General features: G+C 71.1%; 50 protein-coding genes (2 of these 50 running past the window's edge). 27 read left to right on the forward strand and 23 right to left on the reverse strand.

Translation table 11 applies throughout. The features are described 5' to 3' along the window. From ACGFI7_RS23925 to ACGFI7_RS23940, 4 genes are all read left to right on the forward strand, one after another. Positions 1-404 carry the end of a M28 family metallopeptidase gene (locus ACGFI7_RS23925; protein ID WP_393408169.1) on the forward strand. 976 nt of this gene lie to the left of the window's left edge, so the window shows 404 of its 1,380 coding nt (coding positions 977-1,380); its start codon lies beyond the left edge, outside the window; its stop codon occupies positions 402-404. 40 nt (positions 405-444) lie between these two features. After that, positions 445-2,163 carry an HAD-IIB family hydrolase gene (locus ACGFI7_RS23930; protein ID WP_393408172.1) on the forward strand — a complete coding sequence of 573 codons (1,719 nt, stop codon included), beginning with the start codon at positions 445-447 and terminating at the stop codon, positions 2,161-2,163. Positions 2,164-2,255: 92 nt separating this feature from the next. Beyond that, complete coding sequence (locus ACGFI7_RS23935) at positions 2,256-2,675, forward strand: STAS domain-containing protein (RefSeq protein WP_393408175.1); 420 nt, start codon at positions 2,256-2,258, stop codon at positions 2,673-2,675. 21 nt (positions 2,676-2,696) lie between these two features. Continuing rightward, positions 2,697-3,605, forward strand: coding sequence for a sporulation protein (locus ACGFI7_RS23940; RefSeq protein WP_393408177.1), 909 nt, complete (start codon positions 2,697-2,699; stop codon positions 3,603-3,605). Between the two features lie 2 nt (positions 3,606-3,607). Here ACGFI7_RS23940 and ACGFI7_RS23945 read toward each other — a convergent pair whose 3' ends face one another. Continuing rightward, positions 3,608-4,771, reverse strand: coding sequence for a glycosyltransferase family 4 protein (locus ACGFI7_RS23945; RefSeq protein ID WP_393408180.1), 1,164 nt, complete (start codon positions 4,769-4,771; stop codon positions 3,608-3,610). After that, positions 4,768-5,652, reverse strand: a complete 885-nt coding sequence (locus ACGFI7_RS23950) for a sulfotransferase family protein (RefSeq protein WP_393408182.1) — start codon at positions 5,650-5,652, stop codon at positions 4,768-4,770. The genes ACGFI7_RS23945 and ACGFI7_RS23950 overlap by 4 nt, the downstream gene beginning before the upstream one ends. Positions 5,653-5,832: 180 nt before the next feature. Here ACGFI7_RS23950 and ACGFI7_RS23955 point away from each other — a divergent pair, with 180 nt between their 5' ends. From ACGFI7_RS23955 to ACGFI7_RS23975, 5 genes are all read left to right on the forward strand, one after another. Next, positions 5,833-7,191: a TrkH family potassium uptake protein gene (locus ACGFI7_RS23955; protein ID WP_393408185.1), complete on the forward strand. Its 1,359-nt coding sequence runs from the start codon at positions 5,833-5,835 to the stop codon at positions 7,189-7,191. Beyond that, complete coding sequence (locus tag ACGFI7_RS23960; RefSeq protein WP_393408187.1) at positions 7,184-7,843, forward strand: potassium channel family protein; 660 nt, start codon at positions 7,184-7,186, stop codon at positions 7,841-7,843. The genes ACGFI7_RS23955 and ACGFI7_RS23960 overlap by 8 nt, the downstream gene beginning before the upstream one ends. Before the next feature lie 118 nt (positions 7,844-7,961). Further along, entirely contained in the window at positions 7,962-10,112 is a 2,151-nt protein-coding gene (locus tag ACGFI7_RS23965) for a transglycosylase domain-containing protein (RefSeq protein WP_393408190.1), read from the forward strand. A gap of 223 nt (positions 10,113-10,335) precedes the next feature. Then, positions 10,336-11,307 (forward strand): LacI family DNA-binding transcriptional regulator, encoded by a 972-nt coding sequence (locus ACGFI7_RS23970; RefSeq protein ID WP_393408192.1) that lies wholly within the window; start codon positions 10,336-10,338, stop codon positions 11,305-11,307. After that, entirely contained in the window at positions 11,294-12,538 is a 1,245-nt protein-coding gene (locus tag ACGFI7_RS23975; protein ID WP_393408195.1) for a serine/threonine-protein kinase, read from the forward strand. The genes ACGFI7_RS23970 and ACGFI7_RS23975 overlap by 14 nt, the downstream gene beginning before the upstream one ends. A gap of 138 nt (positions 12,539-12,676) precedes the next feature. On the opposite strand, the gene ACGFI7_RS23980 is transcribed toward ACGFI7_RS23975, so the two are convergent. Further along, complete coding sequence (locus tag ACGFI7_RS23980) at positions 12,677-13,759, reverse strand: cellulose binding domain-containing protein (protein ID WP_393408198.1); 1,083 nt, start codon at positions 13,757-13,759, stop codon at positions 12,677-12,679. A gap of 228 nt (positions 13,760-13,987) precedes the next feature. Here ACGFI7_RS23980 and ACGFI7_RS23985 point away from each other — a divergent pair, with 228 nt between their 5' ends. Further along, entirely contained in the window at positions 13,988-15,058 is a 1,071-nt protein-coding gene (locus ACGFI7_RS23985) for a lytic polysaccharide monooxygenase (RefSeq protein WP_393408200.1), read from the forward strand. Positions 15,059-15,080: 22 nt separating this feature from the next. Then, entirely contained in the window at positions 15,081-15,617 is a 537-nt protein-coding gene (locus ACGFI7_RS23990; RefSeq protein ID WP_393408203.1) for a hypothetical protein, read from the forward strand. Between the two features lie 149 nt (positions 15,618-15,766). Here ACGFI7_RS23990 and ACGFI7_RS23995 read toward each other — a convergent pair whose 3' ends face one another. Genes ACGFI7_RS23995 through ACGFI7_RS24005 form a run of 3 tightly spaced genes read right to left on the reverse strand, consistent with a single transcriptional unit; the run spans position 15,767 to position 22,817 of the window. Further along, on the reverse strand, positions 15,767-17,353 hold the full coding sequence (locus ACGFI7_RS23995) for a cellulase family glycosylhydrolase (RefSeq protein ID WP_393408206.1): 1,587 nt from the start codon (positions 17,351-17,353) through the stop codon (positions 15,767-15,769). Beyond that, entirely contained in the window at positions 17,353-19,872 is a 2,520-nt protein-coding gene (locus ACGFI7_RS24000; RefSeq protein ID WP_393408208.1) for a glycoside hydrolase family 9 protein, read from the reverse strand. The genes ACGFI7_RS23995 and ACGFI7_RS24000 overlap by 1 nt, the downstream gene beginning before the upstream one ends. Continuing rightward, positions 19,869-22,817, reverse strand: coding sequence for a glycoside hydrolase family 48 protein (locus ACGFI7_RS24005; RefSeq protein ID WP_393408211.1), 2,949 nt, complete (start codon positions 22,815-22,817; stop codon positions 19,869-19,871). The genes ACGFI7_RS24000 and ACGFI7_RS24005 overlap by 4 nt, the downstream gene beginning before the upstream one ends. 277 nt (positions 22,818-23,094) lie before the next feature. On the opposite strand from ACGFI7_RS24005, the gene ACGFI7_RS24010 reads away from it, so the two are divergent. Continuing rightward, positions 23,095-25,437 (forward strand): glycoside hydrolase family 6 protein, encoded by a 2,343-nt coding sequence (locus ACGFI7_RS24010; RefSeq protein WP_393408214.1) that lies wholly within the window; start codon positions 23,095-23,097, stop codon positions 25,435-25,437. 70 nt (positions 25,438-25,507) lie between these two features. Here the strand turns inward: ACGFI7_RS24010 and ACGFI7_RS24015 are convergent, their stop codons facing one another. The 4 genes from ACGFI7_RS24015 to ACGFI7_RS24030 all read right to left on the reverse strand — a co-directional run bounded on the left by ACGFI7_RS24015 (position 25,508) and on the right by ACGFI7_RS24030 (position 28,896). Beyond that, entirely contained in the window at positions 25,508-25,912 is a 405-nt protein-coding gene (locus ACGFI7_RS24015) for a DUF1992 domain-containing protein (protein ID WP_393408217.1), read from the reverse strand. Between the two features lie 112 nt (positions 25,913-26,024). After that, positions 26,025-26,489 carry an ATP-binding protein gene (locus ACGFI7_RS24020; RefSeq protein WP_393408220.1) on the reverse strand — a complete coding sequence of 155 codons (465 nt, stop codon included), beginning with the start codon at positions 26,487-26,489 and terminating at the stop codon, positions 26,025-26,027. A gap of 123 nt (positions 26,490-26,612) precedes the next feature. Next, positions 26,613-27,671, reverse strand: a complete 1,059-nt coding sequence (locus ACGFI7_RS24025; RefSeq protein WP_393408223.1) for an NAD-dependent epimerase/dehydratase family protein — start codon at positions 27,669-27,671, stop codon at positions 26,613-26,615. 43 nt (positions 27,672-27,714) lie between these two features. Further along, the gene (locus ACGFI7_RS24030) at positions 27,715-28,896 is read right to left on the reverse strand and encodes a zinc-dependent alcohol dehydrogenase (RefSeq protein ID WP_393408226.1); all 1,182 of its coding nucleotides are present in this window, start codon (positions 28,894-28,896) and stop codon (positions 27,715-27,717) included. 187 nt (positions 28,897-29,083) lie between these two features. Here ACGFI7_RS24030 and ACGFI7_RS24035 point away from each other — a divergent pair, with 187 nt between their 5' ends. The 4 genes from ACGFI7_RS24035 to ACGFI7_RS24050 all read left to right on the forward strand — a co-directional run bounded on the left by ACGFI7_RS24035 (position 29,084) and on the right by ACGFI7_RS24050 (position 34,735). After that, the gene (locus ACGFI7_RS24035) at positions 29,084-30,133 is read left to right on the forward strand and encodes a polyprenyl synthetase family protein (protein ID WP_393408229.1); all 1,050 of its coding nucleotides are present in this window, start codon (positions 29,084-29,086) and stop codon (positions 30,131-30,133) included. Between the two features lie 109 nt (positions 30,134-30,242). After that, positions 30,243-31,643, forward strand: coding sequence for a family 2B encapsulin nanocompartment shell protein (locus tag ACGFI7_RS24040; protein WP_393408232.1), 1,401 nt, complete (start codon positions 30,243-30,245; stop codon positions 31,641-31,643). A gap of 9 nt (positions 31,644-31,652) precedes the next feature. After that, positions 31,653-32,597 (forward strand): family 2B encapsulin nanocompartment shell protein, encoded by a 945-nt coding sequence (locus ACGFI7_RS24045; RefSeq protein WP_393408234.1) that lies wholly within the window; start codon positions 31,653-31,655, stop codon positions 32,595-32,597. Next, on the forward strand, positions 32,594-34,735 hold the full coding sequence (locus tag ACGFI7_RS24050; protein WP_393408237.1) for a germacradienol/geosmin synthase: 2,142 nt from the start codon (positions 32,594-32,596) through the stop codon (positions 34,733-34,735). The genes ACGFI7_RS24045 and ACGFI7_RS24050 overlap by 4 nt, the downstream gene beginning before the upstream one ends. Positions 34,736-34,847: 112 nt before the next feature. Here ACGFI7_RS24050 and ACGFI7_RS24055 read toward each other — a convergent pair whose 3' ends face one another. Further along, positions 34,848-35,186: an STAS domain-containing protein gene (locus ACGFI7_RS24055; protein WP_393408240.1), complete on the reverse strand. Its 339-nt coding sequence runs from the start codon at positions 35,184-35,186 to the stop codon at positions 34,848-34,850. A gap of 496 nt (positions 35,187-35,682) precedes the next feature. Here ACGFI7_RS24055 and ACGFI7_RS24060 point away from each other — a divergent pair, with 496 nt between their 5' ends. Both ACGFI7_RS24060 and ACGFI7_RS24065 read left to right on the forward strand, forming a co-directional pair. Beyond that, a complete protein-coding gene (locus tag ACGFI7_RS24060; RefSeq protein WP_393408242.1) occupies positions 35,683-36,168 on the forward strand; it encodes a C40 family peptidase in 486 nt (161 codons plus the stop codon). A gap of 219 nt (positions 36,169-36,387) precedes the next feature. After that, the gene (locus ACGFI7_RS24065; protein WP_393408245.1) at positions 36,388-36,894 is read left to right on the forward strand and encodes a hypothetical protein; all 507 of its coding nucleotides are present in this window, start codon (positions 36,388-36,390) and stop codon (positions 36,892-36,894) included. Here ACGFI7_RS24065 and ACGFI7_RS24070 read toward each other — a convergent pair. Next, positions 36,869-37,441: a MarR family winged helix-turn-helix transcriptional regulator gene (locus ACGFI7_RS24070; RefSeq protein WP_393408248.1), complete on the reverse strand. Its 573-nt coding sequence runs from the start codon at positions 37,439-37,441 to the stop codon at positions 36,869-36,871. The two genes, ACGFI7_RS24065 and ACGFI7_RS24070, sit on opposite strands and share 26 nt — an antisense overlap. Then, the gene (locus tag ACGFI7_RS24075; RefSeq protein WP_393408251.1) at positions 37,438-38,064 is read right to left on the reverse strand and encodes a type 1 glutamine amidotransferase family protein; all 627 of its coding nucleotides are present in this window, start codon (positions 38,062-38,064) and stop codon (positions 37,438-37,440) included. The genes ACGFI7_RS24070 and ACGFI7_RS24075 overlap by 4 nt, the downstream gene beginning before the upstream one ends. 60 nt (positions 38,065-38,124) lie before the next feature. Here ACGFI7_RS24075 and ACGFI7_RS24080 point away from each other — a divergent pair, with 60 nt between their 5' ends. After that, complete coding sequence (locus ACGFI7_RS24080) at positions 38,125-39,468, forward strand: NERD domain-containing protein (protein ID WP_393408253.1); 1,344 nt, start codon at positions 38,125-38,127, stop codon at positions 39,466-39,468. 230 nt (positions 39,469-39,698) lie between these two features. On the opposite strand, the gene ACGFI7_RS24085 is transcribed toward ACGFI7_RS24080, so the two are convergent. Then, positions 39,699-42,386 (reverse strand): BTAD domain-containing putative transcriptional regulator, encoded by a 2,688-nt coding sequence (locus ACGFI7_RS24085; protein ID WP_393408256.1) that lies wholly within the window; start codon positions 42,384-42,386, stop codon positions 39,699-39,701. A gap of 114 nt (positions 42,387-42,500) precedes the next feature. On the opposite strand from ACGFI7_RS24085, the gene ACGFI7_RS24090 reads away from it, so the two are divergent. Together ACGFI7_RS24090 and ACGFI7_RS24095 are read left to right on the forward strand one after the other, a co-directional pair. Next, positions 42,501-43,436 carry a M23 family metallopeptidase gene (locus ACGFI7_RS24090; protein WP_393408258.1) on the forward strand — a complete coding sequence of 312 codons (936 nt, stop codon included), beginning with the start codon at positions 42,501-42,503 and terminating at the stop codon, positions 43,434-43,436. 83 nt (positions 43,437-43,519) lie between these two features. Continuing rightward, entirely contained in the window at positions 43,520-44,911 is a 1,392-nt protein-coding gene (locus ACGFI7_RS24095; protein WP_393408260.1) for an N-acetylmuramoyl-L-alanine amidase, read from the forward strand. Here the strand turns inward: ACGFI7_RS24095 and ACGFI7_RS24100 are convergent. Beyond that, positions 44,908-45,708, reverse strand: a complete 801-nt coding sequence (locus ACGFI7_RS24100; RefSeq protein WP_393408263.1) for an FKBP-type peptidyl-prolyl cis-trans isomerase — start codon at positions 45,706-45,708, stop codon at positions 44,908-44,910. The genes ACGFI7_RS24095 and ACGFI7_RS24100 overlap by 4 nt on opposite strands. Before the next feature lie 92 nt (positions 45,709-45,800). On the opposite strand from ACGFI7_RS24100, the gene ACGFI7_RS24105 reads away from it, so the two are divergent. After that, a complete protein-coding gene (locus tag ACGFI7_RS24105; protein ID WP_393408266.1) occupies positions 45,801-46,847 on the forward strand; it encodes a DUF2293 domain-containing protein in 1,047 nt (348 codons plus the stop codon). Beyond that, complete coding sequence (locus ACGFI7_RS24110) at positions 46,844-47,221, forward strand: MmcQ/YjbR family DNA-binding protein (RefSeq protein WP_393408268.1); 378 nt, start codon at positions 46,844-46,846, stop codon at positions 47,219-47,221. The genes ACGFI7_RS24105 and ACGFI7_RS24110 overlap by 4 nt, the downstream gene beginning before the upstream one ends. On the opposite strand, the gene kynU is transcribed toward ACGFI7_RS24110, so the two are convergent. The 6 genes from kynU to ACGFI7_RS24140 are packed head-to-tail and all read right to left on the reverse strand — an operon-like array spanning position 47,214 to position 52,252. Then, positions 47,214-48,410, reverse strand: a complete 1,197-nt coding sequence (gene kynU, locus ACGFI7_RS24115) for a kynureninase (RefSeq protein ID WP_393408271.1) — start codon at positions 48,408-48,410, stop codon at positions 47,214-47,216. The two genes, ACGFI7_RS24110 and kynU, sit on opposite strands and share 8 nt — an antisense overlap. 4 nt (positions 48,411-48,414) lie before the next feature. Beyond that, positions 48,415-49,530 carry an ABC transporter substrate-binding protein gene (locus ACGFI7_RS24120; RefSeq protein WP_393408274.1) on the reverse strand — a complete coding sequence of 372 codons (1,116 nt, stop codon included), beginning with the start codon at positions 49,528-49,530 and terminating at the stop codon, positions 48,415-48,417. Between the two features lie 12 nt (positions 49,531-49,542). Continuing rightward, positions 49,543-50,511: an amidohydrolase family protein gene (locus tag ACGFI7_RS24125; RefSeq protein ID WP_393408276.1), complete on the reverse strand. Its 969-nt coding sequence runs from the start codon at positions 50,509-50,511 to the stop codon at positions 49,543-49,545. Beyond that, positions 50,512-51,027, reverse strand: coding sequence for a 3-hydroxyanthranilate 3,4-dioxygenase (locus ACGFI7_RS24130; protein WP_393408279.1), 516 nt, complete (start codon positions 51,025-51,027; stop codon positions 50,512-50,514). It lies immediately after the preceding gene. Continuing rightward, entirely contained in the window at positions 51,024-51,458 is a 435-nt protein-coding gene (locus ACGFI7_RS24135) for a RidA family protein (RefSeq protein ID WP_393408282.1), read from the reverse strand. The genes ACGFI7_RS24130 and ACGFI7_RS24135 overlap by 4 nt, the downstream gene beginning before the upstream one ends. Continuing rightward, positions 51,455-52,252 carry a 2-keto-4-pentenoate hydratase gene (locus ACGFI7_RS24140; protein ID WP_393408284.1) on the reverse strand — a complete coding sequence of 266 codons (798 nt, stop codon included), beginning with the start codon at positions 52,250-52,252 and terminating at the stop codon, positions 51,455-51,457. Before ACGFI7_RS24140 ends, ACGFI7_RS24135 begins: the two co-directional genes overlap by 4 nt. Positions 52,253-52,397: 145 nt before the next feature. Between ACGFI7_RS24140 and ACGFI7_RS24145 the strand changes: the two genes are divergently transcribed. From ACGFI7_RS24145 to ACGFI7_RS24155, 3 genes are all read left to right on the forward strand, one after another. Next, complete coding sequence (locus ACGFI7_RS24145; RefSeq protein WP_393408287.1) at positions 52,398-52,940, forward strand: VanZ family protein; 543 nt, start codon at positions 52,398-52,400, stop codon at positions 52,938-52,940. A gap of 153 nt (positions 52,941-53,093) precedes the next feature. Beyond that, positions 53,094-53,846: a GntR family transcriptional regulator gene (locus tag ACGFI7_RS24150; protein WP_393408289.1), complete on the forward strand. Its 753-nt coding sequence runs from the start codon at positions 53,094-53,096 to the stop codon at positions 53,844-53,846. 124 nt (positions 53,847-53,970) lie between these two features. Further along, complete coding sequence (locus ACGFI7_RS24155; RefSeq protein ID WP_393408292.1) at positions 53,971-54,210, forward strand: hypothetical protein; 240 nt, start codon at positions 53,971-53,973, stop codon at positions 54,208-54,210. A 176-nt stretch (positions 54,211-54,386) separates the two neighbouring features. Here ACGFI7_RS24155 and ACGFI7_RS24160 read toward each other — a convergent pair whose 3' ends face one another. Beyond that, positions 54,387-55,388 (reverse strand): hypothetical protein, encoded by a 1,002-nt coding sequence (locus ACGFI7_RS24160; protein WP_393408294.1) that lies wholly within the window; start codon positions 55,386-55,388, stop codon positions 54,387-54,389. Positions 55,389-55,543: 155 nt separating this feature from the next. Here ACGFI7_RS24160 and ACGFI7_RS24165 point away from each other — a divergent pair, with 155 nt between their 5' ends. After that, on the forward strand, positions 55,544-56,065 hold the full coding sequence (locus ACGFI7_RS24165) for a gamma carbonic anhydrase family protein (protein WP_393408296.1): 522 nt from the start codon (positions 55,544-55,546) through the stop codon (positions 56,063-56,065). On the opposite strand, the gene ACGFI7_RS24170 is transcribed toward ACGFI7_RS24165, so the two are convergent. Continuing rightward, positions 56,037-56,741: the 3' portion of a hypothetical protein gene (locus ACGFI7_RS24170; RefSeq protein WP_393408298.1), read on the reverse strand. Its footprint extends 198 nt past the window's final position; 705 of the gene's 903 nt are visible here — the last part of the coding sequence; the start codon falls outside the window, past its right edge; the stop codon is at positions 56,037-56,039. The genes ACGFI7_RS24165 and ACGFI7_RS24170 overlap by 29 nt on opposite strands.

Consider the following 56,741-nt stretch of genomic DNA (forward strand, 5'->3'; position numbering starts at 1 on the left):
GGCACCAGCACCAGGACGTGCGGGTCGAGGACGGCGTCCGGTACGGCGACCTGATCGAGTTCGTCGACGTCGACTACGTCGCCGGGGTGACCCGGGTGAACGTGGCCGCGCTGGCCGGGCTCGCCCGCGCCCCCGGCGCGCCGGCGGGGGCGGGCATCAGGACCGCGCGCCTCACCAACGACACCGACCTGCGCTGGGATGCCGGGCCCGAGCCGGACATCGCGGGCTACGAGGTGGTCTGGCGGGACACGACCGAGCCGCTGTGGACGCATTCGCGGTTCGTCGGCAAGGTCACCGAGTACACGGTGGAGGGCAAGTCGAAGGACAACTACCAGTTCGGCGTGCGTGCCGTCGACACGGCGGGCCACCGCAGCCCGGTCAGCCACCCGCTGCCGGCCGGCTGACCCGCGTTCGCCTCTCCCCCGCGGGGGTACGTGCCCGCCCATGAGATATCACGTGCTCGCCTGCGACTACGACGACACGCTCGCGCGGCACGGGGAGGTCGCCGAGCACACGATCAAGATGCTGGAACGGGTCTCCCGCTCGGGCAGGAAACTCCTGCTGGTCACCGGGCGGGAGCTCGACGACCTGCTGTCCGTCTTCCCGCACGCCGACCTGTTCGACCTGGTCGTGGCGGAGAACGGGGCGCTGCTCTACGACCCGGGCCAGCGCACCAGGGACCCGCTGGCGCAGGCCCCGCCGGCCGGGTTCGCCGAGCGGCTGCGCGCGCAGGGCGTCACCCCGCTCGGCGCCGGAGCCGTGATCGTGGCCACCCGCGAGCCGTACGACGTCCAGGTGCAGGACGCCATCCGGGAGCTCGGCCTGGAGCTGCAGATCATCAGGAACAAGGGCGCGGTCATGGTGCTGCCGCCCGGCGTGAACAAGGCCAGCGGACTGGCCGCCGCGCTGGACCGGCTGTGCCTGTCCCGCCACAACGTGGTGGCCGTCGGCGACGCGGAGAACGACCACGCTTTCCTCACCGCCGCCGAGTGCGGCTCCGCCGTGGCGAACGCGGTGCCGTCGCTGCTGAGCGAGTGCGATCTGCCGCTGGGCCGGGAGAACGGCGACGGCGTGGTCGAGCTGGCCCATCTGCTGCTGTCGGGCGAGCTGGACGAGGTGGAGATCCCCCGGCACCACGTCCTGCTCGGCGAGGGATCCGGTGGCGAGGTGCGGCTGCGCCCGTACGGGACCGGGGTGGTGGTGGCGGGGCCGTCGGGCAGCGGCAAGTCCACGGTCACCACGGCCCTGCTGGAGCGGCTGGTCGAGGCGGACTACCAGTGCGTGATCATCGACCCGGAGGGCGACTACGCGGAGTTCCCCGGCGTGGCCGTGCTGGGCGAGCCGGACCGGCCGCCGGGCGCGGAGGAGGTGCTGCGGCTGCTGGAGTCGCCGGATCAGAGCGCCGTGGTCAACATGATCGGGATGCCGCTGCGCGACCGGCCCGCGTTCTTCGCCGAGCTGATGCCGCGCCTGGTCGCGCTGCGGGCCCGGCTCGGCCATCCGCACTGCGTCGTCGTGGACGAGGCGCACCACCTCATGCCGGCCGAGCTGCTGGAGGTGCCGGTCAAGGACGTGCGCGACCTCGGCTCGATGATCATGATCACCGTGCATCCCGAGGCGCTCAGCCCCGCCGCGCTCAACCTGGTCGACGGCGTGATCGCGGTGGGCCCCGAGCCTGAGGAGACGCTGGGCGCCTTCGCGGGCGCGCTCGGCCGCGACACCCCCGAGCTGACGGGCGAGGCCGAGGGCGTGGCGCTCTGGCGCACCTCCGCCGAGACCGCCGAGCGCGTCCACGCCACCCCGGCCCGCGCCGACCGCACCCGCCACCGCCGCAAGTACGCCGCCGGCACCATGTCCAAGGACAAGAGCTTCTACTTCACCGGCCCGGAGAACCGGCTCAAGCTGCGGGCCCGCAACCTGCACGTGTTCGTGGAACTGGCCGAGGGCGTGGACGACGACACCTGGGCCTTCCATCTGGACCGGGGCGACTACTCGGCCTGGATCGGCGAGAAGCTGGGCGACGGCGAGCTGGCCGGCGAGGTCGAGCGGGTGGAGCGCGAGAAGCCCGGCGACAGCCTGCGCCAGGTGGTCGAGCTGATCGAGCGGCGCTACACGCTGCCCGCGGAACCGACCAAGTACGATCCGGACCACGACGACCGGTGACCTCGCCGGCCCCGGGCCTACTGCCGCGGATAGAGTTAGCGAACCTCTGACGCGTGACGGTGTGAACCCCGCTGAGCGGGAACCCGTAAGAGGTGGCCGAGAGCTTACGCATCGAGACGATCCCCTACCGGGGCTGCACGGTCCTGCGGGCCCGCGGGGTGCTCGACCACGCCGGGCGGGCCCGGTTCAGCGCCCACGTCGAGGCCGTGTGGGACTGGTCGCCGGGGCCGGTGCTGGTGTTCGACCTGAGCCGGCTGCGCTTCTACGACGCCTCGGCCATCGGCGTGCTGGCCATGGCGCTGCAGCGGATGCGGGCGGCGGGCAGCGGGCGGGTGATCCTGGTCCGGCCCACCGACCATCTGCTGAACGTGCTGCGACAGACCGATCTGCTGGCGCATGTGGAGATACGCGACAGCGTGGCCGAGATCGTGGCAGAGCTGATGCCACCTGCGACGGATTTCCGGGAACCGCGGGAACCCGAAGATCGTTTCCGGTACGGTCGCCAGCCGTAAGGAAACGGAGAGTGAGCAGTGGTGTTCAAAAGGATGCTGGGCGCGTTCGGCGTCGGAGCCCCCTCGGTCGACACGGTCCTCGCCACGCCCCGGGCGCGCCCGGGCGGCACGCTGGCCGGTGAGGTCCGGCTCAAGGGCGGCGAGTTCGACGCCGCCATCGAGCACGTGACGCTGTCCCTGGTCGCCGGCGCCGAGGCCGAGACGGGCGACGGCGAGCTGACGGGGCTGGCCGAGCTGCGCAGGTTCCCCGTCTCCGGCCCCTTCACGCTGGCCAAGGGGACCGACCGGACGATCCCGTTCGAGGTCGAGGTGCCGTGGGAGGCCCCGATCAGCGAGGTCGGAGGGCAGCCGCTCACCGGGATGGCGCTCGGCGTGCGCACCGAGCTGGCCATCGCCAAGGCGGTCGACAAGGGAGACCTCGACCCGGTCGCGATCGAGCCGCTGCCGTCGCAGCAGCGGGTCATGGAGGCGTTCCTGCAGCTCGGCTTCGCCTTCAAGTCGGCCGACCTGGAGATGGGCCGGATCTACGGCGTCCACCAGGAGCTGCCGTGCTACCAGGAGATCGAGTTCTACGGGCCGCCCGGGCAGATCTCCGAGGCGGAGCTGACGTTCGTGGCCGGCCCTGACGGGATGGACATCGTCATCGAGGCCGACCGCCGCTCCGGCCACTACGGCTCGGACGCCGTCGGGCGCTTCCGGGTGGGTCACGACGAGGCGCTGCGGATGGACTGGGCGGCCGAGATCGGCGGCTGGCTGGGCAACCTGGCGTCCTACCAGGGCTACGGCCACCACCACCACGAGGAGCACCACCATCACCACGGCGGTGGCGGTGGTCTCGGCGGTGCGCTCGCGGCCGGAGCCGTCGGCGTGGCCGGCGGGATGATCGCCGCCGAGCTGATCGAGGAGGCCTTCGAGGACGAGGAGGAGTGACCTCAGCGGGAGTGCGCCCGATCACCGCCGAGCAGTTCGGTGAAGAGGTCCTCCCACATCGGCATCACCACGTCGGGCGCGTAGCCCCGGGCGGTGGCGGCCGCGGCGGCGCCCATGTCGATGCGCCGCCCGCGGTCGCGGATGACCTTCTTGAGCGCGGCGGCCAGCGCGTCGACGTCGCGCGGCGGCACCAGCAGGCCGTCGGCGCCGTCGGTGAGCACGTCGCGCGGGCCGGTCGGGCAGTCGAAGGCGACGACGGCCAGGGCGTGCGTCATCGCCTCGATCATGACCATCGGCAGGCCCTCGAAGCGCGAGCTGAGCGCGTAGACCGAGGCCGCCGCGAGCTCGTCGTCGAGCCGTTCGGTGCGGCCCAGGAGGGCGACGTTGTCGCTCAGGCCCAGCTCGTCGATCTGGGCCTGGAGCCTGGCCTCGCGCGGGCCGTTGCCGAAGACGCGCAGCTTCCATTCGGGGTGGTCGGCCACCACCTGGGCGAACGCCTGGATGAGCAGGTCGAACCCCTTCTGCGGCACCAGCCGGCCGGCCGCCACCACGACCGGGTTGCGCTGCGTGGAACGCTCCTGGTCGACCTTGTGGACGGCGTTCGGGATCTGCACGATCCGGGTGTCGGGCAGGATCTCCTGGTATTCGATCTGGTTCGTCTTGGTCAGCACCGCCACGGCGTCGAACCCGCCGTAGTGACGGACGATCTCCTGGCGGATCGTGTCGGGGTAGGCGGTCAGGTTCATGTGCTCCTGCGCCACCTTGACCACGCTCTTGGGCGCGCGCCTGGCGGCGATCAGGTTGAGCGCCGGACGGGTGGTGACCAGGATCCCGTCCGGCAGGGCGGAGACGTAGTCCATGACGGCCTTCTCCACCCGCTCGGTGAAGTACTCGGCCGCGAACTCGCCCCGGGGCACGATCTTGCCGCGGAGCCTGCGCCAGGCCCGGCGCGCGAGCGAGTCGGGCTCCCGGCCCTGGCGCTGGTCCACCAGGGCGCTGAGCCGGACGTCCTGGTGGATGGCGAACTGGGGTTTGTTGCGGCGGCGGACCACGCTGACGATCTCGACGTCGTGCCCCGCCCGCGCCATGGCGTTGGCCTGGTTGACGACGGTGCGGATGGTGCCGCCCATGCCGTAGGCGTGCAGCATGAGGTAGCGGATCTTCACTCCACATACCCCCACGTCCGGCACATCGGCTTCAGCGAGTCCAGGATCGAGTCGGGGTCCGGCAGCTCGCGGCCTGGCTGCACGGTGCCCGAGCGGATCTTGTCGCGCCAGTCGCCCAGGCCCTTCTGGATGACCGCCTGCTCGCCGTACGAGAGCATCCCGGGCTCCCACTCCAGGCCGAGGAACGCGCAGATCTCGCGGGTCACCCGCTCCGGCTCGGCGCTGAGGTCCTCGTAGCGGACCGTCAGGCCGGGCAGCGCCGCCTTGGCCCGCTCGACCGCCTTCATGTAGCGCAGGGCGTCGACCGCGGCCTCCTCGCGGTTGCGCTTGTCGGGGCTGGCCTCGTACCAGGAGGTGGCGATCGAGGCCGGGTGGCGCAGGAGGAAGATGTAGCGCGCGTCCGGCCAGCAGGTCGAGATCCGCTCGTAGGCGAACGCGTTCGCCGGGGTCTTGTCCACGATGAACCGCTTGCCGCTGCGCACCAGCTCCCGGTGGAGCACCCGGTCCCAGAGCAGGTGCTCCAGGTCGGCCTGGTTGTGGCCGAGCGCTTCCATTGCCTTCGCTGCCAGGGTCGTGCCGAACTCCACTCTGAGGCGCCGCACGTGGAGTTCGTGCGGGGCGTGCAGGTCCGTGTGGGCGTTCATGATCGAACGCAGCAGGGTGGAACCGGACCGCACCGGGGAGATGATGAAGATCGGCGCGGTGAGCAACCGGTCGGCCTTGGGATCGGCCGGCGGCCTGATCTCGGCCTCGGTCTGCTTGACCTTCGTGGGCGCGGTCTTGGCCGGCACCGCCGTGGAGATCCCCTGGTTCCCTACTCGATTGACCTGGAATCCGGTGAACCTGACCAGCGCTTTGTTGATTTTACGCTGCCAGCTCATGCCGAGGCAGACTACCCACCCTTCCTGGCAGTTCCCTGGCAATCCGGTGACACCGGGGGTTAAAGACTTGCGCCGCGGCCGGAAGGCCCGGGATGTTTTGGTATTTCGGACCGGATAGTCTCGTGCGCTGTACGGTTACGCGGTCCGCCGGGAAACTCTTCGGGGAAGCCTGACAGCCACATGAGACGTGTCCGGGCCGCCTCTGCCCTCTTCAGCGGCTATCAGCATCCCACGCAGATGATCGCGGTGGGTTTCGGCTTCGCCATCGCGGTCGGCACCCTGCTGCTGTCGCTGCCCGCCGCCACCGCCGAGGGCCAGACCACCACCTGGCTGACCGCGCTGTGGACCGCGACCGCCTCCGTCTCGCTGACCGGGCTGATCATCGTCGACACCCCGACCCACTGGTCGGTCTTCGGCGAGGTGGTCATCATCGGGCTGGTGCAGATCGGCGGCCTCGGGATCATGACGCTGGCCACGGTCTTCACCGTGCTGGTCTCCGGCCGGCTGGGCCTGCGCGCCCGGCTGTTCGCCCAGGCCGAGACCAAGACGCCGACCATGGCCGACATGCGCAAGGTCGTGCGCAAGGTCGTGGTCTACAGCCTGGTGTGCGAGGCCGTCGCCGCCGTCGTGTTCACCGCGCGGTTCGTGATCGGGTACGGGGAAGGCTTCGGCCGGGCCCTCTACCTCGGGGTCTTCCACGGCATCTCGGCCTTCAACAACTCCGGCTTCACGCTCTGGTCCGACAACATCATGGGGTTCGTCGGCGACCCGTGGATCTGCCTGACGATGTCGGCCGCCGTGATCGTGGGCGGGCTGGGCTTCCCGGTGGTGTTCGAGCTGCTGCGCTCCTGGCGGCACCCGGGCAGGTGGAGCGTGCTCACCAAGATCACTGTGTTCGCCACCCTGACCCTGCTGACCCTGGGCACCCTGGTCTACCTGGCCACCGAGTGGCGCAACCCCGGCACGCTCGGCGGGCTGGACGAGCCCACCAAGCTGCTCGCCGCGTTCTTCATGTCGGCCATGGTGCGCACGGCCGGGTTCAACAGCGTCGACACCGGCGAGCTGTACGCGTCAAGCTGGCTGCTCTCGGACCTCATGATGTTCATCGGCGGCGGCAGCGCCGGCACCGCGGGCGGCATCAAGGTGACCACGCTCGGCCTGCTGGCCTTCGTCATCTGGTCGGAGCTCCGCGGCGAACCCAAGGTGAACGTCGGCCACCGCCAGGTGCCGGACGCCGCCCAGCGGCAGGCCGTCGTGGTGACCGCGATGAGCGCTACCCTGGTGGCCTTCTGCACCTACGTGCTGCTGGTGCTCACCCCGCACACCCTCGACCGGGTGCTGTTCGAGGTGATCGCCGCGTTCAGCACGGCGGGGCTGACGACCGGGATCACGAATGACATCCCGCCCGCCGGGCACCTGCTGCTCATCATGCTGATGTTCGTGGGCAGGATCGGGCCGCTCACGATCGGCTCGGCGCTGGCGCTCAAGGAACGCGCCCGGCGCTACGAACTACCCGAGGAGCGGATGATCGTTGGTTGACCGACGTAACGACCCGGTGGTGGTGATCGGCCTGGGCCGGTTCGGCTCCGCCCTGGCCCTCGAACTGACCAGGCGCGGCACCGAGGTGCTGGCCATCGACAACCGCCCCAAGATCGTGCAGAGCCTCTCCGGGCACATCACGCACCTGGCCACCGCGGACGCCACCGACCTGGAGACGCTCCAGCAGCTCGGCGTGGCCGACTTCTACCGCGCCGTGGTCGCGATCGGCGACCTGGAGGCCAGCATCCTGACCGCGTCGCTGCTGGTCGAGCTGGAGATCGACGACATCTGGGCCAAGGCCGTCAGCCAGCAGCACCGCCGCATCCTCAGCCGGGTCGGCGTGCACCACGTCGTGCTGCCCGAGCACGACATGGGCGAGCGGGTGGCCCATCTGGTGAGCGGGCGGATGCTCGACTACATGGAAGTGGACGAGAACTTCGCGCTGATCAAGACCCGGCCGCCGAAGGAGTACGTCGGCGTTCCGCTCGGCGCCTCGAACCTTCGGCGCAAGTACGGCGTCACAATCGTGGCGGTGAAGAAGGAGGGCGAGGAGTTCACGTACGCGACCGCCGACACGGAGCTGTCGTACGGCGACATCATCCTCGTCTCCGGTCGCGGCGACCAGATCGAGCGGTTCTCCGAGCTCACCTGACCGAGGACGCCGCCGAGAGGTCCCGGCGACCTGCGGATTGGTAAAAGGACGTATTTCTGGCCATTACCGTGGCTATAGGGTTTTGGCAAGGGCTTGTGTATCGGGAGGTTCTCTCACAATGGACCGGGGATCTGGGATCCTGCGGCTCGCGGGCGCGGCTGCGGCGGCCGGGGTGCTGACCGCCGCCCTCGCCCTTCCGGCTGTCGGCGGCGCCGGTGCGATGTTCGTCAACACCGCGGAAGAGCTCAACCTGAAGGCGATGACCCTGAAGGAACCGCCCCTGGCCGAGAAGACCACGGTCCTCGACGCCAAGGGCACCGAGATCGCCCAGTTCTACGAGGAGTACCGCGAGGTCGTGCCGCTCTCGGAGATCTCCGAGGAGATGAAGACGGCCATCATCGCCATCGAGGACTTCCGCTTCTACGAGCACGGCGCCATCGACATCGAGGGCACGCTCCGCGCCCTGGCCAAGAACCTCTCCTCCGGCGGCATCGCCCAGGGCGGCTCCAGCATCACCCAGCAGTACGTCAAGCAGGTGCTGCTCAACTCGGCCGTGACCGAGGAGGAGAAGGCCAAGGCGCTGGAGGCCAGCTACGCCCGCAAGCTCAACGAGCTGCGCTACGCGATGGGCGTCGAGGAGAAGTACACCAAGGACGAGATCCTGGAGAAGTACCTCAACATCGCCTACTTCGGCGCGAGCGCGAACGGCGTGGAGGCCGCCGCCAAGCGGTTCTTCGGCGTCACGGCCAAGGAGCTCGACCTGGCCCAGGCCGCCACCCTCGCCGGCGCCGTGCAGGACCCGAACCGCACCGACCCGAACCTCGGCCGGGTGCAGCGTAAGCGCCTGCTGGAGCGGCGCAACGTCGTGCTCAACCGGATGCACGAACTGGGCAAGATCACCGACGATCAGCTCGCCAAGGCCAAGGCCAAGAAGCTCGGCTGGAAGAACACCCCGCTGCCCGGCGGCTGCGGCGCGAGCCCGTACCCCTACTACTGCATGTACGTGCGCGCCGAGATCCTCAACAACCCGGTCTTCGGCAAGACCAAGAAGGAGCGCACGCAGCTGCTCAACCGGGGCGGCCTGACGATCAAGACCACGCTCGACCCCAAGATGCAGCGGGCCGCCGAGCGCGCGATCAAGAAGTGGGTGCACGCCTCCGACAGCCCGGTGGCCTCCGAGGCCCTGGTCGAGCCCGGCACCGGTGAGATCAAGGCGATGGCCGCGAGCCGCACCTACGGCCGCTCCAAGAAGCGCAACGAGATGTCCTACAACGTCGTGGCCGACGCGGCGCACGGCGGCGGCGTCGGCTTCCAGGCCGGGTCGACCTTCAAGACCTTCACCCTCCTGACCGGGCTCAAGGAGGGCATGAAGATCAACGACGGGTTCTCGGTGGGCGCCGGCTACCGCGCCTCCGGCTACTCGACGTTCAAGAACTGCAAGGGCGAGAACATCGGCGACCCGTCCCACACCGTCACCAACGACGAGGGGTCGGGCGGCTTCAAGACGCTTTCGACCGGCACCTGGGGCTCGGTCAACACCTTCTTCATGAAGCTGGAGGAGCGGGTCGGCCTCTGCGACACGATCAAGACGGCCAAGTCGCTGGGCATCAAGCGGTCCGACGGGCTGCCGCTGCAGGAATACTCCACGTTCACGCTCGGCATCAACGAGACGGACCCGGTGACGGTCGCCAACGCCTACGCGGCGATCGGGGCGCGCGGCAAGTACTGCGAGCCGATGGTCGTCACCGAGATCACCGACCGCTACGGCAAGGTCAAGAAGTACCAGCCGAAGTGCAAGCAGGTGATGGATCCCGAGGTGGCGGACGCCGCGGCGCACATCCTCGAAGGGGTGTTCACCAAGGGCACGATGCGCGGCGTCGGCGGCATCGGCCGTCCGGCGGCGGGCAAGACCGGCACCACCGACGCCCAGGCGACGGCGTGGTTCGCCGGTTTCACCCCTGACCTGGCGGGCGCGGTCAGCATCGGCGACCCGCGCGGCTCGCAGCGCTACAAGCTGAACAACGTGACGATCGGCGGCCGCTACTACGGCTCGGTCTTCGGCGCGAGCATCCCGGGGCCGATCTGGCGTGACACCATGCTGGCGGCGCTCAAGGGCACGAAGGCGACCGACTTCCACCCGCTCGACACCTCCAGGTTCGGCGGGTGCGGGTCGAGCTGCGCGCCGGTCCGGACGGATCGCGACGAGCCCGACGAGCTGCGCGACATCGACGACAACGACGGCATCCGGGCCGATCTCGGCCAGGACTGACACCCCGGGCCAACACACGGTCTGAAACGCGGCGGGGGGGTTCCGGGACTCCCGGGATTCCCCGCCGCGAAATACCTCCGAAATCTCGCCGCTCACTTCCGCCCCACCACCTGCGCTTTTCTTTACTGGAAGCTAACAGCCCAGTACAGAGGCTCTGTTAACGGCGGCGAAACATTGATAACGTGGGAGCGCTCCCAGGGATCTTCGGCGCGAGGTGTCGAGCATGTCCGAGCAGCCCACACTGGCCCAGGTCGCCGCGGCCGCCGGGGTCTCCCCGGCCACCGCTTCCCGCGTGCTCACCGGCTCGGTCCGGGTCAGCACGTCAACCCGTCGCCAGGTTTACGAAGCCGTCTCCCGGATGGGATATGTGCGGCAGCGAGCGCCCAGAGGTTCGGTCTCCAGAACCACGGCGACCGGAGTCACCGCGGTCGTCTGCGATCATCTGCCGCGATTATTCTCCGAACCGTACTATGCGCGGCTGCTGTCCGCCAGCGGTGCGGTCCTCGCCGAGAACGGCACCCATCTGAACATCATCACGGTCAACCCCACGTCGTCCGTCCTGCCCACGCTCTCCGGCGCGGTGCTGCTCATCGGCGCCCGGGAGCGGCACCCGCTGGCCATCAAGCTCTGCACCTCCGGCATCACCGTGCGCAACATCGGCCGGCCGCCGCACGACCTGAAGCTCCCGTACGCCGACGTGGACAACCACGACGGCGGGCGGCAGGCCGCCGAGCACTTCCTGCTCACCGGCCGCAGGTCCGTCGCCGCCATCGGCGGCCCGCCCTCGCTGCCCGCCGCCAAGGACCGGCTCGACGGCCTGGTCAAGACGTTGCGAGAGGCGGGCGTGGCCGAGGTCCCCGTCGCGTACGGGGACTTCACCGCCGCGTCCGGCACCCACGCCATGCAGTGGCTGCTGCGCCACGCCCCCGGCCTGGACGCGGTGTTCGCCGCCTCCGACCTGATGGCCGCGGGGGCGATCCAGGCACTACGCAGGGCGGGCCGGAGGGTGCCCGCCGACGTCGCGGTGATCGGGTTCGACGACGCCCCGGTCGCACGGCACACCAACCCCGCGCTCACCACCGTCCGCCAGCCTGTCGAGGAGGTGGCCACCATCGCGACCAGGTTGCTACTGTCCGGAACGACCGGGATCGATCCGATCCTCCCGACAGAACTGGTCATCCGTGACTCGGCATGAACCCGGCGACATCCTGGCCCGCAGGTATCTGCTCCTGGACCCGCTGGCCCGGGGCGGCATGTCCGTCATCTGGCGCTCTTTCGACCAGTCGCTGCAGCGCATGGTGGCGGTCAAGGTGCAGTGCTCGTCCCTGCAGACGGGGTTGGGCGACCGGGTGCGAGCGCGGAGCGAGGCACGGGCCGCCGCCCGGTTCATCCATCCGGACGCCATCGAGATCTACGACTACGGCGAGGCCGTGACCACCAGCGGGGAGGTCGCGGCCTTCGTCGTGATGCCCCTGCTGGACGGGGTGCCGCTGGCCGAGCGCCTGGAGGACGGCCCGCTGCCGTGGGCGCGGGCGGCGGCCATCGCCATGCGGACCGCCCGCGTGCTGGCCGCCGGGCACGCCCGCGGGCTCGTGCACCGCGACGTCACCGCCGAGAACGTGCTGCTCACCGACGACGGGCTGAAGCTGCTCGACTTCGGCATCGCGGCCTCGGCCGGCGACCCGGAGGACGGGCGGGGCACGCCGCCGTACGTCGCGCCCGAACGGCTGGCCGGGGCGCCGACCCATCCGGCCGTGGACGTGTACGCGCTGGGCGTGCTGCTGTTCACCATGATCGCGGGACGCACCCCGTACCCGGAGACCACCTGGGAGCAGCTGGAGACGGCCCGCCGCTCGTACCCGCCGCCACGCCCGCCGGGGGCGCCGCACTCGATCGCCCTGCTCTGCCAGCGGTGCCTCGACCCCGAGCCGGGCCTCCGGCCGCAGGCGTCGGAGGTCGCGGCGACCCTGTCGAACGCGCTCAGCCTGCCCAAGCGGCTGCGGCGCGGCCTGGCCGTCGCGGGCGCGGGGGTGCTCGCGCTGTCGCTGGCGGCGCTGCTGGAGCTGCCCCGGGATGCGATGCCGCCCGCGGTGACGTGGTCGTCGCCGCCGCCCTCGCCGGTGACCTCGATGCCGGCGATGGAACGTACCCCCGCGGAGGGGCAGACGGTCCGGCAGGCGGTCGACGGCTTCCACGCCACGCTGGAGGGGTCCGACGTGTGCGGCGCGCTCGGCGGCGACGTGGCGCTGGACCTCAAGCAGGTGCTGCGCGGGGCGCTGGTGTCGCCGGGCCAGGAGGAGACGGGCCTGGCCGGCCTGCGCAGGAAGCTGGCCGACCGGGAGCGCGAAGGCCGCCTCGACCCGGCCTGCCGCTCCCAGCTGGAGATCCGGCTCAACGAGATCACCGCCGCCCGCCGCTCGCCCTGAGGGCCGTAGGACGAGTTCGCCTCTCCCCGTTGCTCGCGCTGAGGGCCGCAGGACGAGTTCGCCTCAACCGTTGCTCGCCCTGAGGGCCGCACGACGAGCTCCCCTCAGCCCGCCGCTCGCCCCCAGGGCACGCGGCCCTCATGCGCACGTGTAGCCCGAGGGGAGCGCCGAGGAGCCGCCAGGACGGGACGCCTGGAAGCCGAAGGCAGTGCTGCCGCCGGGGGCGAGCGAGCCGTTGTAGCCGAGGTTGGTGGCCGTCACCGTCTGGCCGCTGACCGACACCTGGGCGCCCCAGGAGCCGGTGATCGCGTGGCCCGACGGGAGCGTGAAGGTCACCCGCCAGCCGGAGATCGGCCCGGAGCCGCGGTTGGTCACCGTGACGGGCTGGATGACGTACCCGCCGTCCCACTGGCCCTGGGTGGTGGCGGTGGCCGCGCAGGAGCCGCCGGGCGGCGGGTCCTGGCTGCCGTCGGTGGTGACGGAGAAGGAGCCGACCGCCAGGCCGGCGCCGCCCACCCAGGGCTCGAACCCGGCCTGCACGCTGGTCAGGTACCAGGACCGCTGACCGTACCCGCGGGCCACCACGTCGGCGTAGAAGGTGTCGACGGCGAAGTTGAGCGAGGTCCCGGGGCTGGTCCGGACGTAGGAGATGACGTTCCAGCCGACGTTGCCGAACCACACCTGCCAGGTGGCTCCGGCCAGGTTGACGGTGCCGACCTGCGACCCGATCGGCTGGATGGAGCCCTGCCGGTTGAGCCAGATCATCAGCTCGGCGCCGGTGTTCTGCCCGTCGGTGCGCGGGGTGGGGTCGAACCACAGGTCGTAGGAGGCGTTGTAGACGCCGCTGCCCGGATAGCTCATGGTGACGCTGGAGCGCAGGTTGCCGAAGCCGGAGGCGTCCGCCCGCATGGGGAGGCCGCTGCCGGAGGTGCAGGCGCCGTAGTGGCAGCCGGCGTAGATGGACGGGTAGGCGGCGGGCGCGCCGTTGGTGGCGTTGTTGTGCGCGGCCTGGGTGATGGTGAAGCCGCCGTTCTGGTTGACGTCGATGCACTGGGCCGTACTGGCCCCCCAGACGTTGTTCTGCACGATGTAGCGGCCGTTCTGGATGCTGGTCGAGCCGTACTTCTCGCAGATGACCGGAGCCGCGGCGTGCGCGGGCAGGGCGAACGCGAACGCCGCCAGGAGGGCCGCGAGGGCCAGGGAGATGTGCACGCGTCTCATGTCCGCCACCATCACGAGCGCGCGGCGGCCCCGGCAACCCCGCCCGGCCGGGAGGGGGCGGCGACAGGGCGGCCACCAGGCGAAACCGGGGCCGGGATGACCTGAAAGTTTCACCCCGGTTTGTCGGACTAAGTCTGGACATGTTGTAATGCGATCACGCGAGTGCTGCCGGGCGGGCGGGTCGTGGTGGGTTCCTCTGTCATGCGTGTGAGCAAAGGAATCTTGTCCATGAGAGTCATGCGTTCGGTGGCCTTGGCGGCCGCCGCGGCGTTCGTCATGATCATCACTGCGTTCGTGATCCCCCAGTCGGCCCAGGCCCACGGCGTCACCATGTTCCCCGGCAGCCGCACCTTCCTGTGCTGGCAGGACGGCCTGCGCGAGAACGGCGCCATCGACCCGTACAACCCCGCCTGTGACGCGGCCGTCGCCCAGAGCGGCACCACGCCGCTGTACAACTGGTTCGCCGTGCTGCGCTCCGACGGCGCGGGCCGGACGAGCGGGTTCATCCCCGACGGCCAGCTCTGCAGCGGCGGCACCGGCGGCCCGTACGACTTCTCCGCCTACAACGCGGTGCGCAACGACTGGCCCAAGACGCACCTGACGTCGGGCGCCAACATCCAGATCCGGCACAGCAACTGGGCGCACCACCCGGGCTCGTTCGACCTCTACATCACCAGGAACGGCTGGAACGCCAACGGCCCGCTGGGCTGGGGTGACCTGGAGAAGTTCGCCACCGTGACCAACCCGCCGCAGTCAGGCGGGGTCGGCGCGCTCAACTACTACTACTGGAACTCCACTCTCCCGGCCGGCAAGAGCGGCAACCACATCCTGTACATCCACTGGAAGCGCTCTGACAGCAACGAGAACTTCTACAGCTGCTCGGACGTCGTCTTCGACGGCGGCAACGGCGAAGTCACCGGTGTCGGCCCGGACGGGAACGGCCCCGGCCCCGGCCCCGGCCCGACCGACACGCCGACCCCGGACCCCGAGGGTGACTGCCAGGCCACCTTCCGCGGCACCGACACCGGCTGGGCCGGCCACTTCCAGGGCGAGGTGACCGTCCGCAACACCGGCGACACCCCGCTCAACGGCTGGACGGTGTCCTGGACGTACACCGGCGGGCAAGGCTTCTCCGGATCGCCGTGGAACGCCACGCTGACCGGGCAGCCGCCCAACGTGGTGGCCAAGAACGCGTCGTACAACGGGCAGCTCGCGCCGAACGGCTCGACCACGTTCGGGTTCAACGCCACCGGCAGCGTGCCCAGCCCGGTTCCGACGCTGAGCTGCACGAGCCCGTAAGGGCGGATCGATGCTGGAGGACGTGCGGAAAGCACCGGCCCGGCGGCGCGGCTTCCTGGCCGTCGCCGCCGTGGTCGTGACCGCGATCGCCGGTACGTCGCTCCTCGCGGTCCTGCGGCAGCCCGAGCTGCCGCAGGACCTGCGCGGGGAGCTCGCCGCCCAGGTGACGGCGCTGCTGGAGCGGTCCTCGCCCGAGGAGCACCACCACCACGGGCATCACTTCGAAGAGGACGCCGGGAAGATCATCTGCGCTGTCGAGCCGTTCGGCGTCTCCCCCGAGGAGGCGCGGAGCGTGGCCGAGGTCGAGTGGGTGTACGCCCGGCACATGTGCGCGATCACCGGCCCGGGCACGGACTGGAAGACGTCCGTGCGGGTCGCCGGTCCGCTCGCGGTGCGGATCGGTCATCACACCGAGGTACGGGTGCCCGCCGCGGGCGCGGGCTACCCGGAGCGGGTCAGGGAGCTGATCCCGGAACGCCTGCACGAGGAGGCGTTCGCGGACTTCGACGACGACGCGACGCTGGACGCCGCGCGCTCGAGGTTCGAGCAGGCCCGGTAGGAGCAGGGGCGGCCCGCACGCGAACGCGGCCGGCGGAGGGGGAGGACTCTTCGGGCCGGCCGCGTTCGCGCCATCCGGGCGGGATGGTTCGCAGGGGCGATTCACTTCATCGGTGCGGCCTCACCTCCTTCGGGCAGGGGACGGGTCGGTCAGGTGGCGCAGGTGTAGCCGGACGGCAGACTGGTCTGGCCGTTGGGCCGGCTGGCCTGGAACCCGAAGCCCGTGCTGGCGTTCGGGGCGAGGGTGCCGTTGTAGCCGAGGTTCCTGGCGGTCACGGTCTGGCCGCTGACGGTGACGTCGGCGTTCCAGGAGCCGGTGAGCTGGTGGCCGACGGGCAGCGTGAACGTCACCGTCCAGCCCGTCGTGGCCGAGGAGCCGGTGTTGGTCACGGTGACCGGCTGGGCCACGTAGCCGTTGCCCCACTGGCTCTGCACGGTGGCGGTCACCGAGCAGCCGCCGCCCCCGGTGCCCGGCTCGGTGGTGAACGAGCCGTTCGGCGACGGGGTGGACTGGTTGCCCGCCGCGTCCCTGGCGCGCACGTACACCTGGTAGCCGGTGTCCGGGGTGAGGCCGGTGAGGGTGATGGAGGTGGTGGCCGTCTGGCCGAGGAGCGTGCCGCCTGAACGGTAGACGTCGTAGCCGGTGACGCCCACGTCGTCGGTGGCGGCTGTCCAGGTGAGGCGGGCGCCGGTGGCGGTCACGTTCGACGCGGCCGGGGCGCCGGGGGCGGACGGCGGGGTGGTGTCCACCGGGTCGCCGCCACCGTAGATCGCGGCCTCGCGGGCGGTGGCCCGGATGCCGTTGGTGCCGTTGAAGAGCCGCTGGCCCCACGAGGTGAGCCGGCTGACGTCGAAGTTCGTCACCTGGTCGAGGTATTCGACGCCGCCGCCGTTGCCGCTCCACGACCAGCCGAAGTAGCCGAGGCCGCGGCTCACGGCCTGGGCCATGATCGTGTCCTCGTCCGGGTTGCCGTCGGAGTGGTCGTGCCCGAACTCGCCCACGACCAGCGGCAGCCCGGCGGTCTTGAACGCGTCCATGTAGGCGGTGATCTCCGCGGCCGTGTCGAAGACCCCGTACATGTGGATCGAGAAGATCACGTTGCGGTCGGGGTCGCTGTCGAAGACGGTCCTGGCGTTGTCGCGCATGCCGAACTGCCAGTCCTGTCCCCAGTTGGGGGCGTCGACCATGAGCGCGTGGTCGAAGCCGTTGGCGCGCAGTTTCTGGATCGCCGCCGTGGTGGCGGCGGCCCAGCCGGGGGTGACCGCGTTGTTGCCGATCGGCTCGTTGCCGATGTTGACGACGACGTAGTCCTCCTGGCCGACCAGGGCGGACTTGACGCTGATCCAGTAGTCGGCGGCCTGGTCGAGGGTGTAGGCGCCGCTCTGCTCGCCGTACCCGGTGGTGTCGTGGTTCTCCAGGACGCAGATGAGCTTGTTCTGCTTGCACAGGGAGACGACGTTGGCCACGTCGGCGGTGTTGTTCGGGGTCCACCGACCGCCGCTGAGCACCACCCGCACGGCGTTGGCGCCGAGCGACTTGATGTCGCGGAAGGACTGCGTCTGGCTGGTGTACCAGGTGTGGGCGTGGCTGGTGCCGCGGAAGACGAGGTTCTCGCCGCCGCGTTCGACGATGTTCGCGCCGCTGACGTGGATGCCGACGGCGGCGTGCGCCGGTTGGCTGATCAGGGCGACCGGGAGGAGGATGAGCGCCGCCAGGGCGGCGAGGCGTGATCTCATTAACTGCCCTCAGGAGTGCAGGTGATGGGGTCGGGCACGACGCCGGCGCCGTTGGCCAGGAAGCCGAACGTCGTGGTGGCACCGGGGGCCAGGGAGCCGTTCCAGGTCTCGTTCCGCACGGTGACGGTCGAGCCCGACGCGGTGTGCCTGCCGCCCCAGATCTGGGTGATGGTGCCGGAGCCGCTCCAGGAGACGGTCCAGCCGGTGATCGGCGAGGTGCCGGCGTTCTTCACCGTGACCTCGCCCTGGTAGCCACCGCTCCACGTGTTGACGACCTTGAACGCGGCGGTGCAGCCGCCGACGGGGGCCGGTTCGTCAGTCGTGGTGAAGGTGACGTCGCCGGACGGGGGCGAGCTGTTGCCCGCCGCGTCCCTGGCGACGACGTACGCGGTGTAGGCGGTGCCGGGGGTGAGCCCGGTCAGGTCGAAGGTCGTGCCCGGGGCGGTGCCCGCCTTCTGACCTGCCAGGTAGACGTCATAGCCGCTGACGCCCACGTTGTCGGTGGCCGCCGTCCACGTCAGCCTGGCCGTGGAGCCGGTGATCGCGGAAGCCGCCGGGGTGCCCGGCCTGCCGGGCGGGGTGTCGTCCTCCTCCTCAGGTCCTGGCGGTTCGCCCCAGATCTTGGTGGCGCCGCTGTAGAGCGTGATGTTGTTCACCCGTACCGGAGTCGCGCCCGGCGTGGTGGCCACGCCCCGGTAGGACCAGTCGTTGGCCGGGTCCCAGGTGCCGGAGCTGGCGATGCGGAACTGGATCTCCCTGCGGTGCTGCGACTGCCCGGCCGGGGCGATCTTCTGACCGGAGCAGTCGACGGCCACGTAGTACGTGGTGCCGCCGGCCGCGTGCAGCGTCGGGGCCGCGCACTGGGTGTACGCGGACGACACGGTGATCTGCGAGGCGGTGGTGGCGCCGTCGAGGGTGAAGTAGTAGCGGAACGACCCGTCGTCCAGCACCCGCGCGGGCCAGGCCGACTGGTTGCGGATGATGGCCTTGATCTCGGTGAAGTTCTGGCCGGTCGCGTTGACCGCCGCCTCCATGAAGATCTCCGGCCCGTCGGGCTCCTCCTCGGCGGGGAAGCCCGTCGCGGGCGGCCCGCCGTACTCGCGGTAGAGCCTGGCGAGCGCGCTGGTGAAGCCCGCGTTGTAGTCGGTGGCGACCTCGTTCATCACGTAGTCGTCCCGCTTGTCGGTGTAGGCGTCGTTCGGGTCGGGCGGTCCGCCGACCAGTGCCCCGTACAGGGTGTGGCGGGTCTCCACAGGAGAGGAGATCTGGTCCGTCCACGAGCCGTGCGCGGTGCGGTGGTGCGGGTTCTTCGGCGGGTTGGCCCCGAACCCGACCACGTAGGACGAGTTGCGCGGGTTGTCGCCGAGCGCGTAGTCGACCTGCCGGACCGCGAAGTCGTGGTAGCGGGCCTTGCGCGTGGCGTCGGTGATCGAGTCGCTGTGCACGAGCGCCGCGAAGGCGGTGTTGGCCGCGTACCGCAGCGACCCCCACCGGTCCAGCACGGCCTGGCCGCCGGGCGAGTACGCCACCCGCGAGCCGTTCACCCCGACCGTCCACCAGTCGAGCCAGCGGTTGGCGTCGTCGAGGTACTTCTGCTTGCCGGTCAGCTTGTGCAGCAGCACGTAGGCGCCGTAGGACTTGTCGTCCCAGGCGATGGTCCACTTGTACGACTTGATGGAGGTCTGGGGCTCGGTGCCGAGGCTGTCGTAGAGCGACTCGGCCTTGGTCAGGAAGGCCGGGTCCTGCGTTGCCCTGTACAGCCAGATCGCGCCCCAGACCAGCTCATCGGTGTATCCGCTCCACGAGTTGTAGTAGCTCTGGGCGTCGGTGATGCAGTCGCTGTACTCCTTTCTCACGGTGTCGGCGAAGGTGTAGAGCTGCCTGGCGTGCGTGACCAGCGTGTCGGCGTAGCCGGGGTCGGTCGGCCGGAAGACGATCGACGCGGCGGCCATCGCCGCCGCCGTCTCCCCGGCCAGGTCCGACCCGCCGCACGACGCGTCGATCTTGTACGCGGGCCGGGCCATGGACATCGCCTCGGCCGGGCCCCACCAGGCATGGTCGGTGCCGCCGTTGCCGACCTGGCCGTAGAGCACGTTCGGCGACGGGTGGGCCTTGATGAAGTAGTCGTTGACCCACCTGAGGTTGTTCAGCAGGTGGGTCAACTGGCCGGAGTCCTGGTAGGCGTCGCGGTACTCGACCGCGCCCCAGGCCAGCATGGTGGCCGAGAACGCCATCGGGAAGCCGAACTTGACGTGGTCGCCGGCGTCGTACCAGCCGCCGGTCAGGTCACGTCCGACGTCGGACCCGTCGTTCAGGCCGGAGTCGCCGCGCCAGCTCACGCGGTTCCAGTCGGGCAGCTCGCCCGACTGCTGGGCCTCGTAGAACCAGAGCGACTTCTGCAAGGCCTCGCCGTACGCGAACGCCGGGGCCGCCGCCTGGGCGCCCGGTACGGCGAGGAGCGGGAGGGCGAGGGCCGCCGCCGCGACGGCGGCGGCCCTCCGAGCGAAGCGGCTGATCACGGGAAGAGCCGCCCGTATTCGGCCAGGGCCACGGCCACGTCGACCTGCGCCCAGAACCGGTGGTAGTTGAACGTCGGCGTCGGCCCGGTGCCGTTCAGGAACGCCTGCACCTCGGGCCAGTCCGGGTCGTCCTCGTAGAAGGACCTGATCGACATGAACGTGGAGTTCGAGTTGATCGGGTCGCCGTTCGGCATCGTGCCGGTCCAGCCGTTCGGGACGTAGACCGGGTCGTCGACGCGGCGGTAGTCGGCCTTGGTCTCCTCGACCGAGACCCCCTTGGCGTCGCGGTTCTCCCACACGGCGTCGAGCAGCGCCTTGGCGGTGTCCCTGGCCTCGGCGTGGTTCGCCCTGGCCGCGTAGTACATGAGCACCTTGGCGTAGGAGCCGGCCACGCCCACGTCCTGGGTGTGGTCGACGACCTCGACGTGCAGGCCCGGGTTGGCCGGCGGCATGCCGGTGGTGGCGTTGAAGTTCCCCGCCGGCTGGCCGGTCCAGCGCAGCGTGGACGGGATCTGGTAGTCACCGCCGGAGCTGACCGTGGTGTTGTCGAGCGCCCAGGCCACCCACTTGTCGAGCAGCTGCTTGGCGTCGGCATTGCCGGTCACGTTGTACAGCTCCGCGACCCGCTCCATGCTCCACGCCTGGAAGCCGAACCACTGGTTGGACGGCGGGTCGTGGTAGACCGGCTGCCAGTCGTACGTCATGCCGTGGAACTTGGGCAGGTTGCTCGGCGGGGTGCCGTAGTCGCCTTCCCAGCTGTTGGTCGCGCCGCCCGCGATCCCGCCCTCGGCCGACTGCAGCCAGGTGTAGAACTGCAGCTGCCGGGTCAGGCTGGTGCTCCAGTCGGTGGCGCCGGTCGAACTGCGCGGACGCAGCTCGGCGACGTTCGACAGGGCCCAGGCGGCGAACGGGTTCTGGTAGCCGGCGTGGTTGTGGCTGGAGCCGATCCGCCAGGCCCAGCCCGCGTTCGCGTCGGTCGCGCCGCCCCAGGCGTAGTACCAGGACAGCAGGTAGGAGGCGGCGTTCTTGCCGGTGCCCGCCGGGCAGGACGGGCTGGTGCACCCGGGCTGCTTGAAGTACTTGTCGTACATCGAGTAGCGCAGGTAGTCGCCCATCTTGGCGGCCTTGGCCACGGTGGCGGAGATCTGCGACTCCTTGCCCTGCGCCTTGGCCCAGGTCAGCGCCCAGTACGCCACCTGCACCGCGCGGGCGTCGGCGTCGGGGGCGTTGGTGTACTTCCACTGCTTGGCGTAGGACGAGTCCTTGATGAACAGGTCGAGGTAGCCGTTCGGCCCGCCGTGCTCGAACGTGTCGCACGAGGGCTGCGGGATCGTCTCGAACACGGACTCCTCGGCCCCGCGCTGGTAGGTGTTGATGTAGGCGGGCTTGGTGGTGCCGTCGCCGCAGCGGCCGAAGCCGTAGGTGTTGTCGACGTCGAGCAGCCAGTGCATGCCGTAGATGTCGCGGGTGCCGTACGCGCTCTGCAGCTCGTTGGCGATCGGGTCGGAGCCCACGCTCACGCCCTGCTCGATCTGCGACGGGTAGTTGCTGACGCTGGTGTGCTCGGCCGCGTACGTGGCCGGCTTGGACGGGTCGTAGAACGAGTTCGTCGGCTGGTCGGCCGTCGCCGGGATGATGTACCTCTCCATGGAGGCCCAGGCGTCGTTGAACTTCGTCCAGTCACCGGTGACCTGCCCGTAGACCGCCTCCAGCCACAGGTAGTAGCTGTAGGCCTCGGACGTGGTCTCGTGCCCGTGGTCGGGCGCCTCGACCATGAACGTCTCCACCGAGTGGTACGGCACGCCCTCGGGCGAGAAGTAGCCGTTGGCGGGGTCGTGCAGGTCGTTGTACATCTCGGTGAAGCGCTGGATGTACTCGTTGTCGCCGCTGGTCCCGTCGTCGTCCACCTCGGTGACGTTGACGTCGACCGGGTCGTAGCCGCTGGCGCTGACCCGGAACACGGCGGTGCCGCTGGTGTCGTCGGCGTCGTCGGCCGCGTTCAGTGTCACGGTCTGCGCGGTGTTCCAGTTCGACGTGGTGAACGTGCGGGTGGCCCCGGTGCCGACGGTCAGGTCGGTGTCGCCGCTCACCCGCGCGGTGGTCACGGACACGTTGCCGGAGGGCTGCGCCGAGAGCCGGATGGAGAAGGACGCGTCGCCCTCCTCGGGCACGGCCAGGCTGAGCGGGCTCACCAGGAGCGACGGCGTGCCGGTCGAGGTGACGGTGATCCCGACCGGGGACGACACGGACGTGTCGCCGTCGTCGTCGGTCGCCCTGGCGGTGATCGAGTAGCTGCCGGCCGCCACGTTCTGCCAGTTGTAGGTGTAGGGCGCGCTGGTGTCGGTGCCCAGCAGCGTGCTGCCCTGGTAGAAGTCCACCTTGGTGACGGTGCCGTCGGCGTCCGCGGCGGTCGCGGCGATCGGCACGGTGGCCGGGGCGGTGAAGGTCTGCCCGGCGCTCGGCGAGGTCAGCGAGACCGTGGGCGGGTCGTTGACGTCCTCGTCACCGCAGGTGGTGCCGTTGATCGCGAACGACTCGGGTGCCGGGTTGCTGCCGGACCAGGTGCCGTTGAAGCCGATGGAGGTGCTGGCGCCGGTGGCCAGGTTGCCGTTCCACGGCATGCTCTGCGCCGTGACCCGCGTGCCCTGCTGGCCCCAGGTGGCGCTCCAGCCTTGCTCGTAGCGCTGGGTGGTGGTGGGGAAGTCGAAGGTCAGCGTCCAGCCGTTCAGCGGGTCACCGAGGTTCTCGATGGCGATCGAGGCGGTGAAGCCGCCGCTGGACCCGCTGCTCCAGTCGTTGGAGGTGTAGGACACCTGGCAGGCGATGGCCGCGCTGGCCGGCGCCTGGGCGAGTACGGTGGTGGTGCCCGCGACGAGGACCAGGACCGCGGGTGCGGCGAGCCTCCTGGCCAGGCGTGAGAGCATCGAACGGGGTCTACGGATCACGGTTGCTCCATGGGAGTAGGGGGTGGGAGCGCTCCCATGGGGATTGTGCGTTGCGCCGTGGAGTCGATGTCAACGAAACGTCCTCCGGGTGACGCCCGGATTTCCTCTCACCTGGTGGCGTGGCATGAAAGTTTCACGCCGGTTACCGGGCGTTCGGCGAGCGTGCGACGGCGTGACAGGGCTCTCGGAGCGTTGTCGGCTGTACACCCTCGCGGACCGGCTGCACCATTGGGAGCGCTCCCAAGTCAGCCTCTGTTCCCCCTGGAGTTGATGACTCGTGAAGATCCCACGCGGCCTGCGGAAATGGGCCGTGACCGCGACCGCGGCCTGCGTCGCGGCCTTCGGCCTGGTCGCCGGGCAGACCACGGCGGCGCACGCCGCGGTCGCCTGCGACGTCTCGTACACCTCCAACCAATGGAGCAGCGGGTCCAGCGGCGGCTTCACCGCCTCCATCACCATCAAGAACCTCGGTGACCCGCTGAACGGCTGGACGCTGACCTTCGACTTCCCCACCACCACCCAGCGCTACGAGCAAGGCTGGAGCGCCACCTGGGGCCAGCAGGGCACGCGGGTCACGGCGCAGAGCATGCCGTGGAACGGCAACCTGGCCACCGGCGCCAGCACCTCCATCGGCTTCAACGGCACCTGGTCCGGCAGCAACCCGGCACCCGAGTCGTTCGCGATCAACGGCACCACCTGCGGTGACACGGCCGAGACCCCCTCGGTGATCACCTCCGCCAGCTCGGTCGCGGTCGCCGAAGGCAGCACCGCCACCTTCACCGCCCGGCTGTCGTCCGCCCCCTCCTCGAACGTGACCGTGAGCACCACCAGGACCAGCGGTGACACGGACCTGACCGTTTCCTCCGGGGCCTCGCTCACCTTCACCCCCAGCAACTGGAACACCCCGCAGACCGTGACGCTCGCCGCCGCGCAGGACTCCGACACCGCCTCGGGCACCGCCGCCTTCACCGTGGGCGGGTCAGGCGTCACCTCGGCGACCGTCAACGCGAGCGAGATCGACGACGACAGCTCCCAGGAGCAGTCGCTGATCGTCACCCCCACGGCCGTGACCGTGCTGGAAGGCGGCACGGGCACGTACACCGTCAGGCTCGCCGCCCAGCCCAGCGGGAACGTGACCGTCACCTCGGCCGCCGGCAGCGGCGACTCCGACCTGACCGTTTCCTCCGGGGCCTCGCTCACCTTCACCCCGAGCAACTGGAACACCGCGCAGACCGTGACCCTGGCCGCGGCGCAGGACTCCGACACCACCGCGGGCACCCGCACCTTCACGGTGGCGTCCACGGGCCTGACCTCCCGCACGGTCACCGCCACCGAGGCCGACGACGACGGCAACCCCGACCCGACGCACGTCGAGAACCCGTACGCGGGCGCGACCGGCTACGTCAACCCCGACTGGTCGGCCAAGGCCGCGGCCGAGCCGGGCGGCGCCGCTGTCGCCAACATCTCCACCGCCGTGTGGATGGACCGGATCGCCGCCATCGGCGGCTCCGCCGACGCCATGAGCCTGCGCGAGCACATGGACGAGGCCGTCACTCAGGACGCCGCCAACGGCGCCACGCCGCTCACCATCCAGGTCGTCATCTACAACCTGCCGAACCGTGACTGTTCGGCGCTGGCCTCCAACGGCGAGCTGCGCATCGCCCAGAACGGCTTCAACCGCTACAAGGCCGAGTACATCGACCCGATCGCCGCGATCCTCGACGACCCGCAGTACGCCAACCTGCGCATCGTCACCATCATCGAGCCCGACTCGCTGCCGAACCTGATCACCAACACCGACCAGTTCGCCGACTGCCGCGAGGCGGACGGCCCCGGCGGCTACCGTGACGGCGTCCGCTACGCGCTCGACAAGCTGCACGCGATCACCAACGTCTACACCTACATCGACGCCGCCCACCACGCCTGGCTCGGCTGGGACTCGAACTTCCAGCCCGCGGTCGACCTGTTCTACCAGACCGTGGCCGGCGCCGCCGCGGGCGTCGACAGCGTGGACGGCTTCATCGTCAACACCGCCAACTACTCCGCGCTCAGGGAGCCGCACTTCACCATCAACACCACGGTGAACGGCACCACGGTCCGCCAGTCCGACTGGGTGGACTGGAACTTCTACATCGACGAGGCGACCTTCGCCACCGCGCTGCGCAACGCCCTCATCGCCAAGGGCTTCAGGCAGGGCCTCGGCATGCTCGTCGACACCTCGCGCAGCGGCTGGGGCGGCACCGCCCGCCCGTCCGGCCCGAGCACCTCGCTGAACCTGAACGAGTTCGTGGACCAGTCACGGGTCGACCGCCGCATCCACGCCGGCAACTGGTGCAACCAGAGCGGCGCGGGCATCGGCGAGCGGCCGCAGGCCAGCCCGGCGGCCGGCTTCGACGCCTACGTCTGGATCAAGCCTCCGGGCGAGTCCGACGGCTCCAGCCGGGAGATCGACAACGACCAGGGCAAGCGCTTCGACCGGATGTGCGACCCCACCTACACGGGCAACGACCTCAACGGCAACAACCTGACCGGCGCACTGGCTGACGCGCCGATCTCGGGCCAGTGGTTCTCCGCCCAGTTCAGAGAGCTGGTCAGGAACGCGTACCCGCCGCTGTCCTGACATCGAGCGCAGGGTCCAGGCCGCGGACCGCTCCCGGCCTGGGCCCTGTATCCACCTCAATCTACTGATCTCACCTCGAACGCCTCTCGCGCCATTCCGCGACGAGGCGTTCGACGTCGTAGGGGACGAGGTTGAGCGGCGGCCCCGACAGGCCGGTCCTGATGGCCTCGCGGATCCGGTCGTTGATCTCGCCGACGATCCGCCGCACCTCGGCCTCGGTACGCGCCCCCGCCGCCTGGCGGAGCGCCTCCTCCGCGTCCTTGCGCAGCTGGAGCGTCGGCGGCAGCGGCATGGACAGGCCCTCGCTGCGCACCTTCTGCTTGACCCACCACAGCTCGTCGTGCGCCTGGTCGAGCCCGGGGATGGGCTTTCCGGCGCCGGGCAGGTCGTCGAACTCCCCGCGCTCCATGGCCTCGCGGATCTGCCGGTCGACCCAGTTCTCGAAAGGCATTCCGGACGGTTTGCGCTCACTCACGCGCGACCCCCTGGTCTCGGCTCTCCTCGCGACCCTACCCAAGGGATGCGAGGGCCCCGCCTGCCGGTGGCGCGGGCTACGTAGCCGGCGAGCGGGGCTCTCGGTCCGTGGGTCAGGCGGTGAACCCGCCCGGCCGTCCGTCGGCCACGACCCGGACGCGTCTCATCGGCGACCGGCGCTTCACCCGGGGCCTCGGCAGCCGCATGGTGATCTCCACGCGCGTCCCCCGGGGGCCGGTGCGGACGGTGACGCCGTCGCTGAGCTCGCGGATCAGGTAGAGGCCCCGGCCGTCGAACCCCGTCACCGGAGGCCGGTGATGGACGTCGAGATAGCCGCCGGGGATGCCCGCCCCGTGGTCGACGGTCTCGGCGCGCAGCAGGCCGTCCATGGTCCACAGCTTGACGTGGCCGCGCCCGCCCGCGTGGGTCACGACGTTGATGACGCTTTCGTGCACCGCCAGGACGAAGTCCGACAGCCGGGGACCCGCCAGGCCGCAGCCCGTCGCGTGCCACGCGACGGCCTTGCGGAGGGCGGCGACCTCCGCGCCGGTGAAGGACTGGGTCAGCAGCGTGCGCATCTCGGCTCCTCGCGCTTCCTTCGTGTCGGATGACACGCAGGCCGCGCTTCCGGACCTTGCGCAGTCCCCCTCTTCCCGAGGCTGGCAGTTTCACACCAGAATGCCGCGATATAGCGGCAATTGTCAGCTTTCTGGGGTGGAGCGGGCGCCGATCCCCGTCGCCACCTCGCTCATCCGGCCGGCGGCGCTGTCCGGGGCGAGCGGCGCGGTGTCCATCCCCGCACCGGCGTGCATGCCCTCCAGCACGGCCTGGATCGCGTCCTCCGCGGTGTGGCGGGGCGTCCAGCCGAGCACCTCGCGCGCCCGGTCCACCTTCATCAGCGGGATCGCGAGCGCCAGCTCCAGCAGTCCGGGCGCGGCGGGCACCAGCCGCAGGTGCCACCCGGCCGACACCGCGGCCCTGGCCAGCGGCCCGGAGACCGGCACCACGCGGGCGCCGATCAGCTCGGCCAGCGCGCGCGGGTCGAGCACCGGCTCGGCGGCCAGGTTGAACGCCCCGCTGACCTCCTGGGTGACGGCCAGCCGGTAGGCCTCCGCGGCGTCCTCGGCGTGCAGGATCTGCAGCTTGAGCCCCGGGATGTCGGGCACGAACGGGATGCGCCCCGCCTTGACCAGCCGCCGCGGCAGGAACGGCCCGGCGAACAGCCTGCGCTGCTCGGTGGCCGCCTCGTGCTTGAAGATGAAGCCGGGCCGCATCCGGACCACCCGGATGCCCGGGTTGTCGTTCTCGAACACGTCGAGCACCCGCTCGACGTAGGCCTTCTCCCGCCCGTAGGCGGCGCCGGCGAAGCCGTGCGTGGGCCAGGTCTCGTCCACCGGCACGTCCTTGGACCGGGGCGAGTACGCGCCCACCGAGGACGCGTAGACCAGCGCGGAGACCCCCGCCTCCGCGGCGGCCCTGAAGACCCGCGTGCTGCCGAGCACGTTGGCCCGCCAGGTCACGGTGGCGTCCCTGGTCGGCTGGAACAGCCAGGCCAGGTGCACGACCACGTCGGCGCCCTCGAAGATCGGCGACAGGTCCGAGCGGACCACGTCGGCCTTGTGCCACTCGACGCGCCCGTCGCGCGAGCCGGGCGACCGTCTGGCCACGCCGACGATGGACGTCACCCTTTCGTCCGCTTCCAGTGCCCGCACCACGCTGGTCCCGACGTTGCCCGTCGCCCCCACCACCACGACTCTCATGCGCGTGGGGCTGCCCAGGTCACGGGCCGCGAAACCGCCGCGGTCAGGGCTGGAGCAGGATCTTGACCGCGCCGTCCCGCTTCTTCTGGAACATCTCGTACGCTTCGGGCGCCCGATCGAGCGGCATGCTGTGCGTGGTGAGGTCCATGACCCCGAGCGGATCGCTGTCGTCGGTGACCAGCGGCATCAGCGCGCTGATCCACCGCTTGACGTGCGCCTGGCCCATGCGCAGCGCGACGCCCTTGTCGAACATGCGCAGCATCGGCATCGGGTCGGCCATGCCGCCGTAGACGCCGATGACCGAGATCGTGCCGCCGCGCCTGACGCTGTCGATGGCCTGGTTGAGCGCGGCCAGCCGGTCGACGCCCGCGTGGCTCATGAGCGGCGCGGCCACCGCGTCCGGCAGGAACCCGGTGAGCGTCTGGGCCATCTTGGCGGCCGGCGAGCCGTGCGCCTCCATGCCGACCGCGTCGATCACCGAGTCGGCGCCGCGGCCCGCGGTCAGGTCGCGGATCGCGCCTGGCACGTCGGTGACCTCGCTCGCGTCGATGACCTCGACGCCGTGGCGGCGGGCCATCTCCAGGCGGGCGGGCACCCCGTCGACGCCGATCACCCGATGGCCGAGGTGGCGCGCGATGCGGGCGCACATCTGGCCGATGGCGCCCAGGCCGAAGACGGCCACGCTGCCGCCGCCGGGCACCTCGGCCCACTGCACGGCCTGCCAGGAGGTGGGCAGCACGTCCGACAGGAAGACGAACCGCTCGTCCGGCGGCCCCTCGGGCACCTTGATCGGCCCGAACTGCGCCTGCGGCACCCGCAGGTACTCCGCCTGGCCGCCGGGCACCTGGCCGTAGAGCCTGGTGTAGCCGAAGAGCGCCGCGCCCATGCCGTGCTCGCGGACCTGGGTGGTCTCGCACTGGGCGTACAGCTCCAGCCCGCACATGTGGCAGTGGCCGCAGGAGATGTTGAACGGGATCACCACCCGGTCGCCCGGCTTGAGCCCGCCCACTTGGGCGCCGACCTCCTCCACGACGCCCATCGGCTCGTGACCGAGGACGTCGCCCTCCTGCATGAACGGCCCGAGCACCTCGTACAGGTGCAGATCCGAGCCGCAGATGCCGCTGCTGGTGATCCTGATGATGGCGTCGTTCGGTTCCTTGATCTCCGGATCAGGCACCTGTTCGACCCGTACGTCCCGCTTTCCGTGCCATGTGACGGCCTTCATGGGTCCTCCCCTCGTCGGACCAGGCCCGCATACCCCGGGGACGGACGCCTAGACCCCGGGTCGCGTCAGGGTCACGAGCAGGGCTTCCGCATCCCGGGAAAACTCGGCTTCCCCAACCGGCTTTACACACTCCGTATTCGGTGAGTAACTACTGGTAGTGCAGTGCGGACTTGAAGGAGCCCGGCCGATGACCGTGAGCATGACCCCCCACTTGCTGGCGCCCCGGATCGACGAGCGGCTGGCGGGCTTCCTCGAAGACTGGCGGCCCCCGGTCGCCGACCCCGACGTGGCGGCGGCCTACCAGCTGCTGGTCGACTTCATCCTCGGCGGGGGCAAGCGGATCCGGCCGCAGCTGTGCTACTGGGGCTGGCGGGGCGCCGGCGGCGACGATTGCGATGAGATCATCAGCGCCGCGGCGGCGCTGGAGCTCTGCCACGCGGGGCTGCTGATCCATGACGACATCATGGACGGCAGCGATCTGCGCCGCGGGCAGGCGACGATCCACCGAAGCCTCGCCCGCCTGCACGAAGGACCTGGCGCGGAGGCCTTCGGACAGGCGGGCGGGATCCTCCTGGGCACCTTGAGCCTGTCCTGGTCGGATGCCCTGCTGTCGTCGTGCGACGTGGCGCCGGCCCGGCTGCGGGCCGCGCACCACCTGTTCGACGCCATGCGCACCGAGGTGATCAGCGGCCAGTATCTCGACATGCTGACCCAGCTGCGCGCCGGGGCGAGCGTGGAGCAGGCGCTGACCACGATCAGGTTCAAGACGGCCAAGTACACGGTCGAGCGGCCGCTGCAGATCGGCGGCGCGCTGGCCGGGGCCGAGCCGGCGCTGCTGCGCGCCTACACCCGGTTCGGGGTGCCGCTCGGCGAAGCGTTCCAGCTCCGCGACGACGTGCTCGGCACGTTCGGCTCGTCCGGCGAGACCGGCAAGTCCGCGCTCGACGACCTGCGCGAGGGCAAGCACACCGTGCTGATCGCGCACGCGCTGGCGCGGGCGACGCCCAAACAGCTCGCCTGTCTGGAGACCTGGCACGGCAATCCGGAGCTGGGCGACGAGCAGGCGGCCGAGCTGCGCCAGATCCTGCTGGAGACCGGCGCGCTCGCCGAGGTCGAGTCGATGATCGACGAGCGGGTCCGGGAGGCCGTGGAGGCCCTCGACGCCGCCCCGGTCGCGCCTGACGCGCGAGTGGCGCTGGCCGTGCTCGCGACCCGGCTCGCGCACCGCGACAGCTGACCCCGGCCGTGTGGTGGACCCGGCCGGGGGTGACCCCTGCCCACGAGCGATTACCCAGAGCTATTTTCCGTCACTCTCCGTAAAAGTACTCATGATGGGTGGTGCCCTAATGACAGAGACGACCGACTCCGCCGTCCCCGGCCAGCAGCTCAGCCTCAGCACCGACGCGGCGCGCAATCTATCGACGACCACCAAGACCGCGCCCCAGATGCAGGAGATCACCTCACGGTGGCTGCTCAAGCTCCTGCCCTGGACGCAGACTTCCGGTGGCGTCTTCCGCGTCAACCGGAGGCTCACGTACACGCTCGGAGACGGCCGCATCACCTTCAGCACGACCGGCGCCGAGGTGCGGGTGGTCCCCGCCGAGTTGTGCGAGCTGCCGATGCTGCGCGGCTTCGGCGACATCGAGGCCCTGGAGGCGCTGGCGTACCGGTTCGCCCAGCGCGAGGTCGAGCCGGGCGACGAGATCGTCCGCGAGGGCGACCCGATCGACCAGCTCGTGCTGATCGCCCACGGCCGGGTCGGCAGGGTCGCCCAGGGAGCCTACGGCGACGAGCAGAACCTCGGCGTGCTGGCCGACGGCGACCACCTGGGCGACGCGATGCTCACCGGCGGCGGCACCTGGGAGTTCTCCGCCCGGGCCAAGACCGCCGCCACCCTGCTGACGCTCTCCCGTGACGACTTCCAGGCGCTGATCGACCGCTCCCCCGGGCTGCGCGAGCACCTGGAGGCGTGGCAGGCCGGCGGCGACCGGGCCCGCAACGACCACGGCGAGGCCGCGATCGAGATGTCGTCCGGCCACAGCGGCGAGCCGACGCTGCCGGGCACGTTCGTCGACTACGAGCTGAGCCCACGCGAGTACGAACTGAGCGTGGCGCAGACCGTCCTGCGCGTCCACAGCCGGGTCTCCGACCTGTACAACCAGCCGATGAACCAGCTGGAGCAGCAGCTCAGGCTGACCATCGAGGCGCTGCGCGAGCGGCAGGAGCACGACCTGGTCAACAACCGCGACTTCGGGCTGCTGCACAACGCCGACTTCTCCCAGCGCATCCGCACCCGCACCGGCCCGCCCACCCCTGACGACCTGGACGACCTGCTGGCCAAGGTGTGGAAGGAGCCGGCGTTCTTCCTCGCGCACCCGCAGGCCATCGCCGCCTTCGGCAGGGAGTGCAGCAAGCGCGGGCTCTACCCGCAGGCTTCCGAGGTGAACGGGCACCGGGTGCCGGCCTGGCGCGGGGTGCCGATCTTCCCGTGCAACAAGATCCCGGTCAGCGCGCAGCGGACGAGCTCGATCATGCTCATGCGCACCGGCCAGGAGAACCAGGGCGTGGTCGGGCTGCACCAGACCGGCATCCCGGACGAGTACCAGCCGAGCCTGTCGGTCCGGTTCATGAACATCAACGAGAAGGCCGTCATCTCCTACCTGGTGAGCGCCTACTACTCGGCCGCCGTCCTGGTCCCCGACGCGCTCGCCGTCCTGGAGGACGTCGAGATCGGCCGAGAGGACTAGGTGTCCCTGTTGACCGAGCCGGATCGGCCGCTGAGCCTCGGCACGCCCGCGGCGCGCACGCTGGCCACGACGACCAAGACGGCTCCCCAGACGCAGGAGAGCTCCCCCCGCTGGCTGCTGCGCGCACTGCCGTGGGTGGAGCTCTCGGCGGGGAGCTACCGGGTGAACCGCCGGCTCACCCCCACGCCGGAGCGGCCCGACCCGCGCCCGCTCAACAGGCGCGGCGAGGTCGCGATCGAGCTGGCGTCCGGCCACAGCGGCGAGCCGACGCTGCCGGGCACCTTCCCCGACTACGACCCCAGCCCGCGCGAGTACGAACTGAGCGTGTCGCAGGCCGTGGTCCGGATCCACACCAGGGTCGCCGACCTGTACAGCGACCCGATGGACCAGACCCGCGAGCAGCTCAGGCTCACGGTCGAGGCGGTCCGGGAGGCGCAGGAGCGCGAGCTGGTCGGCAACCCCGCGTTCGGGCTGCTGCACAGCGCGGGCCCGGCGCAGCGGCTGACCCCGCGCTCGGGGCCGCCCGCCCCGGCCGACCTGGACGCGCTGCTGACCCGCCGGCGCAAGACCCGCTACCTGCTGGCCAACCCGCTCGCCATCGCGGCGTTCGGGCGCCAGTGCAGCGCCGCCGGCGTCTACCCCGACAGCGTCGAGGTCGACGGGAGCAGGATGACCGCCTGGCGAGGGGTGCCCATCCTGCCCTGCGACAAGATCCCCGTCAGCCGGTCCGGCACCAGCTCGATCCTCGCCCTCCGCACCGGCGAGGACGACCAGGGCGTGGTGGGGCTGCATCCGGCCGGCATCCCGGACGAGTACCGCCCCGGGCTCAGCGTCCGGGTCATGGGCATCGACGAGCGCGGCATCACGACCTACCTCGTCAGCGCCTACTACTCGGTCGCCGTGCTCGTCCCGGACGCGCTCGGCGTGCTCGACGACGTGGAGGTGTACGGGTGAGCTTCGACATGCCGGACTTCTACCTGCCGCATCCCGCGCGGCTCAACCCGCACCTGGAGGAGGCCAGGACGCACGCCAGGCAGTGGGCGCGGGAGATGGGCATGCTGGAGGGCTCGGGCGTCTGGACCTCCGACGACCTGGAGGCCCACGACTACGCGCTGCTGTGCGCGTACACCCATCCCGACTGCGACGCCGCCGAGCTGTGCCTGATCACCGACTGGTACGTGTGGGTGTTCTTCTTCGACGACCACTTCCTGGAGGTGTTCAAACGACCGGGCGACCGTGAGGGCGGCAAGGCGTACCTCGACCGGATGCCCGCGTTCATGCCGCCGGAGCCCGGGACCGCCGTCCCCGAGCCGACCAACCCGGTCGAGGCCGGGCTGGCCGACCTGTGGGCGCGCACGGCGCCGGGGACGTCCGCCGACTGGCGCACCCGGTTCTCCGAGAGCACCGCCGCGCTGCTGGACGAGTCGCTGTGGGAGCTGTCCAACATCAACGCGGGCCGGGTGCCGAACCCGGTCGAGTACATCGAGATGCGCCGCAAGGTCGGCGGGGCGCCCTGGTCGGCGGGGCTGGTCGAGCACGCCGTGGGCGCCGAGGTGCCCGCGTCGATCGCCCGCTCGCGGCCGATGCGGGTGCTGCGCGACACCTTCGCCGACGCCGTCCACCTGCGCAACGACCTGTTCTCCTACCAGCGGGAGACCGGTGACGAGGGCGAGCTGAGCAACGGGGTGCTGGTCCTGGAGACGTTCCTGGGCTGCACCACGCAGCAGGCCGCGGACGCGGTCAACGACCTGCTGACCGCTCGGCTGCAGCAGTTCGAGCACACCTTCGCCACCGAGCTGGGGCTGCTGCTGGCCGAGCACCGGGTGGACCCGGCGGGGTGCGCCGGGGTGCTGGCGTACGCCAAGGGGCTGCAGGACTGGCAGTCGGGCGGGCACGAGTGGCACGCCCGGTCCAGCCGCTACACCAAGGCCGAACCGGGGCCGGCACTTGGCATGGCGTCGCTGGGGCTGCACCGGTTCCGCTCCCACGGGCACGTCCCGTACCAGCGGGTGGGGCCGGCGGTGGTGCCCGATCTGTACATGCCGTTCCAGGCACGGCTCTCGCCGCACCTGGAGGGCGCCCGGCGCAACGTGGTCGAGTGGGCGCGGCGGATGGGCATCCTGGACGTGGCCGTGTGGGACGAGGCGAAGATCCTCGACTACGACCTCCCGCTGTGCGCGGCCGGCATCCACCCGGACGCCACGCCGGAGGAGCTCGACCTGTCGTCGGCCTGGCTGGCCTGGGGCACGTACGGCGACGACTACTTCCCGAAGGTGTTCGGGCGCAACCTGGCCGCCGCTCGGGCCGCGGTGGCCCGGCTGCCCGGGTTCATGCCGCTCGACGCGGTCTCGTTCGCCTCCCCGGCCAGCGCGCTGGAGCTCTCGCTGGCCGACCTGTGGCGGCGTTCGGCCGGGCCGATGGGCATGCCGGCCAGGCGTGCCTTCCGCAAGGCCGTCGAGGACATGATCGAGAGCTGGGTGTGGGAGCTCGACAACCAGGCCTGCCACCGTGTCCCCGAACCCGTCGACTACGTCGAGATGCGGCGGCTGACGTTCGGCTCCGACCTGACGATGAGCCTGTGCCGGCTGGCCCGCGCCGACGCCATACCTCCCGAGGTGTACGCGAGCGGGCCGATCCGGTCGCTGGAGAACTCCGCGCAGGACTACGCCACCCTGCTCAACGACGTGTTCTCGTACCAGAAGGAGATCGAGTACGAAGGAGAGATCCACAACGGCGTGCTGGTGGTGCAGACCTTCTTCGGGTGCGGCTATCCGGAGGGGCTGCGGATCGTGGTCGACCTGATGGAGTCGCGGATGCGGCAGTTCCAGCACGTGGTGGCGCACGAGCTGCCGGTGCTCCGCGCCGACCTCGGGCTGGACGACCGGGCCTGTCAGGCGCTCGACGGGTACGTGCGCGACCTGGAGAACTGGATGTCCGGGATCCTCGTCTGGCACCGCGACTGCCGGCGCTACGACGAGACGTCGCTGCGGCGGCACAACCGGCCCTTCCGCGGTCTGCCCTCGGGACCGACCGGGCTGGGCACGGCGGCACTGTCGGTGTTCTCTGCCGCGGGTGACGCTTCGCGATTCTGAGGGGCCGGGGCGACGGCCCCCGCGTGCTCGTCCGGGGCACGCGGGGGCCGCGCCTTCGACGCGTTCGAAGGACGATCAGGCCGTCGCCGCGCCGCGGGGCTGAGCCCGGGTCCTAGGCGAGCGGCCGCGCGGGGGCTTCGTGGCGCCAGCCCATGAGGTCCAGCAGCCGCCGCTGGAACGGGGTCAGGTTCACGAGCCTGATCCACCGGCACTCGGGGGACAACGCGGGCATGGCCAGCACCCGCAGGCCGGACAGGTCGACGAAGGTCAGCGCGCCGGTGTCGACGACCAGCGGCGCGTCGCCGCCCCAGCAACATCGCAAGGCATGGTCGACGGCCTGGCTGTTGGTGATGTCGATCTCGCCCACCAGGCGGACGGACTGCGGCTCGCGTCGCGCGAGGATCAGCACCTGGGCGTCCTGGTAGAGCAGCCGCTCCATGTGATCACTCATCAAGCGCACACCCCCACTCTGGCTCCGGGGGTCGTCGCCGGGCCCATGGCGGAAGGCGCCGGTCGCTGCCCACGATACACGAAATATGCTTGCGTATGTAATCTTCGCCGGAAAATGACCGTATTGACACCTTCCCATGAAGGGCCGGGGCGGGGCTCCTCCGGCTGGCGAGCGGACGCGCTTATGGGAACGCCAAATCCCTTTCGGGATAACGAAATGCCCAGCGCCTTCGGATTGCGATATGTCCGGACTGGTCCGGATTTGTCGGTGAGCCATTAGGGGCTAATTTTCAGCTTGTCGCCATACATGCATCCCGCCTGGTTAAAGGGCGTTTTATACCTATAGACGGGAGCATTCTTCAGAGGGGGCGTCGACGGTGAGGATCGGCGCGACCGGCGACGCAGAAGCGGTGAAACCATCGATGCGGGCACTACGCATACTCATTCTCGCGACCATGAGCTGCGCCTTTCTCGGGCCGCTTAATTCCACTCCGGCAATGGCACGCGACTGTTCCGAGTGGGACCCGGACGACTGTTATGACGACGGCCCACCGTCATGGGAACCCGCCCGCGGACGGGCGGCGGCCCAGGCCGCGCTCGAAGCGGTCGGGCTCCCGTACTCGTGGGGCGGAGGCGGCACCGGCGGGCCCGGCTACGGGATCGGACGCGGCCGCAAGATCTGGGGGTTCGACTGTTCGGGGCTGGTCCAGTACGCGTGGGGCACGGTGGGGGTGACCATCGCCCGCACCTCCCAGGCCCAGTGGCAGGAGGGAGTCCGCATCCCCAGGAACGAGGTCCGCGCCGGCGACCTGGTCTTCTACGACAACGACCGCAAGAAGCCCGGACCCGAGCACGTCGGCATCGCGATCAACCGCAAGCGGATGGTCAACGCCCCGTTCACCGGCGCCCGCGTACGCGTGGAACCCCTGGACCGGCACACCTACCTCGGCGCCACCCGCCCAGGCCTGAACCCGGACCGGTGACCACCTCTGCCGTCTCTGCCGTGAGGCGGATGGCGAGGGTCGGCCCTGCCGTGAGGCGGATCGCTTGGCCGTCTCTGCCGTGAGGTGGACCGCAGGACCGTGCTTTCTACGACGCCTGGTGTAGGCCGACGACCGCCTGCGGTCCGACGCGCCCGGCCGCCGCCTCACGTGACGATGGCGGGGATGTCGCCGAGGAACCCGGAGGTCATGATGGCAACGATGCGGCCGCGCGTCAGGAAGACCACGCTGGTGATCCACATCGTCGCCTCCGTCGCGCTGGTGGGCGAGGTCTGGGTGCTGGTCGTGCTCAACACGTCCGCCGCGCTGACCGGTGACGCCGGCCTGGCGCACGCGGCCTACCGGCTGATGCCCGCGCTGGTGTTCGCCGGCGGGATCCCGCTGAGCATGACGGCGCTGGCCACCGGCGTGCTGCTGGGATGGACCAGTCACTGGGGGCTGGTGCGTCACGCCTGGGTGGCGATCAAGCTGGCGCTGCTGCTGGCGACCATCTGCGTGGGGATGTTCCTGTTCGACCCCGAGGGGATGGCCGCCGCCACGGCAGGCGCCGCCCCCGCCCCGGAACCGGGCAAATGGACCCAGGTGGCCGTCCCCGCCACCCAGCTCACCATGCTCCTGACAGCCACGGCCCTGTCCGTCTTCAAACCAAGAACCCGCCTCACCGCAAAGGCCATCCTTGGGGCTAAGGGCGAGGCCAGGAGTCGGTGATGCGTTCCATGGTGTCGTTGAGCTGCCGCAGGGACTCCAGGCAGGCGCGCAGCCCGTCCACGCCCAGCTCCGCCGTCAGTTGCTCGGACAGCTCCCGGTGACCCGGGTTGATCTTGGCGATGGCCGCCCTGCCCTCCTCGGTCGGGGTGAGGAGCTTGGCGCGCTTGTGCGCGGGGTTCGGCCGGTACTCGGCCAGGCCCTTCTCCACCAGCAGGTCGGCGACCCGCTGCACCCCTTGGCGGGTCATGCCCATCGCCCGCGCGATCCCCGCCGCGGGCAACGGCTCCCGCAGCACCGCGCCGAGCACCTGCCACCACGCGGCCGTCAGCCCCGCCGGACGGGCCAGCAGCTCCGACATCTCCAGGAACCGTCCGTGCAGCCGGAAAACCGTGACCGCGGTATCCGACGTCAACGCACCCGCCTCGACCACCGCGTCACTCCTGGCCGACGCCTCGTCACCACCTGATGACGCCGCTTCAGCCGCCGACCCGTCAACCGCCACCGCCCCGGAAACCCGCTTGCCGGTGGCCTTCCTGTCGTCGCTCACGCCGACATCAGCACCTCGTACGCCGACACGTCGCTACGGGAGAAGAGCCGGTACCACGCGTCGATGATCTCGGGGCGGTGCACGTCGAGGCGGCGGAAGATCTCTCTGGCGAACGCGACCGGCTCGGTGGGACCCGCCGTGATGAGGTCGCCGTCGGTGACCGCGTCGGCCTCGACGTACCGGGCGGCGCCGGAGTAACCCTCCTGGGCCTGGAGATACTGGACCGCGGCGCTGGTGTGGGCGCGCTCGTCGAGCAGCCCTTCGCGCGCGAGACCGGCCGTGGCCCCGCAGATCGCGGCGACCGGGACGCCCGCGTCGAGGAACGCGCGTGCCGTACGGGCGAACGGCACGAGATCGTCGGCCACGTCCCACAGCTCGGCGCCGGGCAGGATGAGCAGCGCGCTCCGCTCCGGCGAGAGGTCGTCGAGGGCCAGGTCAGGCGTGATGCGCAGGCCGCCCATGCTGGTGACGGGCTCGCGGGTCAGCCCCACCATGGCGATCTCGCAGCCTTCCCCGTCGCGGTGCAGCCGGCCGGTGCGCAGGTGGGCCGTCGCGTGGCCGACCTCCCAGTCGGCCATCGTGTCGTACGCCGCCACATGAATCATCTTCTTCGTTTCGTTCATGACAACATACTGTCATTTGGACAGCATGTTGTCAATCCATTTCGTGCGAGGATAGGGCGCATGGCAGAGATCGTCGGGGGTGGGCGGCCGGTCAACGACGCCGAACGGCGCGTGATCGCCTATCTGAGAGACCACGCGCCCGCCGACTGGCTGCTGCTCCACAACGTCGAGGTGCCCCGCGGCGACGATCTCTTCGAGGTCGACCTGCTGGTGCTGACCGGCCACGCGCTCGTGGTCGTGGACGTCAAGGGCACCAGGGGCCGCATCGAGGTGTCCGGCTCGCGCTGGTTCCCGCCGCGCCGGGAGGCGTTCGGCTCGCCGGTCACCAAGCTGCGCGGCACCGCCAAGGCGCTCAAGGGTCTGCTCGTCTCCCGGGCGACCCAGCTGGAGCGGGTCTACGTCGACAGCCTGGTGGTGCTCACCTCCCCTGACGCCCAGCTGGTCGACCCGGCGGGGCGCGACGCGGTCAACGTCACCGACCTGCCCGGCCTGATCCCGACGCTGAGCGACGTCACCCGGGTGCGGCGCGGGTGCAGCCCCGACGTGCGGCCCTACCTGACCGCCGTGCTCGACGCGCTCAACCAGACCGTACGACGCAGCACCACGCCGCCCCGCTTCGGCAACTGGGAGGTCGAGGAGCAGCTCGGCGGCGACGCGCGGGTCACCGAATACCGGGCCTTCAACGCCACACTGCCGGGCAGTGAGACCGTCCTGCTGCGCGTCTACCAGGCCGACCCGCTCGCCGACCAGGCGGCCAGGGCGGCCGAGCGGCAGCGCATCGCCAACGCCTACCAGACCCTGGCCAGGATCCCGCCCCACCCGTGCGTGGTGCGCTCGCGCGACTTCTTCGCCATCGACGACGAGAGCCGGTTCGTGCTCGTCCTCGACGACGTCCACGGCCAGGCCCTGCACCTGCGGCTGGGCCGGGGCGAGCGGCTGAGCGTGATCCAGGACATGCTGCGCGGGCTGGCCCACGCGCACGCCCACGGGGTCATCCACCGGGCGCTCACACCGGCCAGCGTGCTGGTGACCGACGACGGTCACGCGGTGCTCACCGGGTTCGACTACGCCAAGCCCGGGCCGCGCGACTACACGGTGGCGCACGAGCTCCACAACGTGCTCGACGCCCACTACGTCGCGCCCGAGTGCCACGAGCGTCCTGACCGGATGACCGCCGCCGCCGACGTGTACGCGGCGGGGGTGATCGCCTACCAGCTCCTCACCGGCGCCCTGCCGACCAGCTCCGACGCGTACGGCCAGGAAGTGCCCGAGGTGGTACGACGGATGATCGACCACGCCCCGGCCAAGCGCCCCACGGCGGCGGAGTCCCTCGCCGCCCTGGAAGGCACCGCCCGCGGCTCCCGCGTCAAACGCCTCTTCCGCCGCCTCCTCCCCAACAGCTGACCCCGGCCGGTGTCGGCAAGGATCCCGCCCAGCAACCCCGTCCCCTCCCTTCGTACAGACGGGGTTCTCACCCCGCAGGTGACGGCCGGCGCGCGGGGCGCTACAGCTTGAACACGGGCAGGCCACGTCGGTGGGAAGGCGCGATGCGGGTCACGGCAAGCGGCCCGGACCACGTCAGACCAGCGTCAGACCACGGCAGGCGGCGGCGTGGTGGCAGGGCGTAGGTCGCGTCAGGCGGGGAGGGTGCGGCGGAGGGCGGTGGCGTGGTTGAGGTAGTGGAGGGCGATGCCGGCGCGGCCGGCGGAGCGGTGGAGTTCGCCGAGGAGCTGGGTGGCGGTGGCCTCGCCGCTGCGGTCGCCGAGTTCGCGGAAGACGAGCAGTGAGCGCTCCAGCCCGGCCGAGGCGGGGGCCAGGTCGCCGCGGGCCACCTGGAGGCCGGCCAGGCTCTGCAGGGCGTAGGCGCCGCAGTGGCGGTCGCCGAGTGATTCGAAGATCTCCAGGGCGTGCCGGTGGAAGGACATGGCCCGGTGCAGGGTGCCCATCTGGAGGCTGACGCAGCCTTCGCGGTGGGCGTCGCCGAGTTCCTGGGCCAGGCGCATGGCCTGGCCGAGCGACTCGGACGCCTGGGCCAGGTCGCCGGCCTTGATGCAGGTCCGGCCGATGGCCTGGCGGGTGAAGGCCTCGCCGTGCTGGTCCCCGGCCGCCAGGAACATCGCCAGCGCCTGTTTGAACTGGCCGAGCGAGCGGGCGTGCCGGCCGCGGAACTGGCTGACCGCGCCGAGGCCGCAGACCGAGGTGGCCTCGGCCCGGGAGTCGCCCAGTTCGCGGAAGAGCAGGCGGGAGCGGGTGAAGCCGTCGGTGGCCTCCTCGTACCGGTCCTGGTAGAGGGCGACCTGGGCGAGGCCGCGGAGCATCGCGGCCTCGCCGTAGGTGTCGCCGGCTGCGCGGGCGGCGGTCAGCGCGACGCTGTGGGTGCGCTGCCAGGTGTCGAGGTGGCAGTGCAGGTCGAGGTACGGCACCATGGCGGCGGCCAGCCCCCAGGCGGAGGCGGCGAGTCCTGACTCGGCGGCCACGGTCACGGCGCCGGCCAGCGCCTCGTGCTCGGCTTCGAACCAGGTGAGCGGGTCGGAGGTGAGCCGGTCGAGGATCTGCTGGGGCAGCCGGCGGCGTGGCGCCCCGGCGGCGGTGAGGCTGAAGACGGTGGTGGGGAGCCGTTCCATGGCGTGCTCGGTGGTGGCGGTCCACGCGGCCAGCACCCGGGCCACGCCGTCGGGGTCGCGGTCGTGGTCGAGCGCGTGCCGGCGGATCAGTTCGGGCAGCCGGTAGCGGGGCTGGCCGACCGGGTCGGTGCCGACCAGTTCGAGCAGGTTCAGGTCGACGAGCAGGTCGGTCACGTCGTCGGCGCGGGGCCGGTCGAGTGCGGCGCCGACGACCCAGCCGGGCTGGGCGGGCGCGCCGAGCAGGCTGAGGGTGCCCAGCGTGCGGGCGGCCTCGTCGGGCAGCCGGCGGTAGCTGCGCTCCAGGCAGGCGCGGACCTCTTTCAGCTCGCCGAGCCGGTCGTCCTGGAGGCGCTGCCTGAGCACCGCCAGGGACCAGCCGGGCCGCCCGGCCAGCCGGGCTCCGGCGCCGCGCAGGGCGAGCGGCAGCCGTCCGCACGCCTCGACGATGGCCAGCGCGTCGGCACGTTCGCGGGCCACCCGGTCCGCGCCGGCGATCCGGCCGAGCAGCGCCAGCGCGTCCTCCTCGGGCAGTTCCGCGAGGTCGACGTGGAGGGCGCCGGGCAGTTCGGTGATGCGCCGCCCGCTGGTCACGATCACCGCGCTGTCGTTGCCCGGCAGCAGCGGCCGTACCTGGGCCGCGTCGAGCGCGTCGTCGAGCAGCAGCAGCATGGGCCGTTCGGCGAGCAGCGAGCGCAGCAGGGCCGAGCGTTCCCGCACGGTCGGCGGCGGGCCGTCGACGCCGAGCGCCCGCAGCGCCTCGGCGAGCAGGTCGCCGGGTTCCCTGCCGTCGAGGTCGAGGTAGAGCTGGCCGGCGGGGAAGCGGTCGCGGAGCGCCGCCGCGGCCCGTACGGCCAGCGCCGACTTGCCCACGCCGGGCGGCCCGGAGATCACCGCGATGGCGAACGGCCCGGCCAGCGCGGCCAGTTCGGCCTCGCGGCCGGTGAAGTCCGGCACGTCGGGCGGGAGCTGGTGCGGCACGGCGGCGGGCTGCTCGTCGGCGAGGATCGTCTCGTACGCGCGACGCAGCTCGGCGCCGGGCTCCACGCCGAGCTCGTCCACGAGCCTGAGCCGCACCAGGGTGTAGGTGCGCAGCGCCTCGGCCTTCCTGCCGCCGGCGTGCAGGGCCAGCAGCAGCCTGGCCCACAGGTCCTCCCGGTAGGGGTGCTCGCCCAGCAGCCCGCGCAGTTCGCTCACCGCGCCGGCGTGGTCGCCCGTCGCGATCCGCCGGCCGATCAGCTCCTCGACGGCATGTAACCGCAGCTCGTGCAGGGGTTCGAGCCGGCGGTCCCACAGCGGGCTGCCGGGCAGGTCGGCGAGCGGCGCGCCGCGCCAGAGCGTGAGCGCGTCGGCGTAGCGTCCCTGCCCGGCCAGTTCCTCGAAGGTGAGCAGGTCGAGCGCGCCGGGGGGCACGTCGATGGCGTAGCCGGAGCCCTCGCCGCGCAGCCGGCCGCCGCCGAGCCGGTCGGCCCCAGCCAGGTCGGAGCGGAGGGAGCTGACGTAGGTGCGCAGGTTGGCCAGGGCCGAGCGGGGTGCGCGGGCCGGCCAGAGCACCTCGACGAGCTGGTCGGCGGTGACCAGCCGGCCGGCGTGCAGCAGCAGTGTGGCGAGCAGCAGGCGTGGCTTCTTGCCGGAGATCCGGACCGGACGACCCGCCGACCGGACCTCCAGCGGGCCGAGCACATGGAAGGTGACCGTCATGACCGCATCAGCTCCTCTATGAGGCCTGACAGCTTGTTGTACCGGTTCTGGACGTTTCTTGTACGGGTTATCCCGACCCTGGGTGCCAGAGATCCCCCCCGAAAGGATCACCCGATGAAGATCAGCGGAGCAATCGTGGCCGGAGCCGCTCTCGTGTTGAGCCTCGGCACGGCATCCGCGGCCGCCGCCGACCGGCAGGCGGAGCCCCAGCAGGCACCTCAGCAGGCACCTCAGCAGGCACAGGCACTCGCGACGAACTTCCAGCTGCCCTTCCCCTGCGGGCAGTCGTGGACGGGCAACTCGAGCGCGAGCAGCGCTCACCAGTCATATGAGATCGACTTCAACCGGGGCGGCAGCGCCAACGCCGACCTCGGCGACACCGTGGTGGCGGCGGCGTCCGGCACCGTGAGCATCTCCTCGCACCAGGGTTCGACGAACGGCTTCGGCAACCTGGTGAAGATCGACCACGGCAGCGGCTGGTCGACCTACTACGCCCACCTGGACACCCGCTCGGTCAGCGTGGGCCAGTCGGTGGCGCAGGGCCAGAAGATCGGCACCGTGGGCAGGACCAGCAAGCCGGGCAACAACATCAGCGCCCACCTGCACTACGAGGTCCGCCAGGGCACCGGCTACCCGTCGAACATCCGCAGGGCCGTCTTCAACGGCGTCACGTTCGGCTACCCCAACCAGACGGTGACCTCCCGCAACTGCGGCGGCTCCAGCAACCCGTACACCCCGACCGAGGTGTGCGGCGCGGGCTACAACGTGATCGACTCGGCCGCGCTCGGCAGCAGCGGCACGGCCTACCTGCTCTACAACAGCTCGAACGGCAACAACTGCGTGACCACGATCAAGCACACCTCGATCGGCACGGCCACCGCCGTCAGCGCCTACCTGGAGGTGCAGGGCAGCACCAGGAAGACGGACTCGGGCAACTTCTCCTACTACGCCGGACCGGTGTACGCGAACGCGCCCGGCAAGTGCGTCAAGTGGGGCGGCAAGGCGGGTTCCGCCACCTACGACAGCCCCTTCGAGCACTGCGGCAGCTAGCCCCGTCGCCGACCGCCCCGCCGCGGACCGCACTCCCGGCGGGGCGGTTCCCCTTTCCATCCCTTCTCTCAAGCGGAGCGGACGTGAAGTCCAAGATCCTCATTGTCGCGGGACTGCTGGCGCTGTCCGGCACGGCCACGGCGCACGCCTCGGCGGGCGCCGCCGACAGCCCTCTGGCGCAGGCGTTCGACCGCGCGGCGGCGGCCCATGACGTGCCCCGTGACCTGCTCGTGGCGCTCGCGTACGCGGAGTCCCGGCTGGACGGTCACCGCGGCGAGCCCAGCGCGAGCGGCGGCTACGGCGTCATGCACCTGGTCAGCAACCCCACCACGAAGACCCTGGAGCAGGCCGCGAAGCTGACCGGCACGCCGGTGGCCACGCTGAAGTCGGACGACGCGGCCAACGTGCGCGGCGGCGCGGCCGTGCTGCGCGCCGAGGCCGACGCGCTCGGGCTGAGCGCCGCGGACCGGGACGACCCGGGCCGCTGGTATCCGGCGGTGGCCGCGTACGGTCATGCCGCGGACGACGCCACGGCCAAGATCTACGCCGACGCGGTGTACGAGACGCTCGCGGCCGGGGTGAACGCCCGGGGCGTCCAGGTGAAGCCGCGGGCCGTCCAGCCGGACCAGGGCGACCTGGGTGACCAGCCGCGCGCGCTGGCCGCGGCCGTGGACTATCCGGGCGCGCTCTGGGTGGCCGCGAACAGCGCCAACTACGCGGTCTCCAGCCGCCCCACGAGCGACAAGATCGACCGGATCGTCATCCACGTCATGCAGGGCTCGTACGCGGGCTCGATCTCGTGGTTCCAGAATCCGGCGGCGAAGACGTCCTCGCACTACCTGGTGCGCTCGTCCGACGGGCAGATCACCCAGATGGTGCGGGAGAAGGACCGCGCCTTCCACGCGCGCGACTGGAACCGGCGCTCGATCGGCATCGAGCACGAGGGGTTCGTGAACAACGCCTCGTGGTTCACCGACCAGATGTATCGCGCGTCGGCGGCGCTGACCAGGAACATCGCCGACAGGTACGGCATCCCGAAGGACCGCACGCACATCGTGGGCCACGTCGAGGTGCCCGGCAACGACCACACCGACCCGGGCCCGCACTGGAACTGGGCGACGTACATGAGCTACGTGACCGGCGGCACGGTCAACCCGCACACGCCGGAGAAGGTGTGCGGCAGCGGCTTCAAGGTCATCGACTCGGCCGCGCTGGGCACGGCGGGCACCGTCTACCTGCTGTACAACAGCTCCACGGGCAACAACTGCGTGACCACGATCAAGCGGACCTCGATCGGCACGGCCACCGCGACCAGCGCCTACCTGGAGGTGCAGGGCAGCACCAGGAAGACGGACTCGGGCAACTTCGCCTACTACGCCGGACCGGTCACCGCCCAGGCGGCCGGGAAGTGCGTCAAGTGGGGCGGCAAGGCGGGTTCCGCCGCCTACGACAGCCCCTTCGAGCACTGCGGCTAGCAGCCCACGCAGTCCACGATGTCGACGACGTAGAGCAGCCCGGCGTCCGGCGCCCCGAACGCGACCCGGCCGCCGACCCGCTGGCCGCGCAGTCCCTCCACCCAGCCGGACGGCACCCCGTCCGGGGTCAGCGTGAAGGCGGCCGGGCCGCCGGTGCGGTACGAGGAATCCGCCAGGGTCCTCGACGGCCACGCGACGGCCACGTACTGCACCACCACCTTGGCCCCGGCCCGCACCGCGTCCCCGGAACCTCCGATGAGCGTGCGGGCCGGGGCCTGCGGCGTGAGGCCCGGGGGCGGCGTGGGCAGCGGCCGGCCGACCAGGCGGGCGTCCTGCGGGTAGCCGCCGAGCACGTCGATGACCGCCACCAGCGGCTCCCCCGGCGGCAGGCCGGCCGCGTCCAGGTCGGGGGCGAGCACCTGCGCGGCGGGGCCGACCAGCAGCACCCGGCTGCCCGCGGGCCGGCCGACGACGGCCTCCCGCCAGGCGCGCGGGAGCGGCCGCCCGTCGAGCACGAGCGCGATCGGGCGGTGGGTGCCGTACGTGCTCAGCCGGGTGGCGTTGTCGTGCCAGCGGCGGATCTCGACGTCGGCCAGCACCACGTCGCCGGGAGCCGTCGGCCGCCCGCCGCCCGTCTCCAGCACCGCCATCCGCACCAGGCGCCCCGGCCTGACGCCGGGCATGGACACCTGCGGCCGGGCGCCGAACGCGCCTTTCACCTCCGGCAGCGGGACCGCCGCCGGGGCGGTGCCGCAGGACGTGGCGAGCACGAGCAGGGCGGGCCAGAGCAGGCGCAAGGTTCCTCCGAAGGACGGGCTCGTCCGGTTACTCGCCGCGATCGGCACAAGGGATGCCCACCGGCGGACAAAGGCGCGGCACACTGAAGGGCGTGAGCAAGCCGAACCTGGCCCGCAGGGTCGCCCAGGCCGCCGAGGTCGCACTGGCCGACCACCGCTACGTGACGTTCATCGACGTGGTGACGGGGTTGCGCTGGCTGCACACGCGGCACGTCGACCTCTGGCGGCAGGGCCGGGCGGCCACGCTCGCCGAGCTGGCCGCGGTCGACGCCGACCGGCTGCTGACCACGGCCGCGCTGCTGGGCGACTGGGCGCGGGCCAAGGGGCTGCGGCCGATGCCGGCGCCGTACGTGTCGGGCAGCCGCGACCGCCGCCCGCTGCGCTTCACCGCGCATCCCGAGCAGGAGCCGTTCACGGTCCACTGGCTGTCGCCCGACCTGAGCGAGGCGCGGGTGCGGCGGATCACCCAGCGGCAGGCCAAGCCGCCGGACCTGGTCGTGGTCGAGCCGCTGGAGGCGTGGACGTGTGCCGGCTGCGCCGACACCGGTCCGTACCTGATCATGGAGGACGACCGGCCGCACTGCCTGACCTGCGCCGACATGGATCATCTGGTGTTCCTGCCGTCGGGCGACGCGGCGCTGAGCCGCCGGGCCAAGCAGGAGAGCGGGCTGGCGGCGGTGGTGGTCCGGTTCGACCGGCGGCGCAAGGTCTACCAGCGCCGGGGGCTGCTGGTGGAGGAGGAGGCGCTGGGCAGGGCCGAGGAGCGGTGCCTGGCCGACGAGGAGGCGCGCTCGCGCCGCCGCGACCGCGACCGGGAGCGCCGGGCCGAGCAGGACGTCGTCTACCAGGGCCGGATGGCGGCCGAGATCGCCAGGCTGTTCCCCGGCTGCCCGCCGGAGCGGGCCCGGTCCATCGCCGAGCACGCCGGTCTGCGCGGCAGCGGCCGGGTCGGCCGCACGGCCGCGGCCAGGGCGCTGGACGAGAACGCGATCACGCTGGCGGTGATCGCGTCGATCCGCCACCAGGACACCGGCTATGACGGCATGCTGATGGCGGGGGTGCCCCGGATGGAGGCGCGCGAGCGGATCCGGGACGACATCGAACGAAAGCTGACGGAGTTCAGGACGGGGTCGCGATGAGTGAGTGGCACGACGTCCGGGAGGAGTTGCGCGCGTTCGCGCTCGGCCTGCCGGAGGCGTGGGAGGACCACCCCTGGGGCGACACCGTCGTCAAGGTCGGCAAGAAGATCTTTCTGTTCCTCGGCGTGGAGGAGCCCACCGACCGGTGGCGGCCGACGTTCGGGGTGAAGCTGCTGTCGGAGGCGCACGGCCACGCGCTCACCGTCGAGGGGGCGCGGCCCAGCGGTTACGGCCTCGGCAAGTCCGGGTGGGTGACAGTGCCGCTGGAGTCGCCGCTGCCCCCGTCGGAGGTGCTGATCGACTGGGTCGAGGAGAGCTACCGGGCCATCGCCCCGAAGCGGGCGGTCAAGGAGCTGGACGGCCGGGTCACGTGACGGCGAGCCGGCGGGCGTACTTCTCGTCCCGCCACAGCTCCTTGTCCAGCACCTCCAGCAGGGTCCGCGCCGCGTCGTGGACGTCCACGTAGCGGATGTAGAGCGGGGCCAGCCCGAACCGCAGGATGTCGGGCGCCCGGAAGTCGCCGTGCACACCCCGGTCGATGAGCGCCCGCATCACCTGATACCCCTCGGGGTGGCGGAAGGCGACGTGGCTGCCGCGCCGGTCGGGGTCGGCGGGCGAGGCCAGCTTCAGCGCGTCGCCGACCAGCTCGACGAAGAGCTCGCCGAGGGCCACGCTCTTGGCCCGCAGCAGGTGCAGCGGCACCCGCTCCCACACGTCCAGCGCGGCCTCCAGCGCGGCGAACGACAGCACGTGCGGCGTGCTCACCGCGAACCGCCTGACCCCGTGGGCCGGCCGGTAACCGGCCTCGAACGCGAACGGCTCGGCGTGGCCGTACCAGCCCGACAGCACGTTCACGGCGTCGCCCTGGTGACGCGGGTTCACATACAGGAAGGCCGGTGAGCCCGGTCCGCCGTTGAGGAATTTGTACGTGCACCCGACCGCGAAGTCGGCGGCCGACACGTCCACGGGCATGGCGCCGACGCTGTGGCAGACGTCCCAGATCATGAGCGCCCCGGCCGCCTGGACGCGGGCGGTCATCTCGGTCACGTCGTAGCGCTCGCTGGTGCGGTAGTCGACCTCCGACAGCAGCACCGCCGCCGCGTCGTCGAACCGGCCCTCGGAGACGTCGCGCACCTCGTAGCCGCCGAGCGTCTCGGCCAGCCCCTGGATCATGTAGTGGTCGGTCGGGAAGTTGCGCGCGTCGGAGACGATGACCCGCCGGTCGGGGCGCAGCCGCGCCGCCGCCGAGACGGCCTGGTGGATCGCGATCGAGGTGGTGTTGCCCACCACGACCTGGCCGGGCCCGGCCCCGATGAGCGGCGCGATCCGGTCGCCGGTGGTCAGCGGCTGCTCGTACCAGCCCGCGGTGTTCCAGCCGCCGACGAGCATGCCGCCCCATTCGTCCTGCACCGCCCGGCGGACCCGTTCGGGGGCGCGGCGCGGCATCGCGCCGAGCGAGTTGCCCACAAGGTAGACGACGCCTTCGGGGAGCACGAACTCGTCCCTGAACTCTGCCAGGGGATCCTCGGCGTCCAGGGCGAGGCAGCGGTCACGATCCAGCAACTGGTCACTCCTTTGGAGGAATGGTGGCGATAACCCGATTTGTACCATTTTGGTACCGCCGGGCATACCAGTTCTGCACCGGGTCGTGTGTCGCCGGGTCCAGCCGCAGCTCCCCGCGCGGGCTGGGTAACTCGCCGACCTCGCCCAGCCCGGTCATCAGGTCGGGCCCCCGCGCGGCGGCCCGGTCGACCAGGCGCATGGCGTCCCAGCTCTGCACGGCCACCACCGAGGGGTTCTGACCGGTCCGCGTCTGCCACTTCGACACGAACGCGGTGTTCTCCGGGTTCTCCAGCCCCGGCGCGTACAGCCCGACGCTGACGATGCCCTCCGCGTCCGGCCCGACGGCCGCGAGCACGTCCTCGTCCGTGAGGTTCTGGCAGGTCAGCAGGTCGATCTTGGTGTCGTAGCCGAGCTGCTTGAACGCCTTGGCGAAGGTGACCGCCTCGCCGCCCGCGTAGAACGCGTACAACAGCTCCGCCTCCGGCGGGATCCGCGCGAGGTACGGCGCCAGGTCCGGCGTCTTCCCGTACGGGGTGAGAACGCGTTCCAGCTTGCCCGCGCCGTACCCCTCCTCGAAGCCGTCCAGGGTCTCCACGCCGGCCGAGTAGTCGGAGGCCATCAGCACGGCGGGCCGGCGGCCGTGAGTCGCGGCGGCGTATCGGCCCGCGGCGTGCCCGTGCTCGTGGTTGGTGAACGACACCCGGAACACGCCCGGCCCGGCCAGCCCGTCGGCGCCCGCGTTGGCCACCACGACCGGGGTGCCGCGGGCCTCGTCCACCACCGCCTCGGCGACCGGCGAGGCCAGCAGGCCGGTGATCACGTCCACCCGGTCGCGCTCGATGAGCTGCCTGGCGGCCCGCCTGCCCCGCTCGGCGGTGCCGCCGTCGTCGGCCACGAACAGCCGGGCGGGCCTGCCGCCCAGCTCTCCGCCGCTCTCCTCCAGATACAGGCGCATGGCCTGCTCCATCTCGTCGCCGAGCATGGCGTACACACCGGTCTCGGAGACGATCACACCCACCCGGACCTCGCCGTCCTGGTGCTGCGGGGGCTGCGGCGCGGCCCCGCCGCCGCAGCCCGCCGCCATCAGCACCACCAGCCCGACGACGGGTGGTAACCGCATGGTGAGCTCCCCTCAGCCCAGGAACGCCTCGGCGTTGTGGCGCAGCAGCTTGGCCCGCGCCGCGTCGGTGAGGAACCCGGCCGTCCTGATCAGCTCGCCCGCGGGCGACTCGCCCAGCGGGTACGGATAGTCGGAGCCGAGCATGACGTGGTCCTCGCCGAAGGTGTCGACGAGCAGGCGCAGCGCGCGCTCGTCGAAGACCACCGAGTCGACGCTGAACCTGCCGAGATAGCCGGACGGCGGCCGCTCCGAGACGCCGATCACGTCCTTCCTGCGGTGCCAGGCGTTCTCCACCCGGCCCAGCCAGAACGCGAACGACCCGCCGCCGTGCGCGAAGCAGATGCGCAACGTCTCGGGGACCCGGTCGAACACGCCGCCGAGGATCATCGCCAGGATCGACAGGTGGGTCTCGGCCGGCATGCCCACCAGCCACTGCGCCATCCACCGGTCCAGCCGAGGGCCGGACGGCATGTCCCAGGGGTGCACGAACACCGGCGCGCCCCGGTCGGCGCAGTGGGACAGGAAGCGCACGATCCCGTCGTCGTCCAGGTCGCGGTCGCCGGCGTGGTTGCCGATCTCCACGCCCCGGTGCCCGTTGGCCAGGCACCGGTCCAGTTCCTCGCAGGCCAGGTCGGAATCCTGCAGCGGCACCTGGCAGAACGGGAGGAGCCGGTCGCCGTCGCAGAGCTCCAGGGCCAGGTCGTTGAAGACCCTGGCGATCCGCACGCCCTCGGCGGCCGGCCGGTCGTAGCCGAAGAACACCGGCGTCGGCGAGACCACCTGACGGTCCACCCCGTCGCGGTCCATCGCCTCCAGCCGTACCTTCGGGTCCCAGCACTCGTGGCGGATCCGGCGGAAGTCGGCCCCGCCGACCAGGATGACCGCCTCCCGCTCGGACTCCACCCGCAGGCTGGGCGCGCCGGGCCAGCCCAGGTCGGGCCAGCCCCTGGGCACGTGATGCGTGTGTACGTCAGTGATCATTCAGCCCTTGCCCGGGTGGAGCGCGCCGCAGTTCGCGCAGGTGCGCGCCTTCTCGTCGGTGTAGAACGCGTTGAACACCGGCGGCAGGTCCTTGACGATGTCGCGTACCTGCAGCTCGACCTCGTGGACGAGCGAGCCGCACTGCTCGCAGTACCACTGGAACCGCTCCAGCGTGCCCTCGGGCCGGATCCGCTCCACCACCAGCCCGACCGAGCCCGCCTCGGGCCGCTGCGGGGAGTGCGGCATGGACGGCGGCAGCAGCCACATCTGCCCCTCCCCGATGTGCACGGTCTCCGGCCCCTTGTCGGTGATCACGTTGACGTGCATGTTGCCGCGGATCTGGTAGAAGAGCTCCTCGTACGGGTCGACGTGGTAGTCGGTGCGCGCGTTGGGTCCGCCGACCACCATGACGATGAAGTCCTCGGCCTGCTCGAAGACCACCTTGTTGCCGACCGGCGGCTTGAGCAGATGGGCGTGCTCGTCGATCCACTTCGTGAAGTCGATCGGGGGGATCATGATCTCTCCAGGGGGTGATAGGCGACAGCCTGCATCTCGATCAGCAGGTGGGGGTGCGGAAGCTGGTGAACGGCCACGGTGGTCCTGGTCGGCCCCTCTTCGTCGAAGAACTCGGCGTAGACCTCGTTGTAGCCCTTGTAGTCGTTCATGTTGACCAGATAGGCGGTGATCTGGACCAGGTCGGCCAGCGAGCCGCCGGCGGCCTTGAGTATGTCGCCGATGTTCTCGATGACGGCTCTGGTCTGGGCGCGGATGTCGAGGTCCGTGACGCCCATCTCGTCGGCCTCCGCGCCGACGAAGGTGTTGTCCGGCCTTCTGGAACTGGTGCCGGAGACGTACAGGAAGTCACCGGCCCTGCGTACGTGCGGGAACCGCCCGCGCGGCGTCGCCTTGCCCTTGACCCGCAGCGCCTGGCCGCGATCGCGCGTCACCGGGAGAACACCGCCCGGACGGAGCCCAGCCCGTCGATGTGGGCCTCGAACGCGTCGCCCGGCTCGGCGGGGACCACCGGCCCGAGCGCCCCGGTCAGCACGACGTCGCCGGCCCGCAGCGGGTAGGGCGTCTCGCCGAGCGCCCCGGCGAGCCAGACGGCCGCGTTGAGCGGGTGGCCCATGCAGGCCGCGCCCGCGCCGGCGGAGACCTCCGCGCCCGCGCGGGTCATGCGCATGCCGGCCAGCCGCAGGTCGGAGCCGATCAGCGGGGCGGGCGTGTTGCCCAGCACGAACGCGCCGGCCGAGGCGTTGTCGGCGACGGTGTCGACGAGCGTGATGTCCCACTCGGCGATGCGCGAGTCGGCGATCTCGATGGCCGGGAGCACGAAGTCGACCGCCCTGATCACCTCGGCCACCGTGAACGGCCCGCCCACCAGGTCGGCGCCCAGCACGAGGGCGATCTCCGCCTCGACCTTGGGCTGCAGGAAGCGGGAGAGGGAGATGGGCAGCCCGTCGAGGCAGGCCATGTCCGCGAAGAGCATGCCGTAATCAGGCTGGTCGATGCCGAGCCGCTCCCGCGCCTCCTGATTGGTCAGGCCGATCTTGCGGCCCACCAGCCGGCGCCCCTGGTCCAGCGCCCTGCGTGTGTTGATCTCCTGGACGGCGTACGCCTCCTGCGCGGAGCCGACCACGTCACGGACGGGCTCGCACGGTTTGCCCGACCGCGCCGCCTCCGCCAACCGGTCGGCCGCGTGGGTTCGCCCGTCGACCGCCTGCGCCCATTCATCCTGCATCGGGTAACTCCCGCTTGATCGTGATCGTGCCTCTTAGCATCGTCTCTCGCGACGCCGCCGCGCGCCATGTCGCTGATGCTGCCCACCGGCGACCTGTCTTGAGGGTCATCTTCCCGTAGCCGTCGGCTGCGGACATCATGGTCCGGTGGCGCGCACGTGGGAATTATGGGGAAACGTCATTATTGCTGGTACCTTTGCCCTTCCCCTCGCGGCCCTGGCCGTCCTGCTGCTGTCACGCCGCCGGGCCCGCCGCGGGCACCCCGCGCCCCTGCGCACCGCGCTGGCCGACGTCGGGATCGTGGTCGGCACCGCGCCCTGGCTCTGGATGATCCTCACCCCGGGAAGCGGCCAGGAAGGCGTCAGCCTGATCCCGTTCCGCGACCTCGCCGAGGTGCTCGAAGCCTCGTGGGAGACGGCGTTCGTGCAGGTCGGAGGCAATCTGCTGGTGTTCGCCGCGCTCGGCGCGCTGCTTCCGGTCCGCTCCGCCCGGCTGGCCTCGCCGGCCCGCGTGGCCGCCGTCGCGGCGGCCGCGTCGGTGCTCGTGGAGACCCTCCAGTACGCCCTGCGGCTCGGCAGGTTCTCGTCCGTGGACGACGTGCTGATCAACACGGCCGGTGCGGCGGCGGCCGCGCTGATTACGCGCCGCTGGTGGGCACGAGCCGAAACGGACAGCTCTGTTCTGAGGTAACGGCTGCACAAAAGCCGGTCGATGTCACCACACAGGCACACAGCGCTCAAAAAGAGACACGCGACCAACCTCTGTATCTGTGCGATCGTGGACAAGACGGGGCAAGTTCTCTGGAGACGCCAAACCCGGTTGGTGACAGAGGGTGATCGAACTGTGTCTGAATCCCCGGTACCCCACGAACCTCCTATTTACCGCCAGATCGCCGACGCACTCCGCGACCGGATCCTCTCCGGCGACCTGCGCGACGGGGACCGGCTACCAGGCGAGAACGCTCTCATGGCCGAGTACACGATCGCACGGGCCACGGCCAGGCAGGCCCTCGCGGTTCTGATCAACGAAGGTCTGGCGGTGCCGAAGCGAGGCTCGGGGGTCTACGTGCGACTGTTCAAACCCATCCGCAGGCACGGCTCCCGCCGGCTGGCGCGCCGGCAGTGGGGCGAAGGCCGATCGATCTGGGACGCCGACACCCGCGGCCGCCCCTTCACCGTCGACCAGGTCGAGGTGGCCCGCGAACAGGCCCCCGACGAGGTGGCGAACGTGCTCGGCACCCCGGACGTCTGGGTGCGCAGGCGCCGCTACCTCGTCGATTCCAGGCCCGTCCAGCTGGCCACCTCCTACTTCCCCGCGAGGCTCGTCGAGGGCAGCCCGATCACCCAGCCCGACACCGGCCCCGGCGGCGTCTACGCGAGACTGGGCGACCTCGACCTGCCCCCGGTCCACTTCACCGAGGAGGTCCGCGCCCGCATGCCCAGCCCCCGCGAGATCGCCCTGCTCGGCCTGCCCGCGGGCACCCCCGTCATCGTCGTCGACCGCACCGCCTACCTCACCGAAGGGTCGCCCGTGGAGGTCAACGAGATGGTTCTGGACGCCGCAGCATACGTACTCCAGTACGACTTCGACGCCTGAATCAAGCCCTCTTGTCAAGCGATAGGTTGACCTGTCCCCTGCGATCATTGCGTTCTCTAGAGAGGTGGCGCACCCTCGAAAGCGGATGGACCTCGCGCAGGGGGCTCTCGGAAGGTTTGATCAGATGGCCTTTGATCGGCATCTCGCTGAGATCGCCCGGGAGTTCCCGCAGTGGACCATCTGGCGAAGCGACGCCGGGCGCTGGTGGGCCACCCGCCACCACCCGCTCAGCGCCGTGCAGCGCGACGCCGGCTGTGCGATGACCATCGACGCGGACGACCCCGACGACCTGCGCGAGCAGCTTCGGGACCAGGAGAGGCGGGCGGGCGAGCCCGAGCGGCGGCCCGGCCCCGCCCCTCCGTGACGCGGCGGGCCGCCTCGCCCGCCGCCACCACGATCCGCCCGGTGCCGGGTCCTGCGTCTCGGCGGCCCCGGCACCGGGCCACCAAGAGGGGGCAGCGTGGAAGCCTCCGACCCGATCGGGGGCGGAGGCTTCCACCCGTTGCTTCCGCAGTCCCGGGCGTCCCGGGTCGACGTCCGTTACTTCCGCAGCTCCAGGCGGCCCAGGTTGACGTCCGTGTCGTCCGCCGACCGCTCTTCGCGCGGCTCGTCATCCTCGACGATGACCCGGACGTCGTCGTCCTCGTCCTTGCCGCTGGGCAGCTGGGGCTGCTTCGCGGGCGGCGCGATCGCCTCCGGCACCAGCGGGCCCGCGCCGGCCTCCTTGCGCATCAGGTCGCTCAGCACCGAGTTGACCTCGTTCAGCCTGCGCACCACCTCGTTGTGGGTGTTGCTCAGGTAGTCGACCCTGCGGCCCGCGTGCTCGTCGAGCGCGGCCACCCGCTGCTGGGCCGCCGTCAGCGCCGCCTCCGCCTCGGCGTGGGCCGCGGCGACGGTCCGCTCCGCCTCCGCCCGCGCCTGGGCCAGGGCCTGCTCCGACTCGGCCGTCGCGGTCGAGACCAGCCGCTCGGACTCCTCACGGGCCGAGGTGACCATGCGCTCCGACTCGGCCTGCGCCTGGCGCAGCCTGTTGTCGGCCTCGGCGCGGGCGGTCGTGCGGGCCTCCTCGGCGTCGGCGCCGGCCTGCTCCAGCATGCGCTCGGCGGCCTCGGTCGCCTCGCCCACCCGCCGCTCCGCCTCCGCCTGCGCGGAGGTCAGGATCTTGTCGGCGGTCTCGCGGGCGGAGGTCAGCAGCCGGTCCGACTCGGCCTTGGCGGACTCACGCAGCGCGGTGCTCTCGGCCTCGGCCTCCTCCCGCAGGGCGGAGGCCTCCTCCTGGCCCAGCTTGAGAATCTGCTCCAGCCGGGTGCTCGGGTTGAAGTTCTGGGGCACCTCGGCGATCTGCCGCCTGGCCTCCACGAGCTCGATGCGGCTCTGCTCGGCCTGGTCGATCGCCCGCGCCAGCCGCTCCTCCAGATCCCTGATCTGGTTGCGGGTCCTGGCCATGTAGTCGTGCACCTGGCGGCGGTTGTAGCCGCGCATGGCGACTTCGAAGGTGTCTTCCTGCATCAGGTCGGGAATGCTGTCGTGCCCGTGTGTCATGGGGATTACCTATACGTTCGCGTGAGGCGGGGGAAACTGCGGATTGTGAGGGTCTGACGACGAGACGTCAGTAATCGACTTTCCTGCCAACTGCCCACACCCGCAACCGGAATGCCGGAGCCGGGCCGGGAAAGGCGGGAATTACGATGGGTGGGATGTACATCGCTGCATTGGACGACGGGGCGGTCCCGGAGATCCACCCGGACGCGTACGTCGCCCCTGGCGCCGTCGTGGTCGGCAGGGTCTCGATAGGCCGGGCGTCGAGCATCTGGTACGGGTCCGTCCTCAGGGCGGACAGCGAGCGCATCGAGATCGGTGAGGAGTGCAACATCCAGGACCTGTGCTGCCTGCACGCCGATCCCGGCGAGCCGGCCGTCCTGGAGCCGCGGGTGAGCCTGGGCCACAAGGCCATGGTGCACGGCGCCCACGTGGAGTCGGGGGCGCTGATCGGCATCGGCGCGATCGTGCTGGGGGGCGCCCACGTGGGGGCGGGCACGCTCGTCGCGGCCGGCGCGCTGATCGGGCCCGGCAAGAAGATCCCGGCCGGGGTGCTGGTGGCCGGGGTGCCGGGAAAGATCGTGCGTGAGCTGACCGACGACGACCGGGCGTCCTTCGCCCGTACGCCGGACACCTACATGGCGGCCGCGCTCAGGCATCGGCGGGCGTCAGCACTTTGATCAGCACCTCGTCGGAGACCGACGCGGTGTTCAGCGGGTCGGCGTAATCGGGGAGCTCCGGCCTGAGGAACCTGACGTAGTCGACGGTCATCTTCAGGTCGGGGCGGCCCCTGATCAGCTTGGCGTTGCCCTTGACGTGGTCCTTCTTGAGCGTGGCGTAGCTGTCCCAGTCGGAGTACGCGGTCACGCCCCACTGGAGCACCTCCGGAAACTCGGTCGGCCAGCGGGCGGCCACCTTCCACTCGCCGCCCTCCTCCTTGTAGAGAGCGGCGCACACCCTGCCCACCCGGGCCAGCACGAACTCGACCCAGCCGCTCTTGGCGGCCACTTCCTTGGGTTTGGAGCTGCCGTCCAGGGTGTACTTCGACTCCACCCGGCCGGCCTTGTCGGTCATGCCGGTGGTGATCGACACCCAGTTGGGGTTGTCGTACGAGCCGGGCACCCGGGCCATCAGCCCTCCGAGCGAGAACTTGCGGGTGGGCCTGCCTCCCGCCTTGCCCTCGACCTTCACCCGGGCGTGCATGACGATGTCGCCCGCCAGGTCCTGGTAGACGAACGGGCCCCGGAAGCCGTCGAACCAGGCGGAGGTCCTGGGCTCCAGGTAGAGGGCGCCCTTGGCGGTCTTGTCGGCGTCGAGCTTGGCGAGGCGGTCGACGTCCTTCTCCTTCTCGCTGAG

It is taken from the genome of Nonomuraea sp. NPDC048826 (assembly GCF_043198225.1).
Taxonomy (GTDB): Bacteria; Actinomycetota; Actinomycetes; order Streptosporangiales; family Streptosporangiaceae; genus Nonomuraea.

Coding starts and splice junctions, on each gene's coding strand:
- ACGFI7_RS23965 (WP_393408190.1), top strand. CDS start 7,962: ATGGACCGGGGATCTGGGATCCTGCGGCTCGCGGGCGCGGCTGCGGCG.
- ACGFI7_RS24020 (WP_393408220.1), bottom strand. CDS start 26,489: ATGCGCACGCTGCTGACCCAGTCCTTCACCGGCGCGGAGGTCGCCGCC.
- ACGFI7_RS24160 (WP_393408294.1), bottom strand. CDS start 55,388: ATGACACACGGGCACGACAGCATTCCCGACCTGATGCAGGAAGACACC.
- ACGFI7_RS24165 (WP_393408296.1), top strand. CDS start 55,544: ATGTACATCGCTGCATTGGACGACGGGGCGGTCCCGGAGATCCACCCG.
- ACGFI7_RS24130 (WP_393408279.1), bottom strand. CDS start 51,027: ATGATCCCCCCGATCGACTTCACGAAGTGGATCGACGAGCACGCCCAT.
- ACGFI7_RS23995 (WP_393408206.1), bottom strand. CDS start 17,353: ATGAGATCACGCCTCGCCGCCCTGGCGGCGCTCATCCTCCTCCCGGTC.
- ACGFI7_RS23930 (WP_393408172.1), top strand. CDS start 445: ATGAGATATCACGTGCTCGCCTGCGACTACGACGACACGCTCGCGCGG.
- ACGFI7_RS24055 (WP_393408240.1), bottom strand. CDS start 35,186: ATGAGTGATCACATGGAGCGGCTGCTCTACCAGGACGCCCAGGTGCTG.
- ACGFI7_RS24080 (WP_393408253.1), top strand. CDS start 38,125: ATGGCAGAGATCGTCGGGGGTGGGCGGCCGGTCAACGACGCCGAACGG.
- ACGFI7_RS24125 (WP_393408276.1), bottom strand. CDS start 50,511: ATGATCACTGACGTACACACGCATCACGTGCCCAGGGGCTGGCCCGAC.
- ACGFI7_RS23985 (WP_393408200.1), top strand. CDS start 13,988: ATGAGAGTCATGCGTTCGGTGGCCTTGGCGGCCGCCGCGGCGTTCGTC.
- ACGFI7_RS24025 (WP_393408223.1), bottom strand. CDS start 27,671: ATGAGAGTCGTGGTGGTGGGGGCGACGGGCAACGTCGGGACCAGCGTG.
- ACGFI7_RS24030 (WP_393408226.1), bottom strand. CDS start 28,896: ATGAAGGCCGTCACATGGCACGGAAAGCGGGACGTACGGGTCGAACAG.
- ACGFI7_RS24065 (WP_393408245.1), top strand. CDS start 36,388: ATGCGGCCGCGCGTCAGGAAGACCACGCTGGTGATCCACATCGTCGCC.
- ACGFI7_RS24035 (WP_393408229.1), top strand. CDS start 29,084: ATGACCGTGAGCATGACCCCCCACTTGCTGGCGCCCCGGATCGACGAG.
- ACGFI7_RS24060 (WP_393408242.1), top strand. CDS start 35,683: ATGGCACGCGACTGTTCCGAGTGGGACCCGGACGACTGTTATGACGAC.
- ACGFI7_RS24075 (WP_393408251.1), bottom strand. CDS start 38,064: ATGAACGAAACGAAGAAGATGATTCATGTGGCGGCGTACGACACGATG.
- ACGFI7_RS24085 (WP_393408256.1), bottom strand. CDS start 42,386: ATGACGGTCACCTTCCATGTGCTCGGCCCGCTGGAGGTCCGGTCGGCG.
- ACGFI7_RS24110 (WP_393408268.1), top strand. CDS start 46,844: ATGAGTGAGTGGCACGACGTCCGGGAGGAGTTGCGCGCGTTCGCGCTC.
- ACGFI7_RS24090 (WP_393408258.1), top strand. CDS start 42,501: ATGAAGATCAGCGGAGCAATCGTGGCCGGAGCCGCTCTCGTGTTGAGC.
- ACGFI7_RS24120 (WP_393408274.1), bottom strand. CDS start 49,530: ATGCGGTTACCACCCGTCGTCGGGCTGGTGGTGCTGATGGCGGCGGGC.
- ACGFI7_RS24140 (WP_393408284.1), bottom strand. CDS start 52,252: ATGCAGGATGAATGGGCGCAGGCGGTCGACGGGCGAACCCACGCGGCC.
- ACGFI7_RS23970 (WP_393408192.1), top strand. CDS start 10,336: ATGTCCGAGCAGCCCACACTGGCCCAGGTCGCCGCGGCCGCCGGGGTC.
- ACGFI7_RS24040 (WP_393408232.1), top strand. CDS start 30,243: ATGACAGAGACGACCGACTCCGCCGTCCCCGGCCAGCAGCTCAGCCTC.
- ACGFI7_RS23955 (WP_393408185.1), top strand. CDS start 5,833: ATGAGACGTGTCCGGGCCGCCTCTGCCCTCTTCAGCGGCTATCAGCAT.
- ACGFI7_RS23980 (WP_393408198.1), bottom strand. CDS start 13,759: ATGAGACGCGTGCACATCTCCCTGGCCCTCGCGGCCCTCCTGGCGGCG.
- ACGFI7_RS23950 (WP_393408182.1), bottom strand. CDS start 5,652: ATGAGCTGGCAGCGTAAAATCAACAAAGCGCTGGTCAGGTTCACCGGA.
- ACGFI7_RS24155 (WP_393408292.1), top strand. CDS start 53,971: ATGGCCTTTGATCGGCATCTCGCTGAGATCGCCCGGGAGTTCCCGCAG.